The organism is Rhodoferax ferrireducens (assembly GCF_049302455.1).
GTDB lineage: Bacteria > Pseudomonadota > Gammaproteobacteria > Burkholderiales > Burkholderiaceae_C > Rhodoferax > Rhodoferax ferrireducens_B.
Genome location: NZ_JBAQMD010000096.1, coordinates 1 through 55657, shown reverse-complemented (window position 1 = coordinate 55657; position 55657 = coordinate 1). Strand labels below are relative to the sequence as shown.

58 protein-coding genes are annotated in these 55657 nt (G+C 59.5%); 17 read left to right on the top strand and 41 right to left on the bottom strand.

Annotated features, from left to right (window positions below):
- Window positions 1-15: 15 nt before the first annotated feature.
- Together WA157_RS16335 and WA157_RS16330 are read left to right on the top strand one after the other, a co-directional pair.
- A complete protein-coding gene (locus WA157_RS16335; RefSeq protein ID WP_422621969.1) occupies window positions 16-459 on the top strand; it encodes a barstar family protein in 444 nt (147 codons plus the stop codon).
- The gene (locus tag WA157_RS16330) at window positions 438-659 is read left to right on the top strand and encodes a hypothetical protein (RefSeq protein ID WP_422621968.1); all 222 of its coding nucleotides are present in this window, start codon (window positions 438-440) and stop codon (window positions 657-659) included. Before WA157_RS16335 ends, WA157_RS16330 begins: the two co-directional genes overlap by 22 nt.
- A 100-nt stretch (window positions 660-759) precedes the next feature.
- On the opposite strand, the gene rsmA is transcribed toward WA157_RS16330, so the two are convergent.
- From rsmA to WA157_RS16315, 3 genes are read right to left on the bottom strand one after another with little or no spacing between them, the layout of a single operon-like run.
- Entirely contained in the window at window positions 760-1545 is a 786-nt protein-coding gene (gene rsmA, locus WA157_RS16325; protein ID WP_422621967.1) for a 16S rRNA (adenine(1518)-N(6)/adenine(1519)-N(6))-dimethyltransferase RsmA, read from the bottom strand.
- Window positions 1546-1571: 26 nt separating this feature from the next.
- A complete protein-coding gene (locus WA157_RS16320; RefSeq protein ID WP_422621966.1) occupies window positions 1572-2951 on the bottom strand; it encodes a peptidylprolyl isomerase in 1380 nt (459 codons plus the stop codon).
- Window positions 2952-2957: 6 nt separating this feature from the next.
- On the bottom strand, window positions 2958-5354 hold the full coding sequence (locus tag WA157_RS16315; protein ID WP_422621965.1) for an LPS-assembly protein LptD: 2397 nt from the start codon (window positions 5352-5354) through the stop codon (window positions 2958-2960).
- An 89-nt stretch (window positions 5355-5443) separates the two neighbouring features.
- On the opposite strand from WA157_RS16315, the gene WA157_RS16310 reads away from it, so the two are divergent.
- Window positions 5444-6532, top strand: a complete 1089-nt coding sequence (locus WA157_RS16310) for an aminoglycoside phosphotransferase family protein (protein ID WP_422621964.1) — start codon at window positions 5444-5446, stop codon at window positions 6530-6532.
- 41 nt (window positions 6533-6573) lie between these two features.
- Here WA157_RS16310 and WA157_RS16305 read toward each other — a convergent pair whose 3' ends face one another.
- Window positions 6574-7113, bottom strand: a complete 540-nt coding sequence (locus tag WA157_RS16305) for a DUF2946 family protein (RefSeq protein WP_422621963.1) — start codon at window positions 7111-7113, stop codon at window positions 6574-6576.
- Between the two features lie 85 nt (window positions 7114-7198).
- The gene (locus WA157_RS16300) at window positions 7199-7648 is read right to left on the bottom strand and encodes a YybH family protein (protein ID WP_422621962.1); all 450 of its coding nucleotides are present in this window, start codon (window positions 7646-7648) and stop codon (window positions 7199-7201) included.
- A 150-nt stretch (window positions 7649-7798) separates the two neighbouring features.
- Between WA157_RS16300 and WA157_RS16295 the strand changes: the two genes are divergently transcribed.
- From WA157_RS16295 to WA157_RS16285, 3 genes are read left to right on the top strand one after another with little or no spacing between them, the layout of a single operon-like run.
- Complete coding sequence (locus tag WA157_RS16295) at window positions 7799-8386, top strand: LemA family protein (protein ID WP_422621961.1); 588 nt, start codon at window positions 7799-7801, stop codon at window positions 8384-8386.
- Window positions 8387-8405: 19 nt separating this feature from the next.
- Window positions 8406-9335 (top strand): TPM domain-containing protein, encoded by a 930-nt coding sequence (locus WA157_RS16290; RefSeq protein ID WP_422621960.1) that lies wholly within the window; start codon window positions 8406-8408, stop codon window positions 9333-9335.
- Window positions 9335-9856: a TPM domain-containing protein gene (locus WA157_RS16285; protein ID WP_422621959.1), complete on the top strand. Its 522-nt coding sequence runs from the start codon at window positions 9335-9337 to the stop codon at window positions 9854-9856. Before WA157_RS16290 ends, WA157_RS16285 begins: the two co-directional genes overlap by 1 nt.
- A gap of 99 nt (window positions 9857-9955) precedes the next feature.
- Here the strand turns inward: WA157_RS16285 and WA157_RS16280 are convergent, their stop codons facing one another.
- From WA157_RS16280 to WA157_RS16235, 10 genes are all read right to left on the bottom strand, one after another.
- Window positions 9956-10372 carry a F0F1 ATP synthase subunit epsilon gene (locus WA157_RS16280; RefSeq protein WP_011462439.1) on the bottom strand — a complete coding sequence of 139 codons (417 nt, stop codon included), beginning with the start codon at window positions 10370-10372 and terminating at the stop codon, window positions 9956-9958.
- A 1-nt stretch (window position 10373) separates the two neighbouring features.
- Entirely contained in the window at window positions 10374-11798 is a 1425-nt protein-coding gene (atpD, locus tag WA157_RS16275; protein ID WP_011462440.1) for a F0F1 ATP synthase subunit beta, read from the bottom strand.
- 51 nt (window positions 11799-11849) lie between these two features.
- On the bottom strand, window positions 11850-12746 hold the full coding sequence (gene atpG, locus WA157_RS16270) for a F0F1 ATP synthase subunit gamma (RefSeq protein WP_422621958.1): 897 nt from the start codon (window positions 12744-12746) through the stop codon (window positions 11850-11852).
- A 29-nt stretch (window positions 12747-12775) separates the two neighbouring features.
- A complete protein-coding gene (gene atpA, locus WA157_RS16265; protein ID WP_422621957.1) occupies window positions 12776-14329 on the bottom strand; it encodes a F0F1 ATP synthase subunit alpha in 1554 nt (517 codons plus the stop codon).
- 50 nt (window positions 14330-14379) lie between these two features.
- Window positions 14380-14910, bottom strand: coding sequence for a F0F1 ATP synthase subunit delta (locus WA157_RS16260; RefSeq protein ID WP_422621956.1), 531 nt, complete (start codon window positions 14908-14910; stop codon window positions 14380-14382).
- A 10-nt stretch (window positions 14911-14920) separates the two neighbouring features.
- Window positions 14921-15391, bottom strand: coding sequence for a F0F1 ATP synthase subunit B (locus WA157_RS16255; protein ID WP_011462444.1), 471 nt, complete (start codon window positions 15389-15391; stop codon window positions 14921-14923).
- Window positions 15392-15428: 37 nt separating this feature from the next.
- Entirely contained in the window at window positions 15429-15674 is a 246-nt protein-coding gene (gene atpE / locus WA157_RS16250; RefSeq protein ID WP_011462445.1) for a F0F1 ATP synthase subunit C, read from the bottom strand.
- Window positions 15675-15733: 59 nt separating this feature from the next.
- Entirely contained in the window at window positions 15734-16624 is an 891-nt protein-coding gene (gene atpB, locus WA157_RS16245; protein WP_422621955.1) for a F0F1 ATP synthase subunit A, read from the bottom strand.
- A gap of 14 nt (window positions 16625-16638) precedes the next feature.
- Complete coding sequence (locus WA157_RS16240) at window positions 16639-17118, bottom strand: ATP synthase subunit I (protein ID WP_422621954.1); 480 nt, start codon at window positions 17116-17118, stop codon at window positions 16639-16641.
- A 127-nt stretch (window positions 17119-17245) separates the two neighbouring features.
- Window positions 17246-17527, bottom strand: a complete 282-nt coding sequence (locus WA157_RS16235) for a hypothetical protein (RefSeq protein ID WP_422621953.1) — start codon at window positions 17525-17527, stop codon at window positions 17246-17248.
- 202 nt (window positions 17528-17729) lie between these two features.
- Between WA157_RS16235 and WA157_RS16230 the strand changes: the two genes are divergently transcribed.
- On the top strand, window positions 17730-19013 hold the full coding sequence (locus WA157_RS16230; RefSeq protein WP_422621952.1) for a GNAT family N-acetyltransferase: 1284 nt from the start codon (window positions 17730-17732) through the stop codon (window positions 19011-19013).
- Here WA157_RS16230 and WA157_RS16225 read toward each other — a convergent pair.
- A complete protein-coding gene (locus WA157_RS16225; RefSeq protein WP_422621951.1) occupies window positions 18964-19620 on the bottom strand; it encodes a DsbA family oxidoreductase in 657 nt (218 codons plus the stop codon). The genes WA157_RS16230 and WA157_RS16225 overlap by 50 nt on opposite strands.
- A gap of 333 nt (window positions 19621-19953) precedes the next feature.
- Between WA157_RS16225 and WA157_RS16220 the strand changes: the two genes are divergently transcribed.
- Both WA157_RS16220 and WA157_RS16215 read left to right on the top strand, forming a co-directional pair.
- A complete protein-coding gene (locus tag WA157_RS16220; protein WP_422621950.1) occupies window positions 19954-21150 on the top strand; it encodes a diguanylate cyclase domain-containing protein in 1197 nt (398 codons plus the stop codon).
- 470 nt (window positions 21151-21620) lie between these two features.
- Entirely contained in the window at window positions 21621-23702 is a 2082-nt protein-coding gene (locus WA157_RS16215) for an AAA family ATPase (protein ID WP_422621949.1), read from the top strand.
- On the opposite strand, the gene WA157_RS16210 is transcribed toward WA157_RS16215, so the two are convergent.
- A complete protein-coding gene (locus tag WA157_RS16210) occupies window positions 23703-23984 on the bottom strand; it encodes a hypothetical protein (RefSeq protein ID WP_422621948.1) in 282 nt (93 codons plus the stop codon).
- Window positions 23985-24069: 85 nt separating this feature from the next.
- Between WA157_RS16210 and WA157_RS16205 the strand changes: the two genes are divergently transcribed.
- The 4 genes from WA157_RS16205 to fghA all read left to right on the top strand — a co-directional run bounded on the left by WA157_RS16205 (window position 24070) and on the right by fghA (window position 28184).
- The gene (locus WA157_RS16205; protein WP_422621976.1) at window positions 24070-25005 is read left to right on the top strand and encodes a LysR substrate-binding domain-containing protein; all 936 of its coding nucleotides are present in this window, start codon (window positions 24070-24072) and stop codon (window positions 25003-25005) included.
- Between the two features lie 263 nt (window positions 25006-25268).
- Window positions 25269-26375, top strand: a complete 1107-nt coding sequence (locus WA157_RS16200; RefSeq protein ID WP_422621947.1) for an S-(hydroxymethyl)glutathione dehydrogenase/class III alcohol dehydrogenase — start codon at window positions 25269-25271, stop codon at window positions 26373-26375.
- 16 nt (window positions 26376-26391) lie between these two features.
- The gene (locus WA157_RS16195) at window positions 26392-27306 is read left to right on the top strand and encodes an alpha/beta fold hydrolase (RefSeq protein WP_422621946.1); all 915 of its coding nucleotides are present in this window, start codon (window positions 26392-26394) and stop codon (window positions 27304-27306) included.
- On the top strand, window positions 27303-28184 hold the full coding sequence (gene fghA, locus WA157_RS16190) for an S-formylglutathione hydrolase (RefSeq protein ID WP_422621945.1): 882 nt from the start codon (window positions 27303-27305) through the stop codon (window positions 28182-28184). The genes WA157_RS16195 and fghA overlap by 4 nt, the downstream gene beginning before the upstream one ends.
- Before the next feature lie 104 nt (window positions 28185-28288).
- Here fghA and WA157_RS16185 read toward each other — a convergent pair whose 3' ends face one another.
- From WA157_RS16185 to WA157_RS16150, 8 genes are all read right to left on the bottom strand, one after another.
- Window positions 28289-29320 (bottom strand): ABC transporter permease, encoded by a 1032-nt coding sequence (locus WA157_RS16185; protein WP_422621944.1) that lies wholly within the window; start codon window positions 29318-29320, stop codon window positions 28289-28291.
- Between the two features lie 28 nt (window positions 29321-29348).
- Complete coding sequence (locus tag WA157_RS16180; RefSeq protein WP_422621943.1) at window positions 29349-30791, bottom strand: sugar ABC transporter ATP-binding protein; 1443 nt, start codon at window positions 30789-30791, stop codon at window positions 29349-29351.
- 142 nt (window positions 30792-30933) lie between these two features.
- Complete coding sequence (gene torT / locus WA157_RS16175) at window positions 30934-32004, bottom strand: TMAO reductase system periplasmic protein TorT (RefSeq protein WP_422621942.1); 1071 nt, start codon at window positions 32002-32004, stop codon at window positions 30934-30936.
- Between the two features lie 107 nt (window positions 32005-32111).
- On the bottom strand, window positions 32112-33089 hold the full coding sequence (locus WA157_RS16170; RefSeq protein WP_422621941.1) for a biotin-dependent carboxyltransferase family protein: 978 nt from the start codon (window positions 33087-33089) through the stop codon (window positions 32112-32114).
- Window positions 33079-33963 (bottom strand): 5-oxoprolinase subunit B family protein, encoded by an 885-nt coding sequence (locus WA157_RS16165; protein WP_422621940.1) that lies wholly within the window; start codon window positions 33961-33963, stop codon window positions 33079-33081. The genes WA157_RS16170 and WA157_RS16165 overlap by 11 nt, the downstream gene beginning before the upstream one ends.
- A gap of 32 nt (window positions 33964-33995) precedes the next feature.
- Window positions 33996-35393 (bottom strand): acetyl-CoA carboxylase biotin carboxylase subunit, encoded by a 1398-nt coding sequence (locus WA157_RS16160; protein WP_422621939.1) that lies wholly within the window; start codon window positions 35391-35393, stop codon window positions 33996-33998.
- 55 nt (window positions 35394-35448) lie between these two features.
- Window positions 35449-35682 (bottom strand): acetyl-CoA carboxylase, encoded by a 234-nt coding sequence (locus WA157_RS16155; RefSeq protein WP_296486023.1) that lies wholly within the window; start codon window positions 35680-35682, stop codon window positions 35449-35451.
- Between the two features lie 77 nt (window positions 35683-35759).
- On the bottom strand, window positions 35760-36536 hold the full coding sequence (locus WA157_RS16150; protein ID WP_422621938.1) for a 5-oxoprolinase subunit PxpA: 777 nt from the start codon (window positions 36534-36536) through the stop codon (window positions 35760-35762).
- Between the two features lie 185 nt (window positions 36537-36721).
- On the opposite strand from WA157_RS16150, the gene WA157_RS16145 reads away from it, so the two are divergent.
- Entirely contained in the window at window positions 36722-37645 is a 924-nt protein-coding gene (locus WA157_RS16145) for a LysR family transcriptional regulator (RefSeq protein ID WP_422621937.1), read from the top strand.
- A 46-nt stretch (window positions 37646-37691) separates the two neighbouring features.
- Here the strand turns inward: WA157_RS16145 and ubiD are convergent, their stop codons facing one another.
- The 14 genes from ubiD to phnG all read right to left on the bottom strand — a co-directional run bounded on the left by ubiD (window position 37692) and on the right by phnG (window position 49712).
- Window positions 37692-39176 (bottom strand): 4-hydroxy-3-polyprenylbenzoate decarboxylase, encoded by a 1485-nt coding sequence (gene ubiD / locus WA157_RS16140; RefSeq protein ID WP_422621936.1) that lies wholly within the window; start codon window positions 39174-39176, stop codon window positions 37692-37694.
- A 53-nt stretch (window positions 39177-39229) separates the two neighbouring features.
- Complete coding sequence (locus WA157_RS16135) at window positions 39230-39799, bottom strand: UbiX family flavin prenyltransferase (protein WP_422621935.1); 570 nt, start codon at window positions 39797-39799, stop codon at window positions 39230-39232.
- The gene (gene ubiT / locus WA157_RS16130; RefSeq protein WP_422621934.1) at window positions 39796-40278 is read right to left on the bottom strand and encodes a ubiquinone anaerobic biosynthesis accessory factor UbiT; all 483 of its coding nucleotides are present in this window, start codon (window positions 40276-40278) and stop codon (window positions 39796-39798) included. Before ubiT ends, WA157_RS16135 begins: the two co-directional genes overlap by 4 nt.
- 18 nt (window positions 40279-40296) lie before the next feature.
- A complete protein-coding gene (locus tag WA157_RS16125) occupies window positions 40297-41205 on the bottom strand; it encodes a U32 family peptidase (protein WP_422621933.1) in 909 nt (302 codons plus the stop codon).
- Window positions 41206-41326: 121 nt separating this feature from the next.
- Window positions 41327-42385, bottom strand: a complete 1059-nt coding sequence (gene ubiU, locus WA157_RS16120; RefSeq protein WP_422621932.1) for a ubiquinone anaerobic biosynthesis protein UbiU — start codon at window positions 42383-42385, stop codon at window positions 41327-41329.
- A gap of 171 nt (window positions 42386-42556) precedes the next feature.
- Window positions 42557-42853 carry a DUF2249 domain-containing protein gene (locus WA157_RS16115; RefSeq protein ID WP_422621931.1) on the bottom strand — a complete coding sequence of 99 codons (297 nt, stop codon included), beginning with the start codon at window positions 42851-42853 and terminating at the stop codon, window positions 42557-42559.
- A gap of 134 nt (window positions 42854-42987) precedes the next feature.
- Window positions 42988-43635 carry a DapH/DapD/GlmU-related protein gene (locus tag WA157_RS16110; protein WP_422621930.1) on the bottom strand — a complete coding sequence of 216 codons (648 nt, stop codon included), beginning with the start codon at window positions 43633-43635 and terminating at the stop codon, window positions 42988-42990.
- Between the two features lie 72 nt (window positions 43636-43707).
- The gene (locus tag WA157_RS16105; protein ID WP_422621929.1) at window positions 43708-44850 is read right to left on the bottom strand and encodes an alpha-D-ribose 1-methylphosphonate 5-triphosphate diphosphatase; all 1143 of its coding nucleotides are present in this window, start codon (window positions 44848-44850) and stop codon (window positions 43708-43710) included.
- Between the two features lie 19 nt (window positions 44851-44869).
- Window positions 44870-45568, bottom strand: a complete 699-nt coding sequence (gene phnL, locus WA157_RS16100) for a phosphonate C-P lyase system protein PhnL (RefSeq protein WP_422621928.1) — start codon at window positions 45566-45568, stop codon at window positions 44870-44872.
- A complete protein-coding gene (gene phnK, locus WA157_RS16095) occupies window positions 45565-46383 on the bottom strand; it encodes a phosphonate C-P lyase system protein PhnK (RefSeq protein WP_422621927.1) in 819 nt (272 codons plus the stop codon). The genes phnL and phnK overlap by 4 nt, the downstream gene beginning before the upstream one ends.
- Window positions 46380-47303: an alpha-D-ribose 1-methylphosphonate 5-phosphate C-P-lyase PhnJ gene (locus WA157_RS16090; protein ID WP_422621926.1), complete on the bottom strand. Its 924-nt coding sequence runs from the start codon at window positions 47301-47303 to the stop codon at window positions 46380-46382. Before WA157_RS16090 ends, phnK begins: the two co-directional genes overlap by 4 nt.
- Window positions 47300-48562, bottom strand: coding sequence for a carbon-phosphorus lyase complex subunit PhnI (locus tag WA157_RS16085; RefSeq protein WP_422621925.1), 1263 nt, complete (start codon window positions 48560-48562; stop codon window positions 47300-47302). The genes WA157_RS16090 and WA157_RS16085 overlap by 4 nt, the downstream gene beginning before the upstream one ends.
- An 89-nt stretch (window positions 48563-48651) precedes the next feature.
- Window positions 48652-49251, bottom strand: coding sequence for a phosphonate C-P lyase system protein PhnH (gene phnH, locus WA157_RS16080; RefSeq protein WP_422621924.1), 600 nt, complete (start codon window positions 49249-49251; stop codon window positions 48652-48654).
- Window positions 49248-49712, bottom strand: coding sequence for a phosphonate C-P lyase system protein PhnG (phnG, locus tag WA157_RS16075; RefSeq protein ID WP_422621923.1), 465 nt, complete (start codon window positions 49710-49712; stop codon window positions 49248-49250). The genes phnH and phnG overlap by 4 nt, the downstream gene beginning before the upstream one ends.
- Before the next feature lie 388 nt (window positions 49713-50100).
- Between phnG and argP the strand changes: the two genes are divergently transcribed.
- Window positions 50101-51000: an HTH-type transcriptional regulator ArgP gene (gene argP, locus WA157_RS16070; protein ID WP_422621922.1), complete on the top strand. Its 900-nt coding sequence runs from the start codon at window positions 50101-50103 to the stop codon at window positions 50998-51000.
- Here argP and WA157_RS16065 read toward each other — a convergent pair.
- Together WA157_RS16065 and WA157_RS16060 are read right to left on the bottom strand one after the other, a co-directional pair.
- A complete protein-coding gene (locus WA157_RS16065) occupies window positions 50960-52240 on the bottom strand; it encodes a hypothetical protein (protein ID WP_422621921.1) in 1281 nt (426 codons plus the stop codon). The genes argP and WA157_RS16065 overlap by 41 nt on opposite strands.
- A 21-nt stretch (window positions 52241-52261) precedes the next feature.
- Window positions 52262-52999 carry a fatty acid desaturase family protein gene (locus WA157_RS16060; RefSeq protein ID WP_422621920.1) on the bottom strand — a complete coding sequence of 246 codons (738 nt, stop codon included), beginning with the start codon at window positions 52997-52999 and terminating at the stop codon, window positions 52262-52264.
- 625 nt (window positions 53000-53624) lie between these two features.
- Between WA157_RS16060 and WA157_RS16055 the strand changes: the two genes are divergently transcribed.
- Window positions 53625-54680 carry a hypothetical protein gene (locus tag WA157_RS16055; protein ID WP_422621919.1) on the top strand — a complete coding sequence of 352 codons (1056 nt, stop codon included), beginning with the start codon at window positions 53625-53627 and terminating at the stop codon, window positions 54678-54680.
- A 9-nt stretch (window positions 54681-54689) separates the two neighbouring features.
- Complete coding sequence (locus WA157_RS16050; protein ID WP_422621918.1) at window positions 54690-55589, top strand: DMT family transporter; 900 nt, start codon at window positions 54690-54692, stop codon at window positions 55587-55589.
- Window positions 55590-55657 lie beyond the last annotated feature (68 nt).

Genomic DNA, 55657 nt, shown 5'->3' with positions numbered 1-55657 from the left:
GAAGCGAGAATGAATATGTCATTGAGTCAAGAAACCGCCGCACTTCAACGTGCCGCAACGGACGTGCCGCTACGCGGTGTGCGGCCAAATATAGTCCAGTCGATCCGGGCTTTTCGGGTGCCGGAGTTGCAGGGTGCGGCCCAGTCCTTGGGCCAGCATTTTCTGTACGCCAATCTGGCCAACGCCCAGACCAAGCAGGACGTACTGGATCTCATTGCTCAGCAATTCATGTTGTCGGTGCACGTTGGCAAGAATTTTGACGCACTGTATGACAGCATGACCGACCCGCTGCACAAGTCCGGCCCACAGCCAGGCTTTATTGTGGTGTTGGAACACATTCCGGCCCATGCGAAGTTCGACAAGGAAGCGCGCGAGCAATTGCTCGACATCTTCCGCGACGCGGCTGATTACTGGGGCGATCGAAAGATACCATTCCGATGTTTCTATTCTTTTCTGTAGCCCGTTCTGCACACACCAGCCAAGCAGAACGGGCGAACGAGGCAAAAGGCAACGGCGTCGGCAGCCAAACCTTGTCAGGCATCGAACTCACCACCGAGTCCGGGGAGAAAATGCCAACTGACAAACTGTTGGACATATCACCACTGGCGCTGCGCATGAGCAGCCCCTTTAACTCCGGGTATTGGTTGGCGGCCGCCTGATCGCAGCGCCGCTTCCCCGCTCCAGAAGGCCCATCGAAAGAGAGGGCCTTTTTTCTGGCCTGGGCGCCAAGGCGCCGGCTGAAAGTTGACCGCCAGCCGGTCAGTGACTGGCGGGTTGGCTGTGTGTGGCCAATTTCAACGCCAAGGCCAGGTATTCAGCCACCGGGACTTCTTCCGCCCGGCGCTGCACGTCAAAACTATCCGCGTAGGCTTGTTCCTGCAGCCACTGTCCCAGGGTATGGCGCAACAGCTTGCGACGCTGGCTGAAAGCCACCTGGACCAGTTCGCTCAAGAGATGCCCATCCACCGCGACCGGGTTGACATGCGGCACCATGCGAACCACCGCGCTGTTGACGCGAGGCGGCGGCTCGAAGCTCTCGGGCGGAACCAGCAAGACGTTTTCCATCGCGTAACGCCACTGCAGCATGACGCTCAAACGGCCGTAGGCAGCGGTGCAGGGGCCCGCCACCATGCGGTCAATCACTTCCTTTTGCAGCATGAAGTGCTGGTCTTCGATGACGTCAATGAAGTTCAGCAAGTGAAACAGGATCGGCGTCGAGATGTTGTACGGCAGGTTGCCAACAACTCTCAATTTTGCAGCGGTCAGCGCCTGCGCCACTTGGGCAAAGTCCACCTTTAACACATCAGACTCAATCACCACGAGCTGAGGATGCGCCCGCAGGCGCGCGGCCAGGTCACGATCGAGCTCAATCACGGTGAGCTGGCCCAGACGTTCCACGAGCGGTTGGGTCAACGCCGCCAGACCGGGCCCGATCTCCACCATCGCCTGCCCCGGCTTGGGGCCAATGGCGTCGACGATGGCTTCAATCATGGCGCCGTCGGTCAGAAAATGCTGACCGAAGCGTTTGCGGGCAATGTGTTTCATTCCACGAGCGTAGGACTGTATCGGTTTTACTGCGGCGGCTCGCGCAATTCCACATAGGCGCGGCCGCGCACGTCTTGCGCCCAGCTGACATAAGCTTCATCGAGCTTCTTTTCGTGCAAGATGGCGCGCACGGCCTCGCGCTGCTCCTGCGGGCTGAGGGTGGCCTGGCGACGTTCCATCAGCTGAATCAAATGAACGCCAAAACGGGACACCAAGGGTTCACTGATCTGCCCTGGCGTCAGGCTGTTCATGACCGCCTCGAACTCCGGCACAAACATGCCCGGATTGGCCCACCCCAGGTCGCCGCCCTGCGCGGCACTGCCATCCTGCGAATGGTCGCGGGCCAGCGCGGCAAAATCAGCTTGCCCTGCCGCAACCCTTTTTTTGAATTCATTGAGCTTGTCACGGGCTGCGCTCTCGGTGAGTTGTGGGCTGACCCGCAACAAGATATGGCGGGCCCGGCTCTGTGTGACCGTCATGGCGGGCAGTGCTGCGTTTTTCTTTTCCAGTACTTTGAGGATGTGAAAGCCCGCGCCCGAACGTACCAGCGCCGAGATTTCACCGACAGCCAGGTTGTGTGTCGCCTCAAGGAAAAGCGGCGGATAGCGATCAGCCGTGCGCAGGCCGAGCTCGCCGCCATTGGCGAGGCTGGCCTTGTCTGAGGCATCGGAGAACTCTCGCACCAGGGCCACAAAGTCTTCACCCGCGCGAGCGCGTGCCAGCGCACGTTGCGCCCGGGCCTGCAAGGCGGTCACTTGCACCGGGGTGGCGGTATCGGGGACCGACACCAGGACTTGAGCCAGATTGATTTGCTGCGCCGCAGGGTTGCTGCTTTGTTGCTCGCGCAGGAATTGATCGATCTCCAGCTCGGTCACCCGCGCGCGCGGTTCGACCTCACGCTCACGCAGGCGGGTCAGCAGGATCTGATCGCGCAGCTGGTTGCGGAACTGGCCGGGCACGCCGCTTTCCTGTGTCAGGCGTCGGCGCAACTCGGTTACCGTGAGTTGATTTTGCCGGGCGATGTTCTGCTCGGCCTGGTCAATGGCTGCTTCGTCCGCCGCAATACCGGACTCCCGGGCCAGTTGCAGCTGGGCTTTTTCGTTGATGAGGCGCTCCAGTACCTGGCGCGCCAAGGTCTTGTTATCGACTTGCGGGTTGCCCTGCTGGGCCAACTGCTGCAGCACGCGTTGCAGGGCGGCGCGCACCTCGTTGTTGGTGATGGGCTCGGAGTTGACCACCGCCACAATGTAGTCGGCCGCCAGCCCGGTGGCAGCGGGCACCCTCGCGGGTGCAAGAACACCGGCGCCGACAGTTGCCGTGGATGGCCGCAAGCCCTGCGCCGGTACAGTCAAGGGAGCAAGAAGGGCAAGGCTGGCCACACTAAGGGCCACAAGGCGATGGTTCATGATGGATTAATCGTAGTTGCTGAAACGACTGGGAGGGCTGGTTTGCTCTCGCAGATACTGGTAACCGGGAATATTGTCTTTCAAGGACTTCAAGGGGTTCACGCCCAAGCGGGTCAAGCCGACAAACTCAAGCTGGAACATGATGCGCTGATTGGCCGATGCGGTACTGGTTTGCAGTTGCTCCAACACAATACGACCCAGCCAACAACCCGCATCGTACTCAAAACCGAGCACAGCATCGACCAGCTTGCGTTCTTGCATACTGTAATTGAGGCGCCCGACGCTGTACCAGCGGCCCTCGCCTTGACCCCGGCCGGCGCCCAACTCCTGCCCGCGCTCGCCCCACAAGTCATTGATCGGCCACTGCCAGCCGATGTCGAGTTGTTCGCTGGACTCGCGCTGGTAGCGGTAAGCCGCGCTCACCGTTCGGTAGTGGCCCGCGCTGTAGCGCGCGCCGATGGTGGAGCGTACCGACTGCTTGGTGGTGGGATTGAATTGCACGGTCGAGTCGAAAGCCCATTTCGGATCCCAATTGACCGCTGCTCCCAGCAGCAAATCGCTGATCCGGTCGGTCACTGGCGCGTCAGTCGGTAATAAGGTGACGTTCTGGTCTCTGAAGCGCAAGCGTTGTGCGACGCCAAAACGTGCAACCTGCGCTCCGGTGGCTGGATCCAGCAGGCGTGTGCTCACGCCCAGCGTCAGTAAATCGCTGTCAGAAATGCGGTCGTTGCCGACAAAGGCGTTGTCGGTGTAGATGGTGGCAAAGTTGAAATCGACTGCGCCCGAGTCATAGTTGGGTAACAGGCTCTGGTCGCGAAACGGTGTGTTGACGTAAAACGCACGGGGCTCCAGGGTCTGGCGAAAATTCATGCCGAAATAGCGGGCATCGCGTTCAAACACCAGGCCACTGTCCACACTGAGGGTCGGCACGACGCGGCTCGCCGCCGTAGCCCCGTTACTCAGTGGCGCGTCAAATTGATAGTTGCTGACGTTCAGTTGCAGCTTGGGGGTGATGAAGCCGGCGGCAGTCACCCAAGGTCGGCTGAGCTGCAACACGGAGAAGACGCGTTGGGCATTAGGCTGCAGTGTGAGGCTGCGCTCAGACTGAAACCGGGTGTAATCCGCATCCACTGAATAATCAAATCCGCCGACATTGCTGCGGGCATAACGCGTGGCCAACTGCGGCAAACGGTCATAGGGTGGCGTGATGGGGGCGCTCACGTCCTGCAGGGTTTGCCATTTGAGCGTGCGCACCGTGTTGGAAAAATTGCCCTCGGTCCAGGACAGGCTGGCGTCGTTGGTGAGCAGACGCTGGGTCACCGATCCGGTTGAGGCGCGGGTGAAGTCACGCCAGTAATTGTCGTCACTGACCCGGTTCAGGTTGAGGTTCAAGGCCATACCGCCGGCGGTGAACGGCCGCGTCCAACTGTTCTGCAATGTGGCCTGATGCGTGTAAGTCAAACCCCAGCGCGTGCTGTCACGCAACTGGTCAGACGGCATCAAGTCCAGCTGCACTTGACCCGCATAGTCCGCCTCAAGATAGCGCAGCTCGCTGCTCAGATTGACGCCGCGCTTGCTCATGAGCGTCGGCGTGAAAGTGGCATCCCGGTTCGGCGCGATGTTCCAGTAGTAGGGCACGCTCACTTCGGCCCCATTGACGTTGTCCAGCCCCAGGATCGGCGGCAGGACGCCTGACTTGCGTTTGTCACTCAGCGGAAAGCTGAGGTAGGGAATCGGCAGCAGCGGCACCCCTTTGAAGCTCAGCAAGGCGCCTTTTGCCGTGCCCACATCTTCCTCGTTGTCCAGGCTGATGCTGGCGGCCCGCAGAATCCAGTCCGGTAGCCAGCTCGGGCCCGGCAAGCGCCGGCAGGTGGTGAAGGTGGCGTTGTGGATGACGGCCCGTTGGTCATCAATGAAGTCGACACGATCGGCCTCGCCATGCGCGTCATTCTTGAGAAAATAATAACGCGGCTGGTTGAAAAAACCCTCGAACGTATCGAGCTTGAGTTCCAGCAGCGGCCCTTCATACACATTGCCGGCGCGGTTAATCAGAACATTGCCACTGGCTGTGGCCAGGTCGCTCGGCTGGTCGTATTCCAGCCGGTCGGCCTTGATCACGAGGTCGCCGCGGCGCAGCTCGGCGCGGCCTTCCAGCACGGTTTCCAGGTCCGGACGCCCGAAGATGTGCTCAGCCGAGATGAAGGTTGGCAAGCTGCTGCGCAGCGCGGGGGCCACCTGTTCTTGCAGCAAAGGGCTGGTTTTTAGCGGCAGTGGCGGCTCGTCGGGCGCGACCTGGGCCACCTGTGCATTGACGCTTGTCCCCTGCAGCAAAGCCCAAGCCAGCAGGGCAAGCGGGCGCTGGGCAAAACGGGCCAAGTGTGGCCTGAGGTCAAGTTCGTGCATCAAAAAGCGTATCAGGCAGGGGCAATAACGGGGGTAAAAACGGGTTGGAAACGAACCGGGAGCATTCGGGTTTGTAGAATGGATTATCCATGAGCACAGCCTTCCCACCCGAAACCACCCCGGCCACCGCACCCGTCTGGCCTGACCCGCAGCGCGAAGCCGATTTCAGCGTCTGGCTGGCTGGACTGGCACCAGCGCACGGCCTGGTCATTGATTCCTTGCGCACGGCCTCCGCCGACGCCAGCTTCCGGCGCTACTTGCGCGTGGATGGCACCCAGGGCAGCTACATCATCATGGACGCGCCGCCCGACAAGGAGGACTGCCAGCCTTTTGTCAAAGCCGCCGAGTTGCTGCACCAGGCGCAGGTGCATGCGCCCGAGGTGCTGGCGTGGGACGCAGCCCACGGTTTCATGCTGCTGACTGATTTGGGAGCCCAGACCATGATGCAGGTGATCAATCGGGACAACCCGCAGGCCAATCAAGGTCTGTACCTGCAGGCGGTTGACGCACTGATTGCCTGGCAAAGCGCCTCCAAGCCGGGCGTTTTGCCACCCTACGATGAAGCGCTGCTGCGCCGTGAGCTGGAACTGTTCCCTGACTGGTATCTGGTCCGGCACCGCGGTGTAGTGGTCGAAGGCGAGGTGCGGCGCACGCTGGACCAGGCGTTTGCGCAAATCATGGCGCACAACCTGGCTTGGCCCAGCGTTTATGTGCACCGCGACTTCATGCCGAGAAATTTGATGGTAGCCCCCGCGGGTGCGGGTCAGCGGATGGGCGTGCTGGACTTCCAGGATGCGGTTTATGGCCCTATCACCTATGACATTGCCAGCTTGATGCGAGATGCCTTCCTGAGCTGGGAGGAAGATTTCTGCCTCGACATCACCATCCGTTACTGGGAGAAAGCGCGCAAGGCCGGGCTTGCGGTAGGTGACGACTTTGGCGAGTTTTACCGGGGGGTGGAATGGATGGGCTTGCAACGCCACCTGAAAGTTGCCGGCATTTTTGCCCGCCTGACGCTGCGCGATGGCAAGCCCCAGTACCTGGCCGACACGCCTCGCTTCATCAGTTACATTCGCGCCACCTGCGCGCGCTACCGCGAGCTCAAGCCCTTGCTGCGCTTGATTGAGCGCATCGAGGGTCTGGTCGTGGCCGACGGCTATGCCTTTGGCAGGATTTAAGCAAAATCAGGCCCTAGCCCCCGTCGAATATGCCTAAGCAGCTATGCTTTTTGCAGTGAATATGGACTCGGCACATAGTTGAAGCGGCTCGGCAAATCAGCGCGGAGCACATCCTGTGGCTGCCACAGGCCCTGCAGCACGGCGTCCGCCACGTAGTCCATGTCCATGCTGTGCACCAGGCCAAAGCCGGTCGTCGTTTCTAGGTAGACATGTCCCAACTCGTCCAGCAGACAGTGCTGCACAGACGCTGCTCTGCCGCAATGATCTTGAATCGACAGATCATGGTTGACGCGCCAGATCAGCGGCGTGGCTTCCAGTTCGACATAGACGCGCTGCGGTCCGTTCTGGAAAAACCATTGCCCTTCTGTCGTGGGCTGGTAGTTGCGCTGGACAAACTCAATCAGTTTGTCGTGTTTCAGCTCTGAGCCCTTGCCGGGCGCGCTGCCGCCTGCAAACGGTCCCTGCGCCTGGGCGCGTTCGTCGCGCATGAACCAGTTGCCGCGCGCATCCAGGCCGAGCCAGCCGTAGCAGTCGGGCACGTTGGGCCATTTGAGCAAGGCTTGTTTGACGATGTCATCCATGGAGAGGGTCCCTGCGTCAGGTGGTGTGAATTTGTGTCGGCATGGCCAAGTTGCACATGGCGGTCATGGACTGGAAGCTCAGCTGTCAGTGAAACACGGGTGGCACCTCACTGCCGTCTTGCGCTTCCTGTTGCGACCCCGGGCTGGCATGGTGGGCCACCATGCGCCAGCCCTGCGCCGTTCGGTGGTAGACGTTGGTGGCAATGACAAAGGCCTGCACCGGGCCGTCCTCGGTCAAGACCTCAATGCGCTCGCGCACGTTGTGCACCACGCTGGCCAGCGACTCAATCTTGCGTACCGCTTGCGGCTGCACCCGGATGCTGCCATTGTTAAAGATGGCATCAAAAGCAGCCCGAATGGCGCCCAGGCCCACCAGTCGCGGCCCACCTGGATGGACGCACACAATTTCATCCTCATCGGCCCAGCAGGCCATGAGCTTTTCAATGTCGGCGGTTTGCAGTGCCTCGTAAAAACTGGCCTCGATTTCGTCGGCGCTACCGCCCACGGAGGCGGCTTGTTTTTTGGCTTTGGACATGATGGATTTCTGTTGCGGTGGGGGATGATTTTGCCGTGCTTTCGCCGCGTATTGACAGCGTGAGCATTTGCCTGGCTCAGCATGCACAGTCAGGGCGAGATTGCAATGCGTGTTTATGCTAAGGTTGCGTTCTTCACGCTGGAGATTTATATGACACGCTGGCTCCTGATTCTGTTGACCGCCCTGTCCCTGACCGGCTGTGGCTATAACGATTTTCAACGCCTGGACGAACAGACCAAGTCGGCCTGGAGCGAGGTGCTCAATCAATACCAGCGCCGCGCTGACCTGGTGCCCAACATTGTGGCAACCGTCAAAGGCGAGGCCGCGTTTGAGCAGGAGACGCTGACCAAGGTGATCGAGGCGCGCGCCAAGGCCACCTCGATCCAGGTGACGCCAGAAACCTTGAACAACCCGGAAGCCTTCAACAAGTTTCAGGCGGCACAAGGCGAGCTGGGATCGGCCTTGAGCCGCTTGATGGCGGTGTCTGAACAGTACCCCAGTCTCAAAGCCAATCAGGGCTTTTCAGATTTGCGGGTGCAGCTCGAAGGCACCGAAAACCGCGTCACGGTGGCGCGCAACCGGTATATCCAGGCAGTCCAGGCGTACAACGTGCTGGCGCGAAGTTTCCCCAGCAACCTGACGGCGATGGTCTTTAGCTACCAGCCAAAACCCAGCTTTACCGTGCAAAACGAAGCGGCGATCACAACGCCGCCGGTGGTCGACTTCAACAAGAAGTAGGCCGGCGTCTGTCGCACCGATGAGACCCCTGTTTCTGCTGCAACGCTGGCCGGCACAACTGCGCCGCCTCGGCCGCTGGCTGGCCGTAGCCAGCGTTGGCCTGCTGCTTTTGCTGTCACAGGCGCAGGCGCAATTGGCGGTGCCGACGCTGGTTGCCCATGTCATGGACACCACCGGTACGCTGAACGCGGAGCAGGTGCAGCAGCTGGAGGCCAAACTCACCGCCTTTGAGCAGAGCCGGGGCACGCAAATGGTGCTGCTGCTGGTGCCAACGACGCAGCCCGAGGACATCGCCAGTTACAGCAACCGGGTCGCCAACAGCTGGAAGATTGGCCGCAAGGAGATCGGCGACGGACTCTTGCTGGTAGTGGCCAAAGACGACCGGCGGGGCCGCATTGAAGTCGCCAAGACGCTGGAGGGCGCCATTCCCGACCTGGCAGCCAAGCGCGTCATTGACCAGGTCATTACCCCGCGTTTCAAGCAGGGGGACTTCGCCGGTGGACTCGACGCGGCGGTGGATCAACTGATGGCGCTTATCACGGGTGAGGCCCTGCCCGCGCCCGTGGCGGCTGTCCGTGGCGTGAAGAACGGTTTTCAATGGACGGACCTTGCCATCTTCATGTTTTTTGCCGTCCCGGTGGTGGGCACCGTGGCACGCAGCATTTTCGGCACCAAGCTGGGGTCTCTGGCAACCGGTGGCCTCGTTGGGGGCATTGCCCTGCTCGTCACCGCCAGCCTGGCAATCGCAGCACTGGCGGCGCTGCTTGGGTTTGTGTTCGCTCTTTTCTCGGGTTTGATGCCCAGCGGCGGACGCGGCGCTGGTCGCCATGGGGGCTGGGGTGCTGGTTCTGGCGGCGGCGGGTTTGGGGGTGGTTTTGGCGGCGGCGGAGGCTTTGGCTCTGGCGGCGGTGGTGACTTTGGTGGCGGTGGTGCCTCGGGACGCTGGTGATGTTGAACCGAATCAAGCGCATTTTCAGACATCGCTGGGTCGATGAGTCGGCCACGCAGCACGCCAGTGCGCCCGACATGCTGCAGCGGCTGCAGCAACGGGTGGCTGCGAGCGAGCAACGCCATTCAGGCGAAGTCCGGATTTATATCGAAGCGGGGCTGCCACTGAGCTACCTGTGGACCGACGCACCAACGCGGCAAATCGCCCGCCAGCGCGCCCTGGACCTTTTTAGCCAACTTGGCGTCTGGGATACCACCGCCAACAATGGCGTGCTGATTTACCTGTTGCTGGCCGAACACGCGATTGAGGTTGTGGCGGATCGCGGACTCAACGAGTGTGTCGATCCATCGGTTTGGCCCGCCCTGGTGACGCGCATGAGCGCCGCTTTCAAACAAGCGCAGTTTGAAGATGGCCTGACGAACGCCTTGGCCGAAGTGTCTGCGCTGCTGGTGCAGCATTTTCCGTTGGGCGCCAACGAGGTCAATCCGAACGAACTGCCGGATGCGCCGATATTGAATTGATTCGGTCGGCCCCAAAAGCAGAAAAGCCCGGGTCTTTTCAGATCCGGGCTTCTCACGTCGCCTGAAGAAGCCAGGCGCCTGGTGGTTGTCGAATTCCAGCTATTTTTTCTGACGGTACTTGCGTAGCGCCGCAATCTGCGCTGCCATCACCGCCAGTTCGGAGGTCGCCCGTGCCAGATCAATATCGGTCTTGGCATTCTTCATGGCTTCTTCAGCGGCCAGTTTGGCAGCGTTGGCCTTTTCCTCGTCCAGATCCTTGCCGCGAATGGCAGTGTCTGACAAGACCGTCACACAGTTGGGCTGCACTTCGAGCAGACCGCCGGCGACAAAGACAAACTCTTCGCTCCCATCGGCCTTTTCAATGCGCACCGAGCCCGCCTTGATGCGCGATATCAACGGGGTGTGGCGCGGGTAGATGCCGAGCTCGCCGACTTCCCCCGGCAAGGCGACAAAGCGCGCCTCGCCAGAGAAGATGGACTCTTCGGCACTGACCACATCAACGTGGATGGTGTTCATATCAGATCTTCTTGGCTTTTTCGAACGCTTCGTCGATGGTACCGACCATGTAGAAGGCTTGTTCCGGCAGATGATCGCACTCGCCCGCCACAATCATTTTGAAACCGCGAATGGTTTCCGCCAGGCTGACGTACTTGCCAGGCGAACCGGTGAACACTTCAGCCACGTGGAACGGTTGCGACAGGAAGCGCTGGATTTTGCGGGCACGGGCCACCGTCAGCTTGTCTTCCGGGGCCAGCTCGTCCATGCCGAGAATGGCAATGATGTCGCGCAACTCTTTGTAGCGCTGCAAGGTGCCCTGCACGGCGCGTGCGGTTTCGTAATGGTCCTGGCCGACCACATTGGGGTCGAGCTGGCGGCTGGTGGAGTCCAGCGGGTCCACAGCCGGGTAGATGCCCAGCGAGGCAATGTCACGACTCAGCACCACGGTGGAATCCAGGTGGGCAAAAGTGGTGGCGGGGGATGGGTCGGTCAAGTCATCGGCTGGCACGTAAACGGCCTGGATGGAGGTGATGGAACCCACCTTGGTGGAGGTAATGCGTTCCTGCAAACGGCCCATTTCTTCGGCCAGCGTTGGCTGGTAACCCACGGCGGAAGGCATCCGGCCCAGCAAGGCCGACACTTCGGTACCGGCCAGTGTGAAGCGGTAAATGTTGTCGACGAAGAACAGCACGTCTTTGCCTTCATCGCGGAAGGACTCGGCGATGGTCAGACCGGTCAGCGCCACGCGCAGACGATTACCCGGAGGCTCATTCATCTGGCCGTACACCATGGCCACTTTCGACTCGCCCAGGTTCTCCAGGTTCACGACGCCGGAATCGGCCATTTCGTGATAGAAGTCATTGCCTTCGCGGGTACGTTCACCGACACCGGCAAATACCGACAAGCCGGAGTGCGCCTTGGCGATGTTGTTGATAAGCTCCATCATGTTGACGGTCTTGCCCACGCCAGCGCCGCCGAACAAACCGACCTTGCCGCCTTTGGCAAACGGGCACACCAGGTCAATCACCTTGATACCGGTTTCCAGCAGTTCCTGTGACGGGCTGAGTTCGTCATAGGTTGGCGCCTTGCGGTGAATCGAGGCGTATTTTTCAGTGCTCACCGGGCCACGCTCGTCGATCGGCGTGCCCAGCACGTCCATGATGCGGCCCAGTGTGGCGGTACCGACCGGCACCATGATCGGGTTGGCGGTGTTGGACACCATCAGCCCGCGGCGCAGGCCGTCGGAGGAACCCAGCGCAATGGTGCGCACAATGCCGTCGCCGAGCTGCTGCTGGACTTCCAGGGTCAATGCCGAGCCTTCAAGCTTGAGGGCGTCATAGATCTTGGGCATCTGATCGCGTGGAAATTCCACGTCAACCACCGCGCCAATACATTGGACAATTTTTCCCTGAACTGCTGTGTTCGTTTGTGTATCTTGAGCCATTTGGCTTTGCTCCAATCAGTTTGAATCTTGCTATCGGACTGCGTTGCGGGCCTAGGCCCCGATCGCGGCAGCCCCGGAGACGATCTCGGACAATTCCTTGGTGATCGCGGCTTGCCGGGTCTTGTTGTAGACCAGTTTCAACTCGCCAATCACGTTGCCCGCGTTATCGGTTGCTGCCTTCATGGCGACCATGCGGGCAGCATGTTCCGAGGCCATGTTCTCGGCGACGGACTGGTAAACCAGCGCTTCGACATAACGCACCAGCAGGTCATCAATGACCGACTGTGCATCAGGTTCGTAGATGTAGTCCCAGCCATGCTTGGCGCCAGAGGCGGTATCGCTGGCTAGGGCTTCGGCTTGCATCCGGGCTGCCGACAAGGGCAACAATTGCTCCAACACCACTTCCTGTTTCATGGTGTTGATGAACTTGGTGTAGGACAGATAAACCGCGCTGATTTCACCCCGGGCGTAGGCATCGAGCAGCACCTTGACCGGGCCGATCAGGCGCTCCAGATGCGGCTTGTCACCCAACTGGGTCACATGTGACACCACCTTGGCGCCAATGCGGTTGAGGAAACCAAAGCCCTTGTTGCCGATAGCGACCGTCTGCGCCTGCATGCCCGCTGACTGCAGATCACGCAGCTTGTTGGTCACGCTGCGCAGTACGTTGGTGTTCAGGCCGCCGCACAAACCCTTGTCGGTCGTGACCACAATCATGCCAACGACGGGGGCTTCGTTGGTCTTCATGAAGGCATGAATGTACTCGGGGTTGGCCTGGCCCAAATTGGCCGCGATGTTGCGCACCTTGTCCGCATACGGCCGGGCCGCGCGCATGCGCTCTTGAGCCTTACGCATCTTGGACACGGAGATCATTTCCATGGCCTTGGTGATCTTCTTCGTGCTCTCGAAGTTCTTGATCTTGCCGCGTATTTCCTTGCCTGTTGCCATAAAGACTCCTTCGCTTGTTACAGGGGGTCTTAAGCGAAGGACTTTTTGAAGGCAGCGGTCGCGGCGTTCAGTTCAGCTTCAGCGTCTTTGTCCATGGCCTTGTCGGCTTCCAGCTTGGCCAGCAGCGCGGCGTGTTTGTCTTTCAGGTAGCCATGCAGACCGTGCTCAAACGACAGCAGCTTGTTGACTGCGATATCGTCCAGGTAACCCTTGTTCACGGCAAACAGCGTGGCGCCCATCAAGGAAATCGGCAGCGGACTGTATTGGGCTTGCTTGAGCAATTCAGTCACGCGGGCACCGCGCTCCAACTGCTTGCGGGTGGCTTCGTCCAGATCAGAGGCGAACTGCGCGAACGCCGCCAACTCACGGTACTGGGCCAAGTCGGTACGGATGCCGCCTGACAGGTTCTTGATCAGCTTGGTCTGGGCGGCACCACCGACGCGCGACACCGAAATACCGGCGTTAATGGCCGGACGGATACCCGCGTTGAACAGCGAGGTCTCCAAAAAGATCTGGCCGTCGGTAATTGAAATCACGTTGGTCGGCACGAAGGCCGACACGTCACCGGCTTGCGTTTCAATGATCGGCAAGGCGGTCAAAGAACCGGTTTTGCCTTTTACCGCACCCTTGGTGAAGTCCTCGACATACTTTTCGTTGACACGAGCGGCACGCTCCAACAGACGGCTGTGCAGGTAGAACACGTCGCCGGGGTAGGCTTCACGGCCTGGCGGGCGACGCAACAGCAAGGAGACCTGACGGTAAGCCACGGCTTGTTTGGACAGATCGTCATACACAATCAGCGCGTCTTCGCCGCGATCGCGGAAATACTCACCCATGGTGCAGCCAGAGTAGGCGGCCACATACTGCATGGCGGCCGACTCGGAGGCGGTGGCTGCCACCACAATGGTGTAGTCCATGGCACCCGCTTGCTCCAGCGAGCGCACCACGTTCTTGACGCTGGAGGCCTTTTGGCCAATCGCGACATAAACGCAGGTCATGTTCTGACCTTTTTGGTTGATGATGGCGTCAATCGCGACCGCGGTCTTGCCGGTCTGACGGTCACCAATAATCAGTTCGCGCTGACCACGGCCGACCGGCACCATGGAGTCAATGGACTTCAAGCCGGTTTGCATCGGCTGGCTCACCGATTGACGGGCGATCACGCCGGGCGCCACTTTTTCGATCACGTCGGTCATCTTGGCGTCGATCGGGCCTTTGCCATCAATCGGCTGCCCCAGGGCATTCACTACGCGGCCTTTGAGCTCGGGGCCCACCGGCACTTCCAGGATACGGCCTGTGCACTTGACGGTATTACCCTCCGAGATGTGCTCATAAGCACCCAAAATCACGGCGCCAACCGAATCACGCTCCAGGTTCAGCGCCAGACCATAGCTGGGCTGACCCTCGGCGTCGGCCGGGAATTCGAGCATTTCGCCCTGCATCACGTCCGACAGCCCGTGAATGCGGACAATGCCGTCGGTCACCGACACGACGGTGCCCTGATTGCGAATGTTCGCGCCGGCTGTCAGGCCTTCAATACGGCTCTTGATCAGTTCAGAAATCTCTGCGGGATTGAGTTGCATGACTCTTTCCTTCTTTCGTTAATTAGGCCTGACAACGAGAGGCGTGTGCCTCAAGCGGTCAATGCCATTTTCATTTGTTCCAGACGGGCCTTGACAGAAGAGTCAAGAACCTCATCCCCCACCACCACGCGAATGCCGCCAATCAATTCAGGCTGCAATTGAACCGACACATTGAGCTTGCGCGCGAAGCGCTGTTCCAGCGTTGCCGCCAGCTCGGCCAGGGCCGCGCTGTCAATGGCAAACGCGCTGTACACCACGGCGTCCGATGAACCACTTTGGGCGTTCTTCATGACACGAAACTGTGCCGCAATTTCCGGCAAGGCACTCAAGCGTCCGTTTTCGATCACGGTGCGCAGAAAGTTTTGCGCCATCGCTGGCAAGGCCCCTTGGGCGATGCCGGCAATCAATTCATACACCTGGGCCGCTGTGACGTTCGGGTTGTCGGAAAATTGGAGCAATTGCGGATTTTTGGCAATTGTTTCCAGTTCTTCTACCCAAACCGCCGCACCATTGAGGTCGGATAACGAGGCCTTGAACAAGGCTTCGGCGTAGGGGCGGGCAATAGTGGCGAGTTCAGCCATGGTTGCCCTCTTACAGTTCCAACTTCAAACGGCCAAGCAAATCAGCATGGACACTGGCATTGACTTCCTTGCGCAGAATCTGCTCGGCGCCCTTGACCGCCAGCGCCGCCACCTGCTCACGCAAAACTTCGCGCGCTTTGTTGCTTTGCTGCTCGGCCTCAACCTTGGCAGCCGCAATGATCTTGTTGGCTTCTTCGGTTGCTTTTGATTTGGCTTCTTCGACGATGCTCTGACCGCGACGGTCCGCATCGGCCAGGCGCGCGGTGGTCTCGGTGCGTGACAATGCCAACTCGGCTTCCACACGCTTGTTGGCCGAAGAAAGCTCGGACTTGGCTTTGTCGGCGGCCGCGAGGCCATCGGCTATTTTCTGTGCCCGCTCGTCCAAGGCTTTTGTGATCGGCGGCCACACGAATTTCATCGTGAACCACACCAGGATCGCAAAAACGATGGCCTGCAGGAACAGGGTTGAATTGATATTCACTGCTTATTCCCTTTCAAGCGTGAAAGTTGAAGCAAGATTAGATCGCGAAAGGCTTGGCAAAGGCAAACAGCAGGGCAATCGCCACACCGATCAGGAAGGCGGCATCGATCAGACCGGCCAAAATGAACATCTTGGTCTGCAACTCATTCATGAGCTCAGGCTGACGTGCTGAGGACTCGAGAAATTTGCCGCCCATCAGCGCGATGCCGATGGAGGCGCCCAATGCGCCCAGACCAACGATGATGCCGCAAGCCAGTGCGACGAGGCCGAGAATGTTTTCCATGATTGCTCCTAAAGTACAGAAAAGAAAAAAGAAAGAAAGAAAAGAAAGCGTTAAAACGATCAGTGTGAGCTGTGGGCCTGTCCCACATAAATCAGCGTCAACATCATGAAGATGAAGGCTTGCAGCGTGATCACCAGAATGTGGAAAATGCTCCAGGCAGTTCCCGCAATCACATGCCCAAATCCTAACCAGAACCAACCCGACAAGGGGTTGAACTGCCAGGCCCATGTGCCGCCCATCAAGGCGATCAACATGAAAATCAGCTCACCGGCAAACATGTTGCCAAAAAGTCGCATGCCGTGCGACACGGTCTTGGCTGCAAACTCGATCAATTGCATGAGCAAATTAACCGGATACAGGAAAAATTTATCACCGAACGGTGCCGACAACAACTCGTGGATCCAGCCGCCCAGGCCCTTGATCTTGACGTTATAGACCAGGCAGACCAACAGCACACTGACTGACATGCCCAAGGTGGTCGAGAGATCGGCGGTGGGCACAACGCGCATGTAATTCATGTAGCCCATGGCTGGACCTGCCGTATGCCAAAGTGCCGGAATGGCGTCCACCGGCAACATGTCCATCGCGTTCATCAGGAAAATCCAGACAAACACGGTCAGCGCCAGCGGTGCGACCAGCTTGCGACTGGTGGCGTTATGAATCACGCCCTTGGCCTGGGTGTCCACCATCTCGGAAAGAATCTCGACCGCCGCCTGGAAACGCCCTGGTACACCGGAGGTTGCCTTGCTGGCCGCGCGCCACAGAAAGTAACAGGCCATCGCACCCAGCAGGATCGAATAGATCAGTGAGTCGAAGTTGAAGACACTGAAATCGACGATGCTGTGCTGCTCAACATTTTCAAAAGAAAAGTTTTTTTGCAGATGATGCAGGTGGTGCTGGATGTACTCTCCAGCCGTTTGGGCGTGTACTTCAGCGTTTTCAGCAGCCATATTTCACCAGTATGTCAATTCTTATTAAGCGACTGTTGAGACGCCGGGCGCAGCCACACGGCCACCCAGTACACCTTCATCGTCACCACAAAACCAGCCAGCAGCGCCAGCCAGTTCAACTCCAAAATCAGCCTTGGCGCAACGATCAACATCGCCACTGTCAAGGCAATCTTGACCATTTCCCACACAAAAAAACCAGTCAGCGCCGAGCCCGCATTGGTGGCTCCCCGTTGCCGTGACAGACCCCGTGCAAACAGTGCAGCAGGGAGTATCACCGCCATCGCACCGTAAGCCGCAGATGCACCAGCCACCAAGTTCTGCGTCAGACCCCAGGCCCCCAACGCCACCAGCAAACCCACTGCCGCCTGCCAGACCACGACCCGCCAGGGTGACAGTGATGGGTGCCGTTCACACAGCGCCTGCGCCTCTTCGGCATTAAGCTGCTTGAACCCCGGTTCGTCCGACGGATCTGTGTCAAATTCGAAGAGCGGCATGATTATTGAGCTCTCAAATTACACGCAGGTTACACGCGACGTTTGCCACAAAGCTTTAGATTATAAGTAGAAACCAGAGGATTTTTAGCGCCTACGCGCCTGCCGAGCTTGCGAGTACAGAATTTCGTCAATATTCAGTCTGACGGCGAGACCAGTCGATTCGGACTGGTGGCAATGGGGTCTTCTGATTTTTTGCGATTTTTAATGGCAAGTTCTCCGACGGTTGCCATTTGGGGCGCGACACCCCCGCCCTGGCGCGGGCAGTAGGCTTTGCCTTGCCGTCGCCGATGACGTCAAACCGCCTGGCGAGCGCGGGGTCTGTCCGCCGGTCGAGGTTGGCGATGTGGAACTTGTCGGCGGTTTTCTTGTCACTCAGTGACCCGACCGGCGCGCGGGCTACGTGATTCACGGCATCATCAAAGGCTGGCGCAGAGGAGCAGCGCAAAACCCAGGTCTTCGCGTGCGGCCCGGCCGGTCGCCAACACCCTCGTTCAATTGGGCCATGCTGATGTTGAGAGTCATGAAAAAGAGCAGTACCGTTTGGCCTGAGCTGGCCCTCGTCCGGGCCTGTCCATGGCAACCTACCCTGGGCAGGCGCCAAGGAGGATGGTGTGCCTGACCATGACTTTGTCATCCGCGTGCTGGACTCGCCGCTGAAGGTCGACGCCGTCGCCTGGAACACACTGCTCGCCGCTCAGGATCTGGCTGACGAACCCAGCCCCTTCATGCGCCACGAGTACCTGGCGGCCATGCTGGAGAGCGGCAGCGCCACGCCGGCAACCGGCTGGACTGCGCGTTTTGTCACGCTGTGGCAACAAGACCAGTTGGTTGGCGCCTGCGCGCTGTACCTGAAAGACCAATCCTACGGCGAATATGTATTCGACCACGCTTGGGCCAACGCCTACCAGCAGCTCGGCCTGGCCTACTATCCAAAAGCCGTCGTCGCCCCGCCTTTCACACCGGTGCCCGGCGCGCGCCTGCTGGCGCGGGACGCCGACACCCGCACGCTGTTGGTCAAAGCCCTGGTGGCCTGGTGTGGTGAGCAAGGACTGTCTTCACTGCACCTGCTGTTTGCCAGCGACGCTGATGTGCGCGCCTGCGAAGCAGCCGGCTTGATGCTGCGGCACAACGTGCAGTTTCATTGGACGAACAGGGCACCCACCGTGGCGCCAGCGCCAGCCACGAGCGCGCCTGGCGCTGGCGGCTACCTTGACTTCGACGATTTCCTGCGGTCGCTGAGCCGGGAAAAACGCAAGAAGATAGGCCAGGAGCGCCGCAAGGTGCGCGATGCTGGCGTCAGCTTTCGTTGGTCGCAGGGCACAGCGATCGCCGGCGTCGACTGGGATTTTTTCTACCGTTGTTACGAACATACCTATGACGAACACGGCAACGCGCCCTACCTCAGCCGCGACTTCTTCCAGCGCATGGCCGACACCATGGCAGAGCACTGGCTGCTTTTTGTGGCCGAGCGCGATGGCCGTCCTGTTGCTTCTAGTTTGATAGCATTAAGTGGTGTAATTAAATGGGTTGACGGCGATTTTGGTAAAAAAACGCGGGCGAAAATTGCCTATGGCCGTTACTGGGGGGCGCTGGAGCGGGTCGATTGCCTGCACTTTGAAGCCTGCTATTACCAGCCGCTGGCTTGGTGCATAGAACACGGCTACCAGCGTTTTGAAGGCGGCGCGCAGGGTGAGCACAAAATGGCGCGGGCCTTGATGCCGGTGAAAACCAACAGCGCCCACTGGCTGGCGCATCCGGCCTTTGCGGCCGCGGTCGGGCGTTTCCTGGCGCGTGAAGACGAAGGTATCCAGGGCTACCTGGAGGAACTGGCGCGGCGCAACCCCTTCAGGCGCGCTGGGCCGCGATCTGGCGCAGCGCCTGCTCGAACACCGTGACCGGCTGACCGCCGGAGATCAGATGCCGATCGTTGATGATGACCGCCGGCACCGAATGGATGCCCTGGCTGGTGTAGAACGCCTCGCGCTCGCGCACCTCGGGGGCGAACTCGTCGCTGGCCAAAATGGCGCGTGCGCGCGCCACATCCAGGCCCGCCTGCGCCACCGCAGCCAGCAAAACCTCGTGCGACTCCATGTTTTGGCCCTGGGTATGGCAGGCCACCAGCAGCGCTTTTTTCAGCGCGGCTTGCTGGCTCGGTGTTTCGAGCCCAGCCCAGTGCAGCAAGCGGTGCGCGTCGAAGGTGTTGTAGATGCGGCCGCGCCCGGCGGGGTTAAAACTGAAACCGACCTCGGCCCCGCGCTGGCGAATGGTGTCGCGAATCTGCGCCTGCTGCTCGGGCGTGGAGCCGTACTTCTGCGTCAGATGCTCGCCGATGTCTTGACCACCGGCGGGCATTTGGGGGTTGAGTTCGAACGGCTGGAAATGCAGTTCAGCGGCAACCTCGTTCTGCAGTCTGCCCAGCGCCTGCTCCAGTGCCGACAAACCGATGGCGCACCACGGACAGGAAATATCGGAGACGAAATCGATCTTCAGGGGACTGGACATGATGTGAGCCTGGTGTGTTGTCGTTGAAAGTCGCATTGTCCTGACAAGCTGAAAACCTTGCTGTCCGTGTTGGCCCGTCCGCAGGAACTGAAGCAGCGGGCCACAACCAATCGACGAAAAGCTATATATTCCATAGTTGTTAACACTTGTCTGGCGGGGGCCGGTAGCCGATTTGGCTCATAAACCAAGTAGCTGGTTTCGCTCGGTCGCCTGTTGGGAACATCCGGCCCCAGCCTGCTGCATCAAAATAGAACTTGAACTCGATTCCGTTTGATAAATAACATGAAGTGCCGGCGAACTGACCAGATAATTTGATCGTCCCTGTGACCATCGATGAAATCCTCGCGCAATCCTAACAAGTCCCTGTGGCTGGTGTTGCTGGCCCTGATGTTGGCGTTCGTGTTTGAAACGGCGGCGTGGTGGTGGGCCAGCCAGACAGCGCGCGCCACGTCGCTGCAGGGGCCGATCTGGCTCGGACTGGGCGCAGCGCTGTGTGGGCTGGCCGCCGCCGCCTTGCTGTGGCGCCAACTAGGGGCCGCGACGCGTGCAACACGACGAGCCCGCCAATTGCTGGCCTCCAGCCTGGACACGCTGGACGTGGGCCTGGAGATTTGGGACGAGCACGACCGACTGGTGCTATACAACAAAAAAATCAATCTGATCTACAAGGGCTTCCACACGCCAGCGGACATTGGTCAGACCTTTGAGGCCCTGATGCGCGCCAAGCTGAAACGACAGCTGATCCCGGCGGCCATCGGGTGCGAGCAGGAGTGGCTGGCCCAGCGTCTGGCGTCGCGTGGGACGCACAAGGCGCACACTCTGAAAGAGCTCACCCGTAACCAGTGGGTCAATTTCTACGAAACCCGAACCTCCGAGGGCTATCTGGTGGCTGCCTGGGTCGACGTCACGGAACTGGTCCTCAAAGGCAAGGTGCTGGAGGCCAACAACCAGCGCTTGGCCCAACAGACCGCCATGGACGGCTTGACCGGTCTGGCCAACCGCAGGCGTTTTGACGAAGCCCTGACCGTCGAATGGCAGCGTGCCGCTCGCGGCGGCACGCCCTTGAGCCTCTTGATGGTGGATATTGATCACTTCAAGAATTACAACGACAACTATGGACATCTGGCCGGCGACCAGTGCCTGCGGCGGGTGTCCAGCGTGCTCAGCCGTTGCGTGCGCCGGGCTGGCGAACTGGTCGCGCGCTACGGCGGTGAGGAATTTGTGTTGTTACTGCCCGGCGCCGATATGGCCCATGCTTGCGAGATCGCCCAAATGTGCCTGGACCTGATGCAGCAGGAGTGTGTGGCGCACGCCGCCTCACCCACGTCGGTGCATGTCACGCTGAGCATTGGCGTGGCGTGCGCGCTGCCCGACGCCATGCTGGACGACCCCGCTTCCCTGGTCAATGCGGCCGACGCTGCCATGTACCGTGCCAAGTCCAGCGGGCGAGCGCACTACGAAGTGGCTGACCAGGCCGACTGGGAGATCGACGACAACACACCTCGAACACAGCCGTCCCCCTTGTCCTGAAAGCGATTAATGCGTGCAAGCCTAAAGTGTTTGCACCCAGCCCCCTGCTCCACTCTGGCGGTGACCGATCAGACGCTCTAGCGCAGGCCGAAAAACGACATGATGACGAGGACGACGACGACCAGTCCGACGATGTAGATGATGCTGTTCATAAATTTTCCCCTTTCTTGAGAGCCAACGGAGTGAAAGAAACGATTCGCGTGCCTGAAGTAATCCACGGCACACGCGTAAGTGTTATACCGTTCCCGGCCGGAGCTGTCGGTATGCCAGCGCACACACGGGCTGATAAATTTGGGCGTAGCATAGTGGTCGGAATCTTGATGCCTGAATCAGACGCCAATCGTCAGCCGGCGGTTCTTTAAGACTCTTCCCCCGGCGGCACCATCAAAGAGGCTTCAGTCCGGCGTGACCGTGAAACCTGTGTTGCGGCCCCGGAACTTGGCGTGGCGTCGACCACGAAGGACTGTCCCATGTCAGATATATCGAAACCCAGCGACGCTGCGGCGGACTCGACGGGTCCTTGGCTCGTCATCAAGAAGGCCGCCGGTCGACTGCTGGACTGGTTCGTGATCCAACCGGTGATGGTCAGGCTGACTGTGCTGGTCCTGGTCGTCCTGATTCCGGCCACCGCCATCTATTCGTTCACGCTCATCCAGAAGCAGGCCGCCGTGGCCGAGCAGGTCAAGACCATGACCGTTGCCGGGCAGGCGGGCGAGGGGGTGTGGGAGCTCAATGACAAGCTGCCTGTGGTGTTCGGCAGCGGCTCGCTGCTGAGCTTCCTGGAAAGCAAGCCGGTCGAGCGCATCACGGTGGTCTACGAGCCGCTGCTGTGGAACGCATCGGAGCGCATCATCCTGATCGAATCGCAGGGTCGGCAGTACGCCTATTACCCCAGCGACATGGAGACCCGAATCTTCACCGACAAGGCCGTCACCGCGCCGTGGGGCGCCAAGCTGGCCTTTATTCCTCGCAGTGAGCTCAAGCCCGGCGGTGTTGCATTGTTCGAACGTCTGGACCAGCGCTTTGCCGGCGCCCGTCCCCAGGCTGGCAAGGACAGCTGGAAAGCAGGTGTCAGCGGCATCTTGTCGGCCACACTGATGCTCGGCGTGCTGGTCTTCCTGTATCTCCAGCTCAAAGGCCAGTTCAAGTCGCTCAAGTTCATCGAGCCAGCTCAGGTGCACGGCTCCATCGACGACCTGGTGGGCATGGATGACATCAAGGCCGAGGTGGCCCAGATCAAGGACCAGTATGAGCGCGGCGCGGCGTATGCCGAGTACGGGATCAGCAAGCCTTTCAATGTGATGTTCAGCGGCCCGGCCGGTACCGGCAAGACCAAGCTGGCCAGCTATCTGGCCAAGGAGCTGCGGCTTCCCATTCTGTTTCATTCCGCCGCCAACCTGGAAACGGGCTTCGTGGCCGGTGGCTCGAACACGCTCAGCCGCATCATGGCCATGGCCAAGCGGCGCAAGCACTGCATCGTTTTCCTGGACGAGGCGCAGGACCTTTTCATGAAGCGCGGCGGTCGCCGCAAATTCGACGATGACACCGCCAACACGCTGCTGTCCGTGCTCGATGGCGTGCGCAGCAAGAACGACGCCGAGATCATCTGGATCGTGGCCAGCAACTTCAACAGCGAAAGCATGGAAATGGACGAGGCCATGCTGCGGCGCTTCCAGATGAAGGTCGACTTTCGCATGCCCAACCGGGAAGAGCGGCTGGCGATCATCGGTCACTACCTGAGCCAGCGCGCCGACAAGGTGCTGCCCGACCTTGACTTGCGTCACCTGGTGGATGTGACCGAGGGCCGCAGCCCGGCCGACCTGGAAACCATCGTCAATCAGGCTGGCATCACGGCCGTGCAGGCGGGCGAGATGATAGCCGCCGCTACCCTGATGCAGGCCGCGGAACGCGTGCTGGTGGGCAACGTCAACACCAACACCACCCAGGAACGCGCGCGCGATCGCCGCATCATTGCCGTGCACGAATGGGGTCACTTCCTGGTGGACCTGGAGCACGAACGCAAGCTGCCCAACAGCAACTGGGCGCAGATCCTGGCCGACATGAAAACCATCAAGATTTCCCTCAAGGCCAACCCACGCACCAACGCCTTGGGCTTCGTCTTTCACAAGCAGGGGTCCAACCTGCTCAAGACCAAGAGCGATATCGAACACGACGTGCGCGTGCTGCTGGGCGGCATGGCCAACGAGGAACTGTTCTTTGGCGAGGAAGGCACGACCAACGGCGCGCACAACGACATCACCCGCGTGACCCAGTTGCTGCACCACGCCGTGGGTGAGATGGGCATGTACCGCAAGACCCGCCTGAATTTCGGCTCGCTCGTCAAGGATAGCCGTCGCAGCGGGGAGGTGGACGAGGAGACGCGCAACATCATGGAAGCCCAGAGCGAGCGCCTGTACGCCGAAACCAAGGCCGTGCTGGCCCAGCTCAAGCCGCTGACCGAGCATCTGGTCGGCAAGCTCCTGGAAGCCGGTGAGATGAGCCTGAGTGAGGCGCTGTATCAGATTCGCAGCTTCGAGGCGAAGGCGGCTTGACTAAAAATGCGAAAGCGGCAAGCCCGCCCTGGTTTGCTCGTAGCGATCCAGTTCACGCTGCGCAAGAACGCAGTGTTGCAGGTTGAGGTCGCGAAGCATATCGGTGCTCATCTCGCGCACTGGCATGCGCCGGCCTTCGACTGCGGGCCGGCCCAGGCGCAGGTTCCAAAACGTGGCCAGGTAGCGCCCGCTGGTACGCGCGCTACGCCGCAGGAGCCGGACCAGCCAGGGGCCTTCGGCTGGGGCCAAAGGCAGCGTTGTGCAGGAGTTGGATAGGTTCATGTTGGACTCCTCGTTGAGTGTCAGGTAAGCATAGCTACCCAGCATCCGCAATAAAAGCGATTAATTGTGGTGAATATGGTTAGATATACTTACCAGCATGCGTCGTATCCCGCTTCAAACTTTGCCCACGTTCCGTGCTGTTGCCCAGCTGTCCAATCTGCGCGCGGCGGCCGAGCAGTTGCATTTGACACACAGCGCCATCAGTCAACAGATGCGGGTACTGGAGCAGCAGCTCGGGTTCGCCCTGTTTGACCGGCGTGGCCGCCGCGTGGTGCTCAATGCAGCCGGGGCGGCGCTGCTGAGCGCGGTGGAGCCGGCGCTGGAACAAATCGACGAGGGCGTGCGTGCGGCGGCGCTGGCGGCCAGTGGCACGGAACAAAGCTTGCGCCTCACCACCTTGCCGTCCTTCGCGCAGCACTGGCTGTTGCCGCGCATGGCGCGCTGGCGTGAGCAGCATCCGGGCATCGTGATCGACTTGCACACCTCGCTCCAGGTGATTGACCTGCCGCGCGAGGGCTATCACGCGGCCTTGCGGCAGGGCAAAGGCCCGTGGCAGGGGCTCGCAGGCACTTGCCTGATCGACTCGCCGCTGATCGTGGTGGCCGCCCCCGAGGTCGCTCGCCGCCTGGCTGGCGGCGACCCGGCGGCCTTGATGCATGAGCCTTTGCTGGGCGAGGCCCAGCGGTGGAACCGCTGGTTCGCCCTGGCCGGGCAGCGCTGCCGCATCAAGCCGGTGGCGGTGTTCAACGATATGGGCATGCTGCTGCTGGCGGCCGAGCAGGGTTTGGGGGTGGCGCTGGGCCGCCAGCTGTTGGCGGCGGATGCCTTGCGCGACGGACGGCTGGTGCAGCTGTCGCCGATTGCGCTGGCGGACCAGGGCGCAGACACCTATTGGTTGCTGCATCCACCCGAGCTCCACGATTGGCCGCCCTTGGTCGCCTTGCGCGACTGGCTGCAGCAAGAGTTGCAGAATTCAGCCACGCAGCTGGAACACAGCACGGGCGGGTCAGCGCATTTATAGGTCAAATAGACCTCTAGACCTCGTCGAATAAGCGTAAGCAGCTATATAAATAGTAGCAAATTGACGTTGACGTTGACGTTGACATTGACGCTGAAGTGCAAAACACTCACACGGCGCGGCCGTGATCCCCTGCCCACCGGGGCCAGGAAAACACAGCGGGTCAACGCAGGCGGAACACCTGCACCAAGGCGGCGCCGGATCGAGCCGCGTCGGCGGCCGCTATTGGCGTTACAGTCTTTCCACTTCATATCGAGGACATTCCCATGAAAACAAGAGCTGCAGTCGCCTGGAAAGCCGGCGCCCCCCTGACCATTGAAACCGTGGACCTGCAGGGTCCCAAATTCGGCGAAGTGCTGGTCGAAATCAAAGCCACCGGCATTTGCCACACCGACTACTACACGCTCTCGGGTGCCGATCCGGAAGGCATCTTCCCGGCGATTCTGGGCCACGAGGGCGCGGGCATCGTGGTCGATGTGGGGCCGGGCGTCACCTCGCTGCAAAAGGGTGACCACGTCATTCCGCTCTACACCCCCGAGTGCCGCCAGTGCAAGTACTGCCTGAGCCGCAAGACCAATTTGTGCCAGCTGATTCGCGGCACCCAGGGCCAAGGGCTGATGCCCGATGCCAGCAGCCGTTTCAGCCTGGACGGCAAACCCATCTTTCATTACATGGGCACCTCCACCTTCAGCAACTACACCGTTGTCCCTGAAATTGCGCTGGCCAGGATCCGCAAGGACGCCCCGTTTGACAAGGTCTGCTACATAGGCTGCGGCGTCACCACCGGCATTGGTGCCGTGTTATTCACCGCCAAGGTGGAAGTCGGTGCCAATGTGGTGGTGTTTGGCCTGGGCGGCATCGGCCTGAACGTGATTCAGGGCGCGAAGATGGTGGGCGCCGACAAGATCATCGGCGTCGACATCAACCCGGCCCGCCAGGAGATGGCGCGCAAGTTCGGCATGACGCACTTCATCAACCCGAAGGAAGTCGAGAACGTGGTTGAGACAATAGTGCAGCTCACCGATGGCGGCGCCGACTACAGCTTTGAATGCATCGGCAACACCAAGGTCATGCGCCAGGCGCTGGAGTGCACGCACAAGGGCTGGGGCCGCTCCATCATCATCGGCGTGGCCGAAGCCGGGGCCGAGATCAGCACCCGGCCGTTCCAGCTGGTGACCGGCCGCAAATGGGAAGGCTCGGCCTTTGGCGGCGCGCGCGGGCGCACCGACGTGCCAAAAATCGTGGACTGGTACATGGAAGGCAAGATCAACATCGACGACCTGATCACGCACACCATGCCACTCGAAGACATCAACAAAGGTTTTGACCTGATGAAAAGCGGCGAGTCGATCCGCGGCGTGGTGCTCTACTGACATGGACGTCACGCCCATGAACACGCTCCAGCCCTTGCGCCATGTCACAGCCGGTGTGCTGGATGTGGCCCTGTATGAAACCGGGCCGGTGGACGGCCCGCCCGTGTTCCTGATGCACGGCTTTCCCTACGACATCCATGCTTACTCCGAGGTGGCGCCATTGCTGGCTGCCCAGGGTTGCCGTGTTCATGTGCCCTGCCTGCGCGGCTACGGTGCCACGCGTTTCCTGAGTGACGTCACGCCGCGTTCGGGCGAGCAGGCGGCGCTGGGCGCAGACCTGCTGGCGCTCATGGATGCACTGTCGGTTCCGCGGGCCGTACTCGCAGGTTACGACTGGGGCGGCCGCGCGGCCTGCGTGGTGGCCGCCCTCTGGCCCGAGCGCTGCGCCGGCCTGGTGTCGCTGAACAGCTACAACATCCAGAACATTGCGAAAGCCATGGTGCCGGACACGCCGGAAAACGAGCACAGTCTCTGGTACCAGTATTACTTTCACAGCGAGCGGGGCCGCGCGGGACTCAGCGCCAACCGGCGTGCCCTGTGCCACCTGCTCTGGAAACTGTGGTCGCCCACCTGGGCCTTCGATACGGCCACCTTCGAGCGCAGCGCCGCCGCTTTCGATAACCCGGACTTTGTGGACGTCGTGATCCACTCCTACCGACATCGCTTCGGCCTGGTGGCCGGTGATCCGGCGCTGGCCGATATCGAGCGTCGCCTGGCAGCGCAACCGCCGATCACCGTGCCCAGCGTCACCCTCGACGGCACCGACGACGGCGTGCGGCCACCCGCCGCGGCCGAGCAGCACGCGCGCCTCTTCACCGGCCCGCGTTCACACCGCATCGTGCCCGGCGCAGGCCACAACCTGCCGCAGGAAAAGCCGCATGTGTTTGCCGATGCCGTGCTTGAACTGCTACAACAACGCCTTGCCCCATGAACACATCCCCCGAACTCCTCAGTGAACACGCCTGCTTCGGCGGTGTGCAGCGTTTTTACCGGCACGTATCAACAACCATCGGCCTGCCGATGAGGTTCTCAGTGTTCCTGCCGCCGCAAGCCGTGATCGACGATGCCGGCGGCAAGGTGCCCGCGCTGATCTACTTAGCGGGACTGACCTGCACCGAAGAAACCTTCATGGTCAAGGCGGGTGCGCAGCGCGTGGCGGCTGAGTTGGGCCTGGCGTTGATTGCGCCCGACACCAGCCCGCGCGGCGCCGGTGTGCCCGGCGAGGCCGAGAGTTGGGACTTCGGCGTGGGTGCCGGGTTTTATCTGGATGCCACTGAGGCGCCCTGGTCCCGGCACTACCGCATGGAGACTTACCTTATCGCGGAGCTGCTGCCGCTGCTGGCGTCAGCGTTGCCGGTGGACGCCCAGCGCCTGGGCATTTCGGGTCACTCCATGGGCGGCCATGGTGCCTTGACCTTGGCCCTCAGACACCCTGGCCTGTTCAAGTCGGTATCCGCCTTTGCGCCGATCTGCGCGCCCACGCAGTGTCCGTGGGGGCACAAGGCGTTCGCGGGCTACCTGGGCGCTGACACGACCCAATGGGCGGCGCACGATGCCAGCGCACTGATGGGCGAGTGCCGCACTGCGCCTTACCCGGCGGGCATCCTGATCGACCAGGGGCTGGCCGACAAGTTCTTGCCCACGCAATTGAATCCGCATCTGTTTGAAGCCGCTTGCGCCAGGGCGGGGCAACCCTTGACGCTGCGCCGCCACGCCGGTTACGACCACGGTTATTACTTCATCTCGACCTTCATGGCCGATCATCTGGCGCATCACGCGCAGACTCTGTTGGCGCCGCGCTCGCGCTGACTCTGAAGACTTTGATGTGGCGATCTGTTGCTATATATTTGGTAGCTACATGCCCATATTTAACGGGGGCTAGAGGCCAATTTGGCTCATAATCCCACATCAGGCTAAAGCCGGTACAGGCGCCTCTGACGGATACGATCAAAGACGACGGCAATAATCAGCAGCACACCGAGCACGACAATTTGCAGGTACGAGCCGATTTGCGCCAAATTCATTCCGTTTTGCACCAGCCCGATAAATATCGCACCCAACACGACGTTTTCCAGTCGACCAATGCCGCCCCGCAGTGAAACCCCACCGATCACACAGGCGGCAATGGATTCAAGTGCCATCGAACCACCCAGGTTGGCATCCCCGGACGCAGTTCTTGCCGTTAGCAGCAAACCCGATACGCCGGCGATCAAGGCACACAAAACATAAGCGCTGATGAGCACTGGCTTGACCCGAATGCCAGACAGCAAAGCTGCTTTTGGATTGCTACCCACGGCATACAGATGCCTGCCCCACGCAGAGTAATTCAGCAGAACAAACATCAAGGCCAGAATCAGCAGCATCATCAAGATCGGCACAGGAACCCCAAGCAGCACGCCAAAGCCGAAAACATCTCCAAGGGTATCCGGCAGGTTCGAGACAGGAACACCGGCCGTCAAAAACAAGGCGATGCCAAAACCAATGGACTGCATGCCAAGTGTCATGATGAAAGGCGAGACGCCGAACACCGCCACGCCTGCGCCGTTGACCATTCCAATCAACATGGCTGCCCCCAAGCCTGCCAGACACCCCAAAGTGATCACCAGCCAGATGGCATCAGGAAAACTGAGGGCCAAAGCGCCCATGGTCAAAGCGGATACGACGGACGAGACAGCAACAATGGTGCCGACAGACAGGTCAAACCCGCCCGAAATCAGCGCCAGCATTTGACCCAGGGAAACCAATACAAGATACACCGATTGGCGAAACAAATTGATCAAATTGTCGGTCGTCAGAAAACGAGACGACATCAGACTGAAGGTGATGACTGCTATCACGAGCAGGAAGGGCATGACACCCCAGTGCAAGAATATCTTCATGATCCAGTCACGAGCTGAGGACTTGTGAGCTGAACTCGGATTGTTCTCGGGAACGATTGAACTCATTCTGAATGACCTTAATTGACGTGGCCGGCTAAAAAAAATGCTGCAGCACTGCCGCTTCGGTGAGGCAACTGCGATCGATTTCAGCTGCTATACGACCGGAGCGCATGACGTAGGCGCGGTGTGACAGGTGCAAAATTTCAGGTAAATCAGACGAAATCAGGATCACCGCGGCGCCCTTTTCGCACAACTCTTTGATCAGGTAATAAATTGCGCTGCGCGTACCCACATCGACACCCACGGTTGGCTCATCAAAAATGTACAGTTTGATGGACCGTGTCAAACCCCGGCCGAACAAGACTTTCTGTTGATTTCCGCCGGACAAAAGCGCGGTGGCACGGGGCATATTTGACGGATGAATGTCTACCCGCCGGCCGATGTCGCGCGTTACCGTTCTCTCCGCGGAAAGTGATAAAAACCCGGACCGGAAATGGATCGGTTGCTGCGTCAATGCGTTGAGCGAGATGTTGTCGGCCGTGCTGGCCGACAGCATCAAGCCCTCTTCCCGACGATCCGGTGGAAGATAAAAAACACCGGCGTCGAGCATGCGCCGTGGCGTCGGCTTCTTGATGATCTGACCATCGAGTTTGACGACGCCAGACTTCATCGGCTCAATACCAAAAACCATGCGCAGCAATTCTGATTTCCCGCAACCGACCAAGCCGGCCACGCCAACGACTTCACCTTCGCGTGCAACGAAGTGGTCCACGTCAATGCCGACGCCGCCACGCATTTGCGAAAGTTCCAGAATAGAGCGTCCCGGATTTGCCGCAATGGAGGGATAAATTTTTTCGACGGTGCGTCCAGCCATCATTTCAATCAGTTTGGCTTCGGTGGTCGTCGCAGCATCGACGACACCAATGTGTTTCCCGTCACGCAGTACGGTGACGCGATCGGCCAGGCGTTTGATCTCCTGAATTCGATGGGTGATGTAGATGATGCCCACGCCTTGTTGCTTCAAACTTCGCACCGTTGCAAACAACTGCTCACTTTCTCTTTCTGTCAGCGATGCCGTTGGCTCGTCGAGGATCAACACGGACAGCTTTGCGCGCAAAGCCTTGGCGATCTCGACCATTTGCTGCTCTGCGCGCGACAAAGTGGCAACGACTCTGTGAGGATCAATATCAAAATTCAGGCGCTGCAGGAGCGCGCTGGCATGACGCGACATGGCCGACAACTGCAACAGGCCGAAGCGCTGATGAAGTCGCTCTTCCCCCAAACACAAATTTTCTTCAACCGTCAGATGAGGCGCCAAAGAGAACTCTTGGAAAACGGCGCTGATGCCATGTCGCCTGGCATCAGCGACGGAGGAAAATCGAAGTTCCTCGCCGTGCATCCGAATTGTTCCACTGCCTTGCGGCTGCGCTCCGGCAATAATGGAAATCAGGGTGGACTTGCCAGCACCGTTCTCACCAAATATGGCATGAACCTCGCCGGCAAGCAGTTCAAAGTCCACCCCATCCAGCGCGCGCACACCTGGAAACTCCTTGGACAGGCCTTCAATGGACAGTAAAACATCGCTCATCTCACGTTAACCTGCTGTTTGAACAAAGCCATTTTTGATGTCACTGGAAAAGTGAACTCAACAAGCACCTTGCCCACACGGCAGGTTTCCATTATTTGACTTCAAACAATGGCTTGAACGATGCCGGTGGCAAGACATCATCACGGCGAATCTGCTTCAAGTTGGCTTTGTCGATCGTGACAATCTTGGGCCCCACGTGCTTGATCAGGTCCTTGCCTTCCAGGGCACGCACCGCTTGATCGATCGCTATGCGCCCTTGAATCACCATGGCGTCAGCGGGAGACGCCATGATCGTGCCCTTTTCAATGCCGGCGTAGACGTCGGGGGTCAAATAAAACGAAATCACTTGCACTTTGTCTTTCAGGTTGCGCGCGCGCACGATACCTTGGCTCACTTCGGCGGTGACTGCTGTGCCGGCGATATAGCGGATGGCGGGGTTGGACTGCAAGGCGTCCTCAACCAACTTGGCTTGGACTTCCTTGCCTGTATCACCATAGATCGGGGCCATCACTTCCAGGGAGCTGCCCTTGACAGCCTCAGTGAAGCCTTTGTTGGCGGCTTCCACCCAACCAGCGCCAGCGGGTCCAGGAAACCACGCGACGACGGCCTTGGCGCTTCCAGCGGGATGTTTTTTGGCCAAATAGGCGCCCGCCTCTTGTCCCATCGTGTAGAAGGACACGAGCGACTTGGCGGTCAGGTCGGGAGAATTGATGCCGTTGATGACATCGACGGTTGGGATATTTTTGGCTTTGAGTGACTTGACCAGATTGACCAGGCCATCCGCAGAAATACCGCCAATTACCACGGCCTGACCGCCGCCGGCGACGCAATCCTCAATTTGCGAAATTTGCTTGTTCAAGTTGGTATAACCACCGGCTTCGAGTATCTGAGCCGACACACCAAGACGCTTGGCTTCCTCAACCACACCGTAGTCAACCCCCAGCCAGTAGGCATCTTTCATGTGGGGAAATGAAACGCAGAGCTTCCATTTCTTTGCTGCTTTGGGCAGCGGGCTGTAGTCGATCGGTTTTTTCACGCCTGTGTCAGAGAACGCGGGCTCCGTTTGCTCCGCCGCATAGGGGTACCAATTCGCCGCTTGGGCCGCGAAGGAGGCCGTCAACAAGACACCGGCGAACAGGGTGGGTGCGGATATTTTTTTCATGAAGTCTCCAATAAGTAAAAGCCAAGGTTGAAAGAACTTCGCACCAGTGCGAAGGCGGGGAAGACAAGTAAGGTCATCACTTGCCGGAACATGTCAAAGAACCCAATTCAATTCAATAGAGCCTGTCGCAAATCAGCCAGGCGTTGATTGCGTTTGGCGCGCGCACTCAAGGCCTGCGCCATGTCAACCGCGACAAATTGAGTCTGGAAATTTGGCTGCAACTGCGCTACAACATCCATATCCGCGCTGATGACCGTGCCAATCATGGCGTAGCCACCGCCGGACACGGCATCGCGATGCAAAACGATGGGCTCCAGACCGCCAGGTACTTGAATCGAGCCAATGGGATACCCCGCATCGACGATGTTGGATGGGTCGGAACCAGCCCCAAAGGGGCGTTCGCGAGGTTCAAATTCCAGCGGATGGCCATGCTTGAATCGATAGCCTATGCGGTCCGCTTCGGGGCCCACTCGCCATGTATCTTCAAAGAACGACTTTCCAGAGGCCTGAGTCAACCAATGAAAGTACAAGCCGGGAAGAACGCGAACCTGCACCTGCTTGGGCAAGGCTTGCTTCAAATGATCTGGCAGCTTTTTGCCTGTGTGCGATGGCCCCTGAAAAGCTCCCACGGGCAACACGTCACCGGCTTGAAGTTTTCTTCCACAAAAACCACCGATGGCGCCCAAGGTGTAGGTTGAACGACTGCCAAGCACCTCCGGCACATCAATGCCTCCCGCCACGGCGAGGTAGGCGCGCACGCCGTCTTTCAGAAAATCAAAACTAAGGACGCCGCCCGCCTTGACGGCGACGGCCTGGTTGCCAGGCATGGGAACGCCGTCAAGCTTGGCCGGCAAGTTCGCACCAGTCAGTGCGATGACGGCATCATGCATGAACTCCAGCTTGGGGCCGAGCATCGTTATCTCGAGTGTGGCGGCATCTTCCGGATTTCCGACCAGAAGATTGGCAGCACGAAACGAGTACTGATCAAGCGCGCCTGAAAGCGGGATGCCCAAGTGGTAATAACCAATTCGACCGGCATCCTGTACGGTGGTTGCAAGTCCAGGTTGTAGTACCTTAATTGCCATACAAAGTCTCCGTCAATTGTTGGTTGTAAGCGCTCGGATCTTTAACAAAGTCCTGCAGTGAAAACTTCACCTCGCGGATGCGCAAGTCGAAGCTTCCGTCCTGTACTTTTGTCAGTGCAGCGTCGTACTCAGACCGGTTGATGGGCTTGAATTTGACAATGTCTCCAGGGCGGAAAAACACCATGAAGTCTTTGACATACGGCAGGCTTTGCTGCGGATCAAAAATGGGCGCCGGGGTGATGCCAAACATTTGATAGCCCCCCGCACCGCGCACAGAATAGATACAGCCAAAGCAGCCGCCGTGCCCAATCGTGAGTTTGGGTGTATCGGTGCGTGGTCTGAGATATTTGGGGACCTGAATCTGCTTGGCACGCTCAACCATCTGAAACATGAATGGCAGCCCCGCAACAAAGCCAACCATGGAGACAAACCAGGGCGATGCCGCATGCGCCGCGATGAACGCGTCTACATTCGCGTAGCCATTGACGCGTGCGCCATATTCGAGGTCGGTTGAAGTGGGGTCCTGATGCCTTTCACGAAAACGCTGTTGCGTTTCGTTGGTCCAGGGGTCGTTGTAAAAGACGGGAATCTCGATGATGCGGGTATTGAGTTCCAGCGCACCGTCGCCCAACTCGATTTCAATTGATTTCAAAATCTCCATCAACTTGTCAGGTGCAATCAGATCGGGGTCAAAACGGACCTGATAGGAAGCATTGGCCGGACAAATTTCAGTCACGCCGGCAATCTTTCGCTGCGCAATGGCATTGGTGATTGACATGCCTTTGAAGAACGCTTCCAGCGACATCTCGTGGTTGAGTTCCACGAAGATGTGTTCGTCGCCGCCAAATGAATATCGTGCAGGAGGGAGTGACATTGAGGTTCCTTAGGTAAAGGCTCGAAGGTTGCTTAAACAGTCAATCCAGCTGTCGGCTCGGACGTCAGTGCCAGGGCTTTTTCGGCCGCACGCCGGGCCATCCACTGCTCAAGGTAGCCGGTGTGAAATTGCCCATTTTGGACCGCCGGATCTGCCAGCAATTGCTGGTGGAGTGCAATGGTGTTGTGGACACCCTCGATGCTTGTTTCAGCCAGAGCTCGTTGCATGCGTTGCAGGGCGGCAGGCCTGTCCTCGTCCCAGACGGCCAGTTTTGCCAACAGAGAATCGTAAAACGGCGGGATGGTGTAGCCGGCATACACATGGGTATCTACCCGCACACCGGGTCCACCAGGCCAGCGCAGCGCGCTCAGCTTTCCCGGGCTGGGCATGAAGTTGCGCTCTGGATCTTCCGCGTTCAGGCGGCATTCGATCGCAGCCCCTTTGAGGACGATCTGTTCCTGTTTGAACCTGAGCGGCTCTCCCATCGCGATTCGCAGCATTTCACGCACCAAATCAACGCCAGTCACCAACTCGCTAACCGGATGTTCAACTTGAATACGGGTATTCATTTCAATAAAGAAGAACTCACCACTGTCGTCGTCATATAAAAACTCCAAGGTCCCCGCGCTGCTATAGCCCACCGCGCTCGCCAGGCGAACCGCTGATTCACACAGGGCGTTGCGGGTCATCTGCGACAGCGCTGGAGACGGCGCTTCTTCAACAATTTTTTGTCGTCTTCTTTGAAGTGAGCATTCGCGCTCATAGCAATGCACAACCCGTTTTCCATCGCCCAGGACCTGAACCTCGATATGTCGGGCCCTGGCGATGAAGCGTTCCAGATAAACGGCGTCGTCACCAAAGGCCGCACGCGCCTCGCTCTGCGCCAGAGGCAGCTGATGACGAAGTTCGGGTTCACTGTGCGCCACCCGAATGCCACGGCCACCGCCTCCCGCTGACGCTTTGATCATCACGGGGTAACCCACCTCGGCTGCAACTTGGGCCGCCATTTCCACGTCATCGACCGTGCCGGCGCTTCCGGGAACTGTGGGTACCCCCGCTCTTTGAGCCGTCTCACGTGCCACGGATTTGTTGCCCATGCACTCGATGGTTTCTGCGCTGGGTCCAACAAAAATGAGTCCGGCTTGAGTGACCCGGCGCGCAAACGCGGCGTTTTCCGACAAGAAACCATAGCCGGGATGCACCATGGTGGCGCCGGTTGACTGTGCTGCCTGCAAAATGGCATCGGCATTCAAATAACTTTTGGCAGGATGGGCAGGGCCAATGTTGACCACCTGATCGGCCATCTGTGCGACCAGACTGGTGGTGTCGGCGTCACTCACCACCGCAACGGTCTGCAGTCCAAGTTCCTGTGCGGCTCGAGCAATGCGAACGGCGATTTCACCGCGATTGGCTATCAGTACTTTGTGCATGGTTGTCATCAAAAGGACTCTGCTATGAGGTGTGGGAATGGCCAGTTTCGATCAGCTATTCGATGATCATCAGGACTTGTCCGGCTTCAACCGGGTCTTCGTTGTCGATCGTGTAGCGCACCACCTTGCCGCTGACCTCAGCGCGAACTTCGTTGAACATCTTCATCACCTCAACCAAGCCGATCACTTCATCGATTGCAACGCTGTCTCCGACCTGTTTGTAGTTGGGGGCATCCGGGGCGGGTCGCATATAGAACGTACCGGGGAGAGGGGAAAAAATTTCAGCCATGCTGTGCGCTCCTAAGTTGTGCTGTGCAGTTCAAACAAATCAGATTGTGGTCAATAGGCCTTTGAGTGCCGGCTCATTCAGCGTGGCACGACTTCTGACAACGACGCAATTTTTATGCCGTTGCTGGTCAATGCAGTTTTTGTGGCCTTGATCAGGGCCAGCGCACCTGGGGTGTCACTGTGAATGCAGATGGAGTCAAAATTTATGGCGATGTCTTCGCCTTCAACCGTTCGAACTACCCCGTGGGTGCAGGCGCGCAGCGCCCTGGCGGCGACGGTGGCCGGGTCAAGTTGTCCAACCTGACGCGTGAACACAATGGAGCCGGTTTTGTCGTAGTTACGGTCGCCATAAAACTCGCGCACAACCGGGTGTCCCATTCTTTTGGCCACTTGGTAAGTGACCGAGGCTTCCATGCAGTACAGATACAAGCTGGGTTCAATCTCTTGCAGGGCTTTGATCAGGGCAATTGAAAACTCTTCATCGACTGCTGCCCGCATATAGAGTGCGCCATGCAATTTGACGTGCTGCAAGCGCAGGCCTTGCCAGTGTGCAAATTCGCGCAATGCGCCCGTTTGGTAAATGATGTCGTTGAGCAGTTCGCTGCTGGATGCCTTTATGTCGCGCCGGCCAAATCCAACCAAATCACGAAAACCTGGGTGTGCACCAATACCCACCCCATGTTGTTTGGCATAGGACACCATTCGCTGCATGATGTTCGGGTCGCCAGCGTGAAAACCGGTTGCGATGTTGGCGGAGCTGATCTGACTCATGATGGCTTCGTCTGCACCCTCTCCGATACTCCATGGGCCAAATCCCTCCCCCATGTCCGAATTCAAATCCATCACTCGTTTCATTGTTTTGCCCATCTTTGTTCGTGTGCTTGGCTTGAATTACCGTTTGTTCATGACAAGCCCTTGTTCAGGTACGCAAAGTTACGAGTTTGTGACAAGAAAAGATAATTTTATTTTTTAAGGTGCTAGTATTAATTTTTTATATGTCTTGCTTGCTCCACCCCCTACAACGTTACGGTTGATTTGAGATGCGTTTTTCACTGCGACAAATCAAATACTTTGCGGCAACGGCCGAGCTGGGGCAAATCTCCCGTGCTGCCGTTGAGTTGTCGGTGTCGCAATCGGCAGTCACCATTTCAATACGCGACCTGGAGGAAGGCCTGGGGTACAAGCTGTTTACTCGTCAATCGCACGGCATGGAGCTGACCGACAACGGCAGACATTTTTTGACCCGCGCCTACGCCATTTTGGCGGCCGTGGACGATGCGCGAAACATGCCGCAGGAAATTGCGCCCGTCAGTGGGGAACTGACACTTGCCGCCACCTACACCGTGATGGGTTACTTTTTGCCGGATCATCTGCAGCGTTTGTCGCTGCTGTACCCGGCGCTGCGCATTCGCATGCTCGAGCTTGACCGAGACACGATTGAATCTGGTTTGCTGGCGCAAAACTACGACATGGCGATGCTGCTGACGTCCAATGTGCGCAACCCAGCCATTCAGACCGAGACTTTGTTCAGCTCACAGCGTCGCTTGTGGGTTTCGCCGCAGCATCGTTTTGCTGCAAAACGGCAGGTCAGCTTTGCCGACATTGCGCAGGAGCCCTTCATCATGCTGACGGTGGATGAGGCTGCTGACTCGGCTCTTCGGTATTGGCATCTGCATGGCTTTGAGCCTAACGTCGCCTTGAACACCAAGTCGATAGAAGCCGTGCGTAGCCTGGTTGCCAACGACCTGGGGGTGGCAATTTTGTCTGACATGGTCTATCGCCCCTGGTCCCTGGAAGGCAAGCGGATCGAGACGATCAAGCCGGTCGAGAGCATTCCCAGTATGAATGTGGGCTTGGCGTGGCGCGCCGACGCAAGCATGAGTCCTGCCATGAACACCGTTCGGCAGTACTTCAAGCAACGCTACCTGGATCCGCAAAATCCGCACGGCTCATCGCATCGTTGAATCAGGACCCCACCCGCAGCGGGCCAGTGCCAGAGCCCAATTTGACTCACAGGCCCAGCGTCTGCCAAACCTGCTCCACCCTGGCCGTGACCTCGGCACTCATGGTCAATGGCCGGCCCCATTCCCGGCTGGTCTCCCCGGGCCATTTGTTGGTGGCGTCCAGCCCCATCTTGCTGCCCAGGCCGCTCACCGGTGAGGCAAAGTCCAGGTAGTCAATCGGTGTGCTGTCAGCCAGGAGCGTGTCGCGCGTCGGGTCGACCCGGGTCGTGATGGCCCAGATCACGTCCTTCCAGTCGCGGATGTTGACGTCGTCATCGACCACCACGATGAACTTGGTGTACATGAACTGGCGCAGAAAGCTCCAGATGCCAAACATGACACGGCGCGCGTGGCCGGGGTAGGACTTCTTGATTTGCACCACGGCCAGGCGGTAACTGCAGCCCTCGGGTGGCAGATAGAAGTCGGTGATCTCGGGGTATTGGCGTTGCAGCAGCGGCACAAACAGCTCATTCAAAGCCAGCGCCAGCATGGCGGGCTCATCGGGCGGCTTGCCGGTGTAAGTCGAGTGGTAAATGGGGTCGCGACGCTGCGTGATGCGGTCGATGGTGAAGACCGGAAACCAGTCCTGTTCGTTGTAATAGCCGGTGTGGTCGCCAAACGGGCCTTCCAGCGCGTGCTCGAAACCGCTGGCATGCGTGGCGTCCGGGTAGATGTGGCCTTCGAGCACGATTTCGGCAAAGGCGGGTACGCGCAACTCGCTGCCCAGGGCTTTGACCAGCTCGGTGCGGCTGCCACGCAGCAACCCGGCAAACTGGTATTCGCTCAAAGAGTCGGGCACCGGGGTGACGGCACCCAGAATCGTGGCCGGGTCGGCACCTAAGGCCACGCAGACCGGGTAGGGCTGGCCGGGGTTCAGGGCCGCGTGTTCTTTGAAATCCAGCGCGCCACCGCGCTGGGCCAACCAACGCATGATGACCTTGTTGCGGGCCAGCACCTGTTGGCGGTAAATGCCCAGGTTTTGTCGTGCCTTGTGGGGGCCTTGGGTGATCACCAGGCCCCAGGTGATCAGCGGGGCCACGTCGCCGGGCCAGCAATGCTGAATCGGCAGCCTTGCCAAATCGACGTCCGCCCCCTCCCAGACAATTTCCTGACACGGTGCGCTGCGCAGCTCTTTGGGGGCCATGGCCCACAGGGTTTTGACCAGGCTGCCCAGGCCCATCAGCTCCTTGAAACCTTTGGGGGCTTCGGGCTCCTTGAGGCTGGCCAGCACGTGGCCAAACTGGCGCAGCTCACTCACGTCGTTCACGCCCATGCCCAAAGCAACGCGGCGCGTCGTGCCAAACAGGTTGCCCAGCACCGGCGTGTTATGCCCGGTGGGGTTTTCAAACAGCAAGGCCGGGCCGCCCGCGCGCAAGGTGCGGTCGCACAGGGCGGTCATCTCCAGATAGGGCGAAACCTCGGCCTGGACGCGCTTGAGTTCGCCCAGGTGTTCCAGTTGGGTGATGAAGTCTCTGAGGTCGCGGTAGGCCATGGTGTTGAGGCGCTGTGATGAGGGCGGTGAAATGGAGCGGAGGAATTGTCGATCTACGAGGCCAGGCCCGTCCAGCGCGTCGCGTCGGGCTGCGGCAGACCCAGCAAATCAATGACCCGGCTCACGCTGTGATCCACCATCTCGTTGATCGACTGTGGGCGGTGATAGAAGCCCGGCACGGGTGGAAAGATGATGCCACCCATCTCGGTCACGCTGGTCATGTTGCGCAGGTGCGCCAGGTTCAGCGGTGTTTCACGCACCATCAAAATCAAACGGCGACGTTCTTTTAGCATCACATCAGCCGCGCGTGTGATCAGGTTGTCGGACAGACCAAGCGCCACGGCGGCCAGCGTGCGCATGGCGCAGGGCGCCACCACCATGCCGTCACATTGAAACGAGCCGCTGGCAATCGCTGCCCCCACGTTTTGCACCGGGTAAAACACGTCGGCCAAGGCTTGCACCTCGGCGCGCGTCATGTCCAGCTCTTGCTGCACGTTGAGCCAACCGGTCTCGGACACCGTCAAGTGGGTCTGCACGCCTTGCATGCCACGCAACATCTGCAACAAGCGCACACCATAAACGGCGCCGCTGGCACCCGAGATGGCGACGATGATGCGCTTCAATGGGATTGCCGTAGCGTCCAGCGGGCGCGCAGTCGTGCCAGCACCTGTGCCGGCTTGAAGGGCTCCAGATTCACCATCGGCAGCTCGATGGCATCAATGGTGTTTTTGACCAGCAGGCCCAGCTCGGTATCGCCTTCCATGGCCAGGCGGCGGCTGAAGAACAGCGTGTCGGGGTCTTCCTGGCGACGTGCCAGCAGCACGAAATCATGTGCGCTGGCGCTGATGGTGAGATCGGCCTCGCCCACGTTCTGGCACGTCACAAAGCGCTTGTTGCGCCACTCAAAGTCAAACGCCCATTGCGCGTCGGTCACGCGCAGGCGCAGTTTTTTGCCCAGCAACATCTGCGTGACGTCAGGGGCCAATTGTTTGCTCAGCGCCAGATTGAGCCCGGTTACAAAGAGCAGGGAGCCGGGGTAGGCGGGCAAGCGCCCCAACATGGCCCCCAGCGGGGTGGGAATCAGCAACGGTTTTGCGCTCATCTTGAATTCCTTGAATAGCTAGGACACCTGTTCCGGGGTGGCAGCGACCTGCTCCAGTCCCGGCTGGCCGTACCAGTAGCCGTTGCAGGCTTTTTCTGGCATCAGCGCGGCCAGTTCAGTGCTGGCCGCAGTCACGCCCGTCTGGCCCTGGATCACCGCTTGAAACAGCTCAACAATGCGCACCGTATGCTGCGACTGCGGGCTGATACGCACCACATCCACGCCCATGTCCCGCATGGCCGGCAACTCCGCCAACAGGTTGTGCACGCGGGCCGATTGGGTCTGGATGCCATTAAGTACCAGGAACTCTTCGCTCTCGCGCGTGCGCATCACCAAACCATCCGGGTGCTCAATACATTTGAACTGGCAGTCGTCCTTGGGCAAATTGCAGTGGCGCGCGGTGAAACAGCGGGCAGAAAACGCCAGCGGCATGCGGCCATAGGCAAACACCTCGGTTTGCACGCCTGGCGGGCAACCGGCCAGCAGCAGCGCCAGATCATCGCGCCCCATCTCCAGCGGCATCACCCAGCGCTTGATGCCCAAAGCCGCCATCCATTGCAGCGTCGGCACGTTGTAGATGTTCAGGTGCGGCCCTGCGACAAAAAAAGCTTTGCCTTCCAGGCAATGCACCGCGCCCATGTCGTTGGCTTCGACCATGAATTGACCGTTGGCGGTGATCTTGTGCAACACCGTCACATCGGCGCCGGACTCGATCAGCACCTGGGTCGACAGCACCACCTCTTTGCCCGCATCACGCAGCGCAGCGGCAATGTCCAGCCAGTCATTCAGCCGTACCTCGTGGCGGCGCGAGCACACCGCTTCGCCCAGGTAGACGATGTCAACCGGCGACTGCGCCACGGCGTCATAAAAAGCCAGCACCTCGTCGCGCGGCCAGTAGTACAGGATCGGACCTAAAGCTAATTTCATCTTGAAGTTCAATATGTTGAGGACGTACGAAAAGCCGTCCCAGCTAGGCGCGCTGCCGTAGACAGTACGGAACGTACGACAAGACAGCGCAACGACGCTGGGGCGGCTTTTCGTGCGTCCTTCATTTCCATGGCCGGTGGTAGGCGCCCAGCGTGTGCTGTTGGCCTTCGGCCACTTTGTCCAGGCTGCTCATCCAGGCGGGTTTGGCGGCATAAAGCTGCGGGTTGGCGCGGCAACTGTCAATCGCCTCGCGCCACACTTTGGTGACTTGCGCCACATAGGCCGGACTGCGCTGGCGGCCCTCGATCTTGATGGCACGCACGCCGATACGCATCAGCTCGGGCAACAAGGACAGGGTGTTCAAGCTCGTGGGCTCTTCAATGGCGTAATAGTTTTTTTCATCACCGACATCAAAACGGCCTTTGCACAGCGTGGGGTAACCGGCGTTTTCGCCCGTGGCGTAGCGGTCAATCAAGACGCCGTTCAGGCGCGACTCGCGGCCCTGCGGCGTTTCGACCCAGCGCACCGCTTTGGGCGGTGAGCACACGCCATTGGTGTTGGGGGCTTCGCCGGTCACATAGCTTGAGAGCGCACAGCGCCCCTCCACCATCACGCACAGGCTGCCAAAGCCAAAGACCTCGATCTCGACCGGGGTTTTCTCCAGCACCTGCTCCACCTGCGTGAGCGAGAGCACGCGCGGCAGCACGGCGCGCGCAATACCAAAGTGCTGGTAATAAAAATCGAGCGCTTCGTAGTTGGTGGCCGAGCCCTGCACCGACAAATGCAGGCGCAGTTGCGGCTGGTGTTTGACGGCGTAAGCCATCATGCCGGGGTCGGCCAAGATCACGGCATCGACCCCGCTGTGCGCGGCGCGGTCGACCGCGCGTTGCCAGAGCTCAGCTTTGGCGGCCTGCGGGTAGGTGTTAAGCGCCACAAACACCTTGCGGCCCCGGTCATGGGCGTAGCGAATGCCGGTCTCAATGGCGGCTTCGTCAAAGTTCAGACCGGCAAAATTGCGCGCGTTGGTGGCATCGCGAAAGCCGAGGTAAACACAGTCTGCGCCGTTGTCCACCGCTGCTTTGAGCGCGGGCAGGCTGCCAGCGGGGCAGACCAGCTCCATCGACGCGGCAACAGGCGCAGCCAGCGGGGGAACAAGGGAGTTGTCCAAAATGGTATTCATCATGGTTGTGGGATTGTGGACCACCTTTAACCGGTGCATCGCTGTCCGCCCCAAAAAGGCCGACAAATCTAAAGGCGCAAGGGTATCAGACCTTGCTGCCAAGTCCAATGATGTAGGTCAATTGGATGGGCCTTAGGCCGACTGCACTGGGTATGAGGCGCCTTGTGGGACTCAGCCGCAGCAGGCGCCACCCGAGCAGCAACTGTCGGATGCGCCGGACACAGCGCTGGCGGCATTCTTGCCGATTTGAACCCGCCACACCTGCGGACCTTTTTCAAGGTAGCTCCAGCTAAAAACACCTGGGGAACGCATCTGAAACTGCTCATTCAGGGGCTGCGGGTCGTGGTCGTTGATCAGTTCCAGCGACTGGCCCGGCAGCAAATCTGAAAAGCTGCTGAATATCAGCGAATGGCGCGCGGGCGGCGCGACCCGGCGCAGGTCAATGGTGGTAGCGAAGGATGTAGACATGGTTTGTCCTTTAAAGAGGTATTAATTATGCATCTTTAATGTAGTCGGGAACACCCAAAAAAGCAATTAGTTAAGCGAATCTTTAGCGCTCCTTCCGAGCCCGACACCGGTGCCCGGGTTCTCAGGGCACTAGCTCAAGGCGCGTATTTCGCCAGGAAACACCGCATGTCCTTGAAATCGGGCATGCGCTCGCTTAGCGTGTCGTGGTCCCAGTCCCACCAGGCGGTGGCTTCCAGGGCTTGGGCAATGGCACGGGGAAAACGCTGGCGGATCACCTTGGCCGGCGCACCGGCGACGATGGCGTAAGGCGCCACATCCCTGGTCACCACCGAGTTGCTGCCGACCACGGCCCCGTTGCCAATGCGCACCCCCGGCATGATCACCGCACCGTGGCCGATCCAGGTGTCGTGCCCAATCACCACCCGTTGCCGGCGGCGCCAGGCAAAGAAGTCGGCATCGTCCTGCGTGTCCATGCCGTACATCGTGGGCCGGTAGGTGAAGTGGTGCAGCGTGGGCCGCTCCATCGGGTGAAAGCCGGGGTTGATGCGCGCCATGTTCGCAATGTTGGCGAACTTGCCTATATCGGTCGACATCAGGTCGCAGTAGTGCTGAACGTAGGCGTAATCGTCGAGCAAGCAGTCTTCCATGCGCGTCTGTTCGCCGACCTGCGTGTAGCGGCCGAAACGGCAGTCGCGCACGATGGCGCTGGCCGACAGGGCCGGCGCCAGCCCCAAGTTGGCAGGGGGTGGCAGGTTATGGGCGTCGATGTGGGTGTAGTGCATGGTGAATACCTTTGATCAGTTGAGGACAGAGCTGGCTCACAACGCGCGAGCTGCGGTCTGTCCCGCAAGGTTTCAGAAAGCCCGTTTGCCAGCCAGCCAGGTTTCCAGCACCACGGGCATGCCGACGCGGTTCATGCGCACACGCAGCAGGTCGGCACGCTGGCCCACTGCCACGTCGCCACGGTCTTGCAAGCGAATCGCCCGCGCCGGATTGACCGTGACGGTGCGCACCGCTTTGGGCAGCGTCCAGCCCTCCAGCTGCCCGAGCATGAAAGTGGCCAGCAGCAGGCTGCTGGGCACGTAGTCGGATGAAAAAATGTCCAGCAAATCGAGCTGCGCCAGCTCGGCGGCCGACACATTGCCCGAGTGCGAGCCGCCCTTGACCATATTGGGCCCGCCCATGATGATGGCCATGCCCGCCGCACGCGCCGCCTGCGCCGCCGCCACCGTGGTCGGGAACTCCGACATCGCCACGCCCTCTGCAACGGCTTGGACAATGTCGCTGAGCAAGGTGTCGTCGTGGCTGGCCAAAGGCAGGCCGCGGGCCTGGCATTCACGCACAATTTCCACCCGGTGTGGCAGCGAGAAGGCCTGCTGGTCGGCCTTGCGCTGCGCAATCATGGCCGCGAACTCGGTGTCGTTGTAGCTGCCATTGCGCTCGGTGTAGCGACGGTAGCTCTTCAGGTCGCGCCACTGGCGCTGGCCCGGCGTGTGGTCCATCATGCTCACCAGTGCCAGCAGCGAGTCGTCGGCGTATTCGTGAAACACCTCCAGCATGTCGGGCGCGGAGAGTTCGCAGCGCAGGTGCAGCAGGTGCTCGACCCGCATCAGGCCTTCTTCATGGCATTGATGCAGCGCGGCGATGGACGTGTGCTGCGTTTGGCTGCGTGTGCCGTCGTCGTCCAGGTCGCCGATCACCACCGAGTCCAGCACGGTGGTGATGCCCGCGGCCGCGCACTGTGCATCGTGCACCGTCATGGCCGAGTGGGCATTCCACAACACGCCGGGGCGGGGTGACAGGTGCTTCTCCAGGTTGTCGGTGTGCACCTCGACCAGGCCGGGCAGCAGCCAGTCGCCAGCCCAGTCTTCGGCGCCGGGCACGGATGTGTTGCCGCTGTCCATGCTGCGGATGATGCCGTCTTCAACCGTCAAGCAGCCGGTGAATTCGTCGTCGGCGGTGACGATGCGGGCGTTGCGGAAAATGCGTTGCTTCATAAAACGTGTTCCTTGAATATCAGACCGGGTTTCGGTGTTGCTCGACGTCAAAGCAGCGCGTGGCCACGGCCGCGCGCACTTCGTCGTCGTGAAAGATGCCGACGATGGCACTGCCCTGCGCGCGGGCTGTATGAATCAGTTCCACCACCACGCGCCGGTTGTCCGCATCCAGAGAGGCGGTGGGCTCATCGAGCAGCAGCACCGGCGGGGCGGTGATCATGCCGTGGGCGATGTTGACGCGCTGCTGCTCGCCGCCCGAGAAGGTGGCCGGTGGCAAATGCCACAAATGCTCGTGCAGGTTCAGGCGTTGCAGCCACTGCGCGGCCTGTGCGCGGGCCTCTTCGGCACTGACACCGAGCCGGCGCAGCGGGTCGGCCACGATGTCGAGCGTCGAGACACGCGGGATCACGCGTAAAAACTGCGAGACATAACCCAGCGTCCGGCGACGCACCTCAAACACTTCACGCGGCGCGGCGCTGGACAGGCTGACCCAATCGCCTGAATGGCGAATGCGCACCTCGCCGCTGCTGGCAGCGTAGTTGCCGTACAGGCAGCGCAGCAAGGAGCTTTTGCCGCTGCCGGAATGCCCGGTCAGCGCCAGGCATTCGCCGGCTTGCACACTCAAGTCAATGCCGGCAAACACCGGCAGTTGCAGGCCGCCGCGCCCGTGCAGCGTGAAGGTTTTGGACAGAGAAATAGTTTCAATGAGAGCGGTCATGGTGTCAGTACCGAGGAAACAAGCAATTGGGTATAGGGATGCTGGGGGTCGTCCAGCACGCGGTCGGTCAGGCCCTGCTCGACCACCTGACCATCCTTCATCACCAGCATGCGCTGCGCCAGCAGGCGCGCCACCGCCAGGTCGTGCGTGACGACCACGGCGGCCAGCTGCAACTCGTCCACCAGCTCGCGCAGCAGGTCCAACAGGCGGGCTTGCACGGAGACGTCCAGACCCGTGGTGGGTTCGTCCATGAACACCAGGCGCGGGTGCGTCACCAGGTTGCGGGCAATCTGCAGGCGCTGCTGCATGCCGCCCGAGTAGGTGGCCGGCAGGTCGTCCATGCGGCCGGTGTCCAGCTCCACGCGTTGCATCCACGAGCTCGCTTCGCTGCGCAGATGGCCATAGTGCCTGGCCCCCAGGGCCATCAGGCGCTCGCCCACATTGGCGCCACCCGAGACGTTCATGCGCAGGCCATCTCTGGCATGCTGCTCGACAAAACCCCAATCGGTGCGCGCCAGCCAGCGCAAGCGCGCCTCCGACAACGCCGCCAGATCTACCAGGCCCGTGGACTCGTTCGCGGATTTTTCAGGGGACTCGGCGCGCACGTCGTAGTGCACAGAGCCTTCGTCGCAAGCCAGGCGCGCCGCCAGCAGGCGCAAGAGCGTGCTTTTGCCCGAGCCGGACTCTCCCACCACCGCCAGCACCTCGCCGGGGTAGAGATCAAAACTCACGTCGCGGCAGGCCCAGCGCGGCTGGCCCTGGTGCACAAAGGCCTTGCCGACCCGGCGCGCCGACAACAACACGTTCGGTTTCATGCGGCCTCCTGCTGGGTTGGCGTGATGGCGTCGGCCGGCGTGACCAAGGCATCGTGCAAAGTCACGGCCTGCTGCGTACCCACATGGCCGGCGTCGCGCCGCTCCTCGCAATAGTCGCTGTCCGAACAGACGAACAGGCGGCTGCCCGCGTCGTCCACGATCATCTCGTCCAGATAACTCTCGCTGGCGCCGCACAGCGCACAGGCGTGGTCCCAGCGCTGCACCTCAAACGGGTGGTCCTCAAAATCCAGGCTGCGCACCGGCGTGTAGGGCGGGATCGCGTAGAGACGCTTTTCGCGACCGGCGCCAAAGAGTTGCAGGGCCGGGTTCATGTGCATCTTGGGGTTGTCGAATTTGGGGATGGGCGAGGGCGACATCAGGTAGCGCTCGTTGACCATGACGGGGTAGTCATAGGCGTGCGAGATGGCGCCGAGCTGCGCAATGTCTTCGTACAGGCGCACATGCATCAGCCCATATTCACTGAGCGCGTGCATCTTGATGGTCTCACGCCGACGGGGTTCCAGCTTGGACAGTGGCTCGGGCATGGGTACTTGGTAGACCAGCGTTTGCGACTCGGTGAGAGGCGCCTCCGGGATGCGGTGGCGCGTCTGGATCAGCGTGGCCTCACGCGTTTGCTCGGTCGTCGTCACGCCGGTGGTGCGGGCGAAGAAGCGCCGGATGTTGACCGCATTGGTGGTGTCGTCCGAGCCCTGGTCGATCACCTTGAGCACGTCATTCAAGCCGATGATGCTGGCCGTGATCTGCACGCCACCCGTGCCCCAGCCATAGGCAAAAGGCATCTCGCGCGAGCCGAAGGGCACCTGGTAGCCCGGCACCGCCACCGCCTTGAGCAGGGCGCGCCGAATGTGTTTCTTGGTGCGCTCGTCCAGAAAGGCAAAGTTGTAATGTTGATCCGTCATGCTGCCTCTTGCTGGGTGCGTATATTGCTATTTCCGAAAACCGAGACATCCGCCCGTTCGGGCTGAGCTTGTCGAAGCCCTTCGACGGGCTCAGGGTGAACGGGTGTGACAGGTTTGTCACGTGCGACTTCGGCATGGGCGGCGCGCAGCTTGCGCACCAGCTCCAGTTCGGCCTGAAAGTCCACGTAGTGCGGCAGCTTCAAGTGCTGCACAAAACCCGAGGCCTCGACGTTGTCGGCGTGTGACAGCACAAACTCCTCGTCCTGCGCCGGGGCCACGCGCGGCTCGCCCAGTTCGTCGGCGCGCAGGGCACGGTCCACCAGCGCCATGGCCATGGTCTTGCGCTCGGCGCCGCCAAAGGCCAGGCCGTAACCCTGGGTGAACTGCGGCGGCACCTCGCGGCTGCCGCTGAACTGGTTGATCATCTGGCACTCGGTGATCTCCAAATCACCAATGTCGACGGCAAAACCCAGCTCGTCCGGCACCAGTTCCACACTGACAAAGCCACGCCGAATCTCGCCGGCAAACGGGTGTGAGTTGGCGTAACCGCGCTGGGTCGAGTAGCCCATCGCCAGCAGCCAGCCTTCATCGCCCCGCGCCAGCGCCTGCAGACGCAGGGCGCGGTCGGCGGGGAACATCAGCGGATCACGGGTCAGGTCGCCCGGTGGCGCCGCATCAAAGGGTTGCGGTGTTTCCAGCAGGCCTTCGCGCGCCAGCAGCTCGTTGATGCGGGGCACGGTGGCCGATGGCGTCTCAAGGGCGAGACACTTTTCCGGCTGGTCTGTGGACGCCTTGGCAGGGCAGTCCGGCGGGGTGTCGCTGGCAGCGGGCGAGTGGCCGGTGTCTTCGCCTTCGGCCAGCAGCGCAAAGTCAAGCAGGCGCTGGGTGTAGTCGTAGGTCGGCCCCAGCAGCTGGCCGCCCGGTACCTCCTTGAACGTGGCCGAGATGCGCCGCACCGGTGCGATGCGCGCGGTGTCCAGCGGCTCGCTGTAGCCCAGGCGCGGCAAGGTGGTGCGGTAGGCGCGCAGCAGGAAGATGGCCTCCATCAGGTCGCCGCTGGCCTGCTTGATGGCCAACGCCGCCAGTTCGGGGTCATACAGCGAGCCTTCGCTCATCACCCGGTCCACCGCCAGCGAGAGCTGTGCGCGGATCTGCGCCACCGACAGTTCTGTGATCGCGGTGTCGCCCCGGCGCTGGGCCTCCAGCAGGCGCCAGGAACTTTCAATCGCGGCAGCGCCGCCTTTTACTGCAACATACATATCAGGCTCCCGCCGGGCCGCCCCAAGGGAAGCCTGCGCCCCCTCGGGGGGCAGTGAATACACAGAGTGATGAGCGTGGGGGTTTCATCCTAGACTCCTTCCAATCGGCGCACCCGCGTCGTGCGGGGCAAGCCCAGCGCGTCTTCGCCGCAGGTAAAAACAATGTCAACACCCTGCGGGAAAGCCGCGTGGTTGGCTTGCCACTGCGCCCAGAAGTCATCGGGCAAGCCTTGCAGACCGACGCGCTGCACGTCCCGAATGCCGGGGCCGCGCCATTCCAGCGCCGGGCCATCGGCCAGACCGGGCAGTTCGATCAGCAGGGTGCTGGAAAACTCGGGCGCCGCCGCCGTGCCCGCCGCGAAGTCGCTCAGCGCGAACCCCTGATGGATGTCGGTGAACACCGCAAAACTGGCCACCTCCGGCCGCTCGGCGAGCACCGCACCGGTGTGAAAACGCAGCCATTGCTGCAAGCCCGCATCGGCGCGCTGCCACCACACCGGGGTTTCATCGTCGCTCAGGCTCAGCAGCAAGCGGGCCATGGCGCCACCCAGCGCCACATCGGGCAGAGCGGGGCCGAAGCGGCGGACTTGTCCCGGCCGCGCCAGCGCGTCCAACACCGCACGAAACGCCTGCTGGCTGTCATGCACGCCGTCCGCCAAACCGGGCGCCAGGGTCTGTGCGCCGTTCATGCCTCACCCCGTACGAAGGTGAAAAACTCGACTTTGGAGCCGGCCACGTCGCGCTGCTTTTGTGCCCGGGCCTGCGCCTGCCCCAAGGCCAGTGGCGCGATGAGGTCGCGCTGCAAGTCGTCGTGGTGCTGCGGGTCTTGCAACAAGGCGTCAAACAGCGCCGCCAGTTCGGCCCGCCGTTTGTCGCGGCCCAGCGCGTAAGACACGCCCAGTGGGCCGTTCCCCAGCCGCACGGCGCAGCGCACCACGCTGGCCTCGCCCAGGTTGAAGGGGTTGCCGGTGCCGCCGACGCGGCCACGCAGCATCACCATGCCGATTTCCGGCGCTCGCACGGGCTTGAGCTCAGGCAGCTCGCCCGCGGCAGGCAGCATGTCTTCCAGTTCGGTCAGGGTGGCGCGCGCCAGCACCGCCAGCCATGCCGGTCGCGTGGGGTAGTCGCTTGTTAGGATGTCGCTTGTCATACAGATGTCTAGAGCAGTCAGTCAAGTTGGGAGCCTGGGCACATGGGCTTGAACACGATGTGCAACCCGGGTAGTTGACTTCGTCAACATGAAAGATTTATGACAGTCGGATAAAGCCTCAATATGCTATGTATTTAATAGTTACTTGCGAAGATTAGACGGGGGGTAGAACCTGTTTATTCACATCAGCTAAATAAAAAGCTACAGGCAAGGACGAGCAGGACTTGATGAATCAAATAGCACTCATAATCAAGCGATACCTCGTGGTCATTTGTGCAAATGACAGCGCCCGAGTTTGGATAACCGAAGCAGCTCTGGTCATGAAAGCCCCGAGCTTGCAGAGATAAATTAACAACGGGAGTCTTGGCAAAAGACCCAGAGGAATCCGATGTTTGATCGCGCGCAATTGGAGGCTTTTTCTGCCGTTGTCCAGCACGGCAGCTTTGAGCGTGCCGCTACGGTGCTGCATGTGACGCGGGGTGCCATTTCACAACGCATCAATGCGCTTGAAGATGCCTTGTCAACCATCTTATTGGTCAGGGAAAAACCCATCGTTGCCACCCGCAAGGGCGACATTTTGTTGCGCCACATCAGGGCGCTCAAAACCCTGGAAGACGACACCATCAGCGCCATCTTGCCCAAGCCGCAAGAGCGCGCGCCGGTGCCCATTGCCATGGCAGTCAATGCCGACTCTCTGTCAACTTGGTTTGGGCCATTGGTCGCGCAACTGCTGGGCCAGTTCAAAATCGCGCTGGAAATCATCAGCGACGACCAAGACCACACCTTTGCCCGGCTGACCAAGGGCGAGGTGATGGGCTGTGTTTCCAGCGAACCCAATGCTATTGCAGGCTTTGAAGCCACACCACTGGGGGCCATGCATTACCTGTGTGTGGCCACCCCTGAATTCAGGCAAAAGTATTTCCCAAACGGCATGTCTATCACCACAGCGGTTACTGCACCAGCCATCTTGTTTGACCGCAAAGATGCGCTGCATGACCAGTACCTGGAACAACTCTTTGGGGTCAAGGTCGCCCAGTACACGCGCCATTATTTGCCCTCACCCACGGCTTTGCTGGATGGCATTTGCGCCGGATTGGGCTACGCCATGGCACCTGGCCTACGGATTGCACCGCTGCTGGAAACAGGGCAATTGGTCGAACTCACTCCCAGTTGCAAGGTGAGCGTGCCTTTGTACTGGCACCACTGGCAGATGGAGCTGCCCTTGGCGCAGGCCATGACGCAAACCATCACGGCACACGCACGCAAGATGCTGGATCAACCGGCCTGAGCCGAGCAACAGCGGCATACCACCCAACCACCAGAAGTGATGCCAGCACCCCGGCCACCAGCGACAACAAATCGGCATCCAGCGTGGTAAGCCCGGCCCAACCAAGCAGGTAACCGATCAAGGATGCAGAAAAGCCAGCCAGCATGGCCAACCAGGCACCTTGAGCGGGGATTTGCCAGCGCGTCAATAGCGCCACAAACACCACGCCAATAGCCCCCAGATACACAATGTTCAAAGCCACCATGGTGTCAATGATGGCCTGCCCCCGTGAGGCAATCAGCCCGCCCAGCAGCACCATCGCCAGATGCACCGCGACGGGGCGGCGCGCTGAACCGATGGCACTCAACGTGGCTGAACTCATGGCCCTAACGATGGCAGCCGCCGAGCCCAAAGCCGCCGTCAGCAGCCCAGCCAGCACCACCCACCCATACCCTGCGGCCAATCGTTGAGCCACCCCCGCCATGATGAAAGGCATGATCTGGTTGCCACTGGCAGGCTGCGCTGCTGATGGCCCATTTTGATACGCCACCACCACCGCAGCGGGCAAAAATCCAAACAAGAACAAAAAACCTGCGGCCATCAAACAACCCAGCGCGGCTGCACGCGGGCTTTTGGCTAGCATGACAAATTGCTGGTAGTCCGCCCCCGTGACCACCAGCGGCGCAATGGCCAGGATGATCACCCACAGGCGCACCCAAGGTATGCGCGGCAAATCAGCCGCAAAAGACGGCACCGCTTCAAGAAGCACCGGCACACCATGGACAGAAAACAAGGCGTACAGCAGCAGCAGGCTGCTGGCAGCAAGACACATGGCAAACACCTTGGCGGCCAGCGCCAGGTGCATTCTGGATGCTGCAAAAATCAGCACCAGCATCAAGGCATAGGCAGGCAATGTCGGCAAGCCCATCAGCTTGACCACCGCCACCCCACCATGGATTTGCGCCGCCAACACGCCACTCATCCAGACCACCGAGAGCAAGGCCACCAGCGTGCTGACTTTTACACCATAGGCTGCACCAAGCACCTGCCAAATTTGCAAGCCACTGCGCCAAAGCTGTGGAGCGGCAAACGCCAGCACCGCAATGCCCAGCGCCGTGACCATGGCATAAATGCTGCCCGCCATTCCCCATTGCAGGGCGACTTCGCCACTGCCAAACAAAAAGCCAATGCCGTAGCTGGCTGAAACCAGCAGGGTTGCTACCTGCAAGGCAGAAAGACCAGTGGATAAACGTGCGTTCATAGGATCGTGATTCATGGTCAGTCAGGCGCGAACAACGGCTTGTTGGCCAAACAGGTAGCTGGTGCAAATGCAAGCGTGTTGCTGAAACACGGTCAGCTTCAACAAGGCCTGATGGGCTGCGGGCAGGTGGTAGTAAGGCACCGTGGGCAGCAGGTGATGGGTCAGGTGGTAGCCGTTGTTTTTGGGGTGAACCATGTAGCGCAGAACACCGCGTGCCGTGATGTCGCGTGAGAACTGAAAAATGCCACCGGGCGTTCTGCCGAAATGGTCACACATTTCACGAAACAGGGTGATGAGAAAGAAGACAGTCGCTCTGGCCGCCAACCACAGCGCAACAAAAACGCCAGTGGTTTGCAGTCCTGCGATGAAGCCAATGCAGACCAAAAGCCCAATCCACCACAGCGCTATGTACAGCAATTTCTGCACACTCAATGGTTTGGCAAAGTCCCCCACCAGCGTGCTGACCCACAGGCGTGGACTGAGCAGATTGGCGTGGAAGGTTTCGCGCCAGCAGTTTCTGTTTGCCCCGGCGGTTGGCATGTAGTCCGGGTCATGCTGCGGATGCCCCAAGTGCATGTGGTGTGCCAGGTGTGTCTTTCGGTAATGCTCAAAGTCGGTAAATAACAAGGGGGCCACCAGGATGCGTGCAATGAGGTCGTTCACCTGCGCCCGCCGACTGATATTGCGGTGACCGCAGTCGTGCAACACATTGCCCAGCGCACGCTGCCTGTTGCCCACCATAAGCAAAGAAGCAGGCACCGCCCACCTCCCCCACTGCATGACCACCCATAACGCGACAAATAGGCATGCCCAGTCAAACGCGATGTGGAGCACCGAACGAAACACAGAGGTTTGAAACAGGGTTGCCTTGTCTCGGCCTATGTAATCCAGGCCTTGCCTTATTTGCTGCAAATCTTTGGAGACGAGTTGCTCGAAATTGGGTAATGCGGCTGGTGTATTGGAGGTTTGTGGAAAAGTAGATGTCGCATGACTCATGAAGGCACTCACGTAGAAGCTGCGACTGCAGCGGGGTGTGAATGCTATGGATCAGAAGGCGTTGGGCGTTGCTGCGTTAGGAAAACTAACGTGCCGTTAGAAAAATTGCCATTTTGTGAAGGCTTGATTTTTTAATGAGTAATTGATTTAACGTTGGTCAAGGCAATTTTGACACTCAAGTTGCGTAATCGAAATTCTTAGCCAACTCGCTACTGGATTTAGCCGTTCATGCAAAGTGTTGCATGGGGAAATTTCAAATCAACAGTACTAAAAATTAACGAATGGTTCCATGCCAACGAGGCTTAACACAGTGATTTTATGTTCCTATCGAAAACATTCAAAATTCATAGTCAGTTAGCTAAAGGTCGACTGTCAACAGGGGAAATCCATGCAACTATTTGAACTGATAGAAACTGCACCTTGCCATGATCCCGAGAAGGCATCGTACGGGGTGGATATCGATGAAGCAAACGAAAAACTTTTCTCAACGAATGATAAAACTGAGAAGAGAGAATTGTTGTTCAATTGGGCAAAAAAATCACAGCCTTGCATCATTGGACGCTTGGGATCGGCCAAGAAGCGTGGAATCCAGATATCCGCCTTCATCGTTGACGAGCAGGATGTTGCACAAGGTGATGCCTATCTCCAGAAATATTTCAGGCAGTGCCGACGCGATTGGAAAGACCAATGTAGGCGCGGGGAAAGCGATGCGGCACTCTATTTTTTGAACGTTGAAAAGCTTAGCCGCATCCCGCCATCAAGCAGCCTGCTGCAAATTTTCACCAAATTTTCGGAGTTTATTTTTCATGAGTTTGGAGCGATCCAACCCGATGTCATTTATACCGAAGCCGCCCCGCTCAACATAGATGAGAAGTTGTATCTATTCAAAGCGGGTGTCAACATTTTTCACACAATTGCTCATTTGACGTCCAATCACGACCGCCGACTCCCTGGTGGTGTGGCCATTTCCGTCAATGCCGTCGGTCACTATGCGAACAATATGGTCAACCAGGGCATGTTCAAAGACGTCGAAGATGCGGTGACTGAGATTCGAAAGTTTGCGTGGCAGTCGATTGGAAATGGTGGAATCGGAGAGAGGGATCTGTCATCAACAAGTTGCCACAATATCGACGCGAAAAATACTTGTCCCTTCGGCGAGCGACCAAGCACGGTACCCGAGAATTTCTCAATCGCAAACTACTCCGCACGCTACCACACGGATATTTTGATTCCGCGCTACTTGACTGAGGTGCCGACTACGGTGGGTGACCCTTCCGTCGAGGATTGGAAATCATTGACGATAGAGTATTTCACTGCTCGCCAGTATCAACTTGGATCGATCGGCTTTGGCATGTTCCATGGATATCCAGTCGACGATGAGGCGGTGTATTTCAATCCGTTTCCTCCGATACGCGCCATCAACTCGCCCGATCTGATTTATTGAGGTACGCCAGTGAAGTCGTACACCGATGAACGAAAAGGAATCCTGCTGACCATCCTGGCAACGCTTTGCTGGGGAGGCGGGATGGTGCTTAGCAAACGCAGTCTAAGTAGTGCAGACGAGAACAGCCTGTTTGTTGTTCAGCTCATCTCCGCTTGGGCCTGCATTCTCATTGTGACGCTGATCGGCGGCAAACTATCCCTTCGAGAATGGAAGCACGGTTGGCTTGGCATATTGGAACCTGGCATAGCGTTTTATCTGGTTCTGGTCGGACTTGGGCGAACGAGCGCAATCAACGCGACGATCCTTCAGTCGATGGAAGGCCTGATGATCATTGGCCTGTCGTTCCTATTCTTTCGAGGCCGGGCCTCGTCCCGCACGCTCTTCTGGGGTGCCCTGTCAACCATCGGTGCCATACTTGTAACCACCAAAGAGAATATTTTGGCCGGGGTATCGATCAACTCGGGGGACTACCTCGTTCTGATCGGTACTCTCTTTGCAGCGATTTATGTCACCCTATCGTCACGCATTGTGGGTGAAAAGAACAGTGCGGAATCGCTACTATTTTGGCAATTAAGCTACTGCACCGCTCTGGTCATAGGCTATTTGGTGTTGCGAGGCGAGTTTTCCCCGCATGTTAATCAGTTCAACGTCTATTCCGTGTCGTCCGGTGCCCTTGCTTATGGGATGTCGTTCTACTTTTACTTACTGGGCATGAAATATATACCTACCAGTTTGTCGGCCATTTTGCTTTGTTTGACCCCGATATTCGGTGTTTTCTTTTCGGTACTATTCCTGTCAGAAACAATCAACGCTCAGAACATTGTGGGTTTTGCGGTGATTTTGGTTTCGTCGATAAAGCAACATCTATTCTGTAAATTTCGATTTTGGTTCTGTGTTGTTGCGCAATAGCGTCGGGTCAAGGCTTCATGTTCAGGTAGATTTTTGCGGTCATCCACTCCTCGTCTTGTTCGGCCAGC

Excerpts from the sequence above, each read along its gene's own strand:
- argP (WP_422621922.1), top strand. The coding sequence starts at position 50,101 with ATGTTTGATCGCGCGCAATTGGAGGCTTTTTCTGCCGTTGTCCAGCAC.
- WA157_RS16170 (WP_422621941.1), bottom strand. The coding sequence starts at position 33,089 with ATGGCAATTAAGGTACTACAACCTGGACTTGCAACCACCGTACAGGAT.
- WA157_RS16290 (WP_422621960.1), top strand. The coding sequence starts at position 8,406 with ATGAGACCCCTGTTTCTGCTGCAACGCTGGCCGGCACAACTGCGCCGC.
- WA157_RS16085 (WP_422621925.1), bottom strand. The coding sequence starts at position 48,562 with ATGTATGTTGCAGTAAAAGGCGGCGCTGCCGCGATTGAAAGTTCCTGG.
- WA157_RS16090 (WP_422621926.1), bottom strand. The coding sequence starts at position 47,303 with ATGACGGATCAACATTACAACTTTGCCTTTCTGGACGAGCGCACCAAG.
- ubiU (WP_422621932.1), bottom strand. The coding sequence starts at position 42,385 with ATGAATACCATTTTGGACAACTCCCTTGTTCCCCCGCTGGCTGCGCCT.
- WA157_RS16300 (WP_422621962.1), bottom strand. The coding sequence starts at position 7,648 with ATGTCCAAAGCCAAAAAACAAGCCGCCTCCGTGGGCGGTAGCGCCGAC.
- fghA (WP_422621945.1), top strand. The coding sequence starts at position 27,303 with ATGAACACATCCCCCGAACTCCTCAGTGAACACGCCTGCTTCGGCGGT.
- phnH (WP_422621924.1), bottom strand. The coding sequence starts at position 49,251 with ATGAACGGCGCACAGACCCTGGCGCCCGGTTTGGCGGACGGCGTGCAT.
- phnK (WP_422621927.1), bottom strand. The coding sequence starts at position 46,383 with ATGAAACCGAACGTGTTGTTGTCGGCGCGCCGGGTCGGCAAGGCCTTT.
- phnL (WP_422621928.1), bottom strand. The coding sequence starts at position 45,568 with ATGACCGCTCTCATTGAAACTATTTCTCTGTCCAAAACCTTCACGCTG.
- atpB (WP_422621955.1), bottom strand. The coding sequence starts at position 16,624 with ATGGCTGCTGAAAACGCTGAAGTACACGCCCAAACGGCTGGAGAGTAC.
- ubiT (WP_422621934.1), bottom strand. The coding sequence starts at position 40,278 with ATGAGCGCAAAACCGTTGCTGATTCCCACCCCGCTGGGGGCCATGTTG.
- WA157_RS16155 (WP_296486023.1), bottom strand. The coding sequence starts at position 35,682 with ATGGCTGAAATTTTTTCCCCTCTCCCCGGTACGTTCTATATGCGACCC.
- WA157_RS16160 (WP_422621939.1), bottom strand. The coding sequence starts at position 35,393 with ATGCACAAAGTACTGATAGCCAATCGCGGTGAAATCGCCGTTCGCATT.
- WA157_RS16295 (WP_422621961.1), top strand. The coding sequence starts at position 7,799 with ATGACACGCTGGCTCCTGATTCTGTTGACCGCCCTGTCCCTGACCGGC.
- torT (WP_422621942.1), bottom strand. The coding sequence starts at position 32,004 with ATGAAAAAAATATCCGCACCCACCCTGTTCGCCGGTGTCTTGTTGACG.
- WA157_RS16105 (WP_422621929.1), bottom strand. The coding sequence starts at position 44,850 with ATGAAGCAACGCATTTTCCGCAACGCCCGCATCGTCACCGCCGACGAC.
- WA157_RS16335 (WP_422621969.1), top strand. The coding sequence starts at position 16 with ATGTCATTGAGTCAAGAAACCGCCGCACTTCAACGTGCCGCAACGGAC.
- WA157_RS16150 (WP_422621938.1), bottom strand. The coding sequence starts at position 36,536 with ATGAAACGAGTGATGGATTTGAATTCGGACATGGGGGAGGGATTTGGC.
- atpE (WP_011462445.1), bottom strand. The coding sequence starts at position 15,674 with ATGGAAAACATTCTCGGCCTCGTCGCACTGGCTTGCGGCATCATCGTT.
- WA157_RS16185 (WP_422621944.1), bottom strand. The coding sequence starts at position 29,320 with ATGAGTTCAATCGTTCCCGAGAACAATCCGAGTTCAGCTCACAAGTCC.
- WA157_RS16310 (WP_422621964.1), top strand. The coding sequence starts at position 5,444 with ATGAGCACAGCCTTCCCACCCGAAACCACCCCGGCCACCGCACCCGTC.
- WA157_RS16195 (WP_422621946.1), top strand. The coding sequence starts at position 26,392 with ATGAACACGCTCCAGCCCTTGCGCCATGTCACAGCCGGTGTGCTGGAT.
- ubiD (WP_422621936.1), bottom strand. The coding sequence starts at position 39,176 with ATGGCCTACCGCGACCTCAGAGACTTCATCACCCAACTGGAACACCTG.
- atpA (WP_422621957.1), bottom strand. The coding sequence starts at position 14,329 with ATGCAACTCAATCCCGCAGAGATTTCTGAACTGATCAAGAGCCGTATT.
- WA157_RS16145 (WP_422621937.1), top strand. The coding sequence starts at position 36,722 with ATGCGTTTTTCACTGCGACAAATCAAATACTTTGCGGCAACGGCCGAG.
- WA157_RS16215 (WP_422621949.1), top strand. The coding sequence starts at position 21,621 with ATGTCAGATATATCGAAACCCAGCGACGCTGCGGCGGACTCGACGGGT.
- WA157_RS16110 (WP_422621930.1), bottom strand. The coding sequence starts at position 43,635 with ATGCACTACACCCACATCGACGCCCATAACCTGCCACCCCCTGCCAAC.
- WA157_RS16260 (WP_422621956.1), bottom strand. The coding sequence starts at position 14,910 with ATGGCTGAACTCGCCACTATTGCCCGCCCCTACGCCGAAGCCTTGTTC.
- WA157_RS16065 (WP_422621921.1), bottom strand. The coding sequence starts at position 52,240 with ATGAACGCACGTTTATCCACTGGTCTTTCTGCCTTGCAGGTAGCAACC.
- WA157_RS16125 (WP_422621933.1), bottom strand. The coding sequence starts at position 41,205 with ATGAAATTAGCTTTAGGTCCGATCCTGTACTACTGGCCGCGCGACGAG.
- WA157_RS16240 (WP_422621954.1), bottom strand. The coding sequence starts at position 17,118 with ATGCCGCTCTTCGAATTTGACACAGATCCGTCGGACGAACCGGGGTTC.
- WA157_RS16285 (WP_422621959.1), top strand. The coding sequence starts at position 9,335 with ATGTTGAACCGAATCAAGCGCATTTTCAGACATCGCTGGGTCGATGAG.
- WA157_RS16115 (WP_422621931.1), bottom strand. The coding sequence starts at position 42,853 with ATGTCTACATCCTTCGCTACCACCATTGACCTGCGCCGGGTCGCGCCG.
- WA157_RS16315 (WP_422621965.1), bottom strand. The coding sequence starts at position 5,354 with ATGCACGAACTTGACCTCAGGCCACACTTGGCCCGTTTTGCCCAGCGC.
- WA157_RS16165 (WP_422621940.1), bottom strand. The coding sequence starts at position 33,963 with ATGTCACTCCCTCCTGCACGATATTCATTTGGCGGCGACGAACACATC.
- WA157_RS16200 (WP_422621947.1), top strand. The coding sequence starts at position 25,269 with ATGAAAACAAGAGCTGCAGTCGCCTGGAAAGCCGGCGCCCCCCTGACC.
- phnG (WP_422621923.1), bottom strand. The coding sequence starts at position 49,712 with ATGACAAGCGACATCCTAACAAGCGACTACCCCACGCGACCGGCATGG.
- WA157_RS16330 (WP_422621968.1), top strand. The coding sequence starts at position 438 with ATGTTTCTATTCTTTTCTGTAGCCCGTTCTGCACACACCAGCCAAGCA.
- WA157_RS16055 (WP_422621919.1), top strand. The coding sequence starts at position 53,625 with ATGCAACTATTTGAACTGATAGAAACTGCACCTTGCCATGATCCCGAG.
- atpD (WP_011462440.1), bottom strand. The coding sequence starts at position 11,798 with ATGGCTCAAGATACACAAACGAACACAGCAGTTCAGGGAAAAATTGTC.
- atpG (WP_422621958.1), bottom strand. The coding sequence starts at position 12,746 with ATGGCAACAGGCAAGGAAATACGCGGCAAGATCAAGAACTTCGAGAGC.
- rsmA (WP_422621967.1), bottom strand. The coding sequence starts at position 1,545 with ATGAAACACATTGCCCGCAAACGCTTCGGTCAGCATTTTCTGACCGAC.
- WA157_RS16320 (WP_422621966.1), bottom strand. The coding sequence starts at position 2,951 with ATGAACCATCGCCTTGTGGCCCTTAGTGTGGCCAGCCTTGCCCTTCTT.
- WA157_RS16305 (WP_422621963.1), bottom strand. The coding sequence starts at position 7,113 with ATGGATGACATCGTCAAACAAGCCTTGCTCAAATGGCCCAACGTGCCC.
- WA157_RS16210 (WP_422621948.1), bottom strand. The coding sequence starts at position 23,984 with ATGAACCTATCCAACTCCTGCACAACGCTGCCTTTGGCCCCAGCCGAA.
- WA157_RS16220 (WP_422621950.1), top strand. The coding sequence starts at position 19,954 with ATGAAATCCTCGCGCAATCCTAACAAGTCCCTGTGGCTGGTGTTGCTG.
- WA157_RS16225 (WP_422621951.1), bottom strand. The coding sequence starts at position 19,620 with ATGTCCAGTCCCCTGAAGATCGATTTCGTCTCCGATATTTCCTGTCCG.
- WA157_RS16280 (WP_011462439.1), bottom strand. The coding sequence starts at position 10,372 with ATGAACACCATCCACGTTGATGTGGTCAGTGCCGAAGAGTCCATCTTC.